This is a genomic window from Actinomyces radicidentis, from assembly GCF_001553565.1.
Classification (GTDB): domain Bacteria; phylum Actinomycetota; class Actinomycetes; order Actinomycetales; family Actinomycetaceae; genus Actinomyces; species Actinomyces radicidentis.
Genome location: NZ_CP014228.1, coordinates 287,296 through 344,966 on the forward strand (window position 1 = coordinate 287,296; position 57,671 = coordinate 344,966).

The 57,671-nt window shown below is 71.9% G+C and carries 47 protein-coding genes (2 of these 47 only partly in view); 37 read left to right on the plus strand and 10 right to left on the minus strand.

Annotation, left to right across the window (positions count from 1 at the left end; translation table 11 throughout):
• The 8 genes from AXF14_RS01215 to AXF14_RS01250 form a co-directional block, all read left to right on the plus strand.
• Positions 1 to 78, plus strand: partial view of a DoxX family protein gene (locus AXF14_RS01215; RefSeq protein WP_067939353.1) — the 3' portion only. Its footprint begins 414 nt before the window's first position; 78 of the gene's 492 nt are visible here — the last part of the coding sequence; its start codon lies off the left edge, out of view; its stop codon occupies positions 76 to 78.
• A gap of 421 nt (positions 79 to 499) precedes the next feature.
• Entirely contained in the window at positions 500 to 1,414 is a 915-nt protein-coding gene (locus AXF14_RS01220) for a hypothetical protein (protein WP_067939357.1), read from the plus strand.
• Positions 1,401 to 2,756, plus strand: a complete 1,356-nt coding sequence (locus AXF14_RS01225; RefSeq protein ID WP_067939360.1) for a peptidoglycan-binding domain-containing protein — start codon at positions 1,401 to 1,403, stop codon at positions 2,754 to 2,756. Before AXF14_RS01220 ends, AXF14_RS01225 begins: the two co-directional genes overlap by 14 nt.
• The gene (locus AXF14_RS14065; RefSeq protein WP_084355255.1) at positions 2,753 to 4,795 is read left to right on the plus strand and encodes an ABC transporter ATP-binding protein/permease; all 2,043 of its coding nucleotides are present in this window, start codon (positions 2,753 to 2,755) and stop codon (positions 4,793 to 4,795) included. Before AXF14_RS01225 ends, AXF14_RS14065 begins: the two co-directional genes overlap by 4 nt.
• 146 nt (positions 4,796 to 4,941) lie before the next feature.
• The gene (locus AXF14_RS01235; RefSeq protein ID WP_084355256.1) at positions 4,942 to 7,179 is read left to right on the plus strand and encodes an NADP-dependent isocitrate dehydrogenase; all 2,238 of its coding nucleotides are present in this window, start codon (positions 4,942 to 4,944) and stop codon (positions 7,177 to 7,179) included.
• Positions 7,180 to 7,364: 185 nt separating this feature from the next.
• On the plus strand, positions 7,365 to 8,864 hold the full coding sequence (gene aroA / locus AXF14_RS01240) for a 3-phosphoshikimate 1-carboxyvinyltransferase (RefSeq protein ID WP_067943877.1): 1,500 nt from the start codon (positions 7,365 to 7,367) through the stop codon (positions 8,862 to 8,864).
• The gene (gene rsgA, locus AXF14_RS01245; protein WP_067939364.1) at positions 8,864 to 9,976 is read left to right on the plus strand and encodes a ribosome small subunit-dependent GTPase A; all 1,113 of its coding nucleotides are present in this window, start codon (positions 8,864 to 8,866) and stop codon (positions 9,974 to 9,976) included. Before aroA ends, rsgA begins: the two co-directional genes overlap by 1 nt.
• A gap of 154 nt (positions 9,977 to 10,130) precedes the next feature.
• Entirely contained in the window at positions 10,131 to 10,859 is a 729-nt protein-coding gene (locus tag AXF14_RS01250; protein ID WP_067939367.1) for a helix-turn-helix transcriptional regulator, read from the plus strand.
• 118 nt (positions 10,860 to 10,977) lie between these two features.
• Here the strand turns inward: AXF14_RS01250 and AXF14_RS01255 are convergent, their stop codons facing one another.
• From AXF14_RS01255 to AXF14_RS01265, 3 genes are read right to left on the minus strand one after another with little or no spacing between them, the layout of a single operon-like run.
• Positions 10,978 to 12,537, minus strand: a complete 1,560-nt coding sequence (locus AXF14_RS01255; RefSeq protein WP_067939372.1) for a multicopper oxidase domain-containing protein — start codon at positions 12,535 to 12,537, stop codon at positions 10,978 to 10,980.
• Positions 12,530 to 14,257 (minus strand): hypothetical protein, encoded by a 1,728-nt coding sequence (locus tag AXF14_RS01260; protein WP_236755805.1) that lies wholly within the window; start codon positions 14,255 to 14,257, stop codon positions 12,530 to 12,532. Before AXF14_RS01260 ends, AXF14_RS01255 begins: the two co-directional genes overlap by 8 nt.
• A gap of 3 nt (positions 14,258 to 14,260) precedes the next feature.
• On the minus strand, positions 14,261 to 15,385 hold the full coding sequence (locus AXF14_RS01265; RefSeq protein WP_236755808.1) for a hypothetical protein: 1,125 nt from the start codon (positions 15,383 to 15,385) through the stop codon (positions 14,261 to 14,263).
• A gap of 161 nt (positions 15,386 to 15,546) precedes the next feature.
• On the opposite strand from AXF14_RS01265, the gene AXF14_RS01270 reads away from it, so the two are divergent.
• The 3 genes from AXF14_RS01270 (at position 15,547) to AXF14_RS01280 (ending at position 17,483) form a co-directional block, all read left to right on the plus strand.
• Positions 15,547 to 15,846, plus strand: coding sequence for a DUF2249 domain-containing protein (locus tag AXF14_RS01270; RefSeq protein ID WP_067939379.1), 300 nt, complete (start codon positions 15,547 to 15,549; stop codon positions 15,844 to 15,846).
• 71 nt (positions 15,847 to 15,917) lie between these two features.
• Positions 15,918 to 17,108: a GTP 3',8-cyclase MoaA gene (moaA, locus tag AXF14_RS01275; RefSeq protein WP_084355257.1), complete on the plus strand. Its 1,191-nt coding sequence runs from the start codon at positions 15,918 to 15,920 to the stop codon at positions 17,106 to 17,108.
• Between the two features lie 96 nt (positions 17,109 to 17,204).
• The gene (locus tag AXF14_RS01280) at positions 17,205 to 17,483 is read left to right on the plus strand and encodes a MoaD/ThiS family protein (RefSeq protein WP_067939388.1); all 279 of its coding nucleotides are present in this window, start codon (positions 17,205 to 17,207) and stop codon (positions 17,481 to 17,483) included.
• A gap of 102 nt (positions 17,484 to 17,585) precedes the next feature.
• Here the strand turns inward: AXF14_RS01280 and AXF14_RS01285 are convergent, their stop codons facing one another.
• Positions 17,586 to 18,035, minus strand: coding sequence for a molybdenum cofactor biosynthesis protein MoaE (locus AXF14_RS01285; RefSeq protein WP_067939391.1), 450 nt, complete (start codon positions 18,033 to 18,035; stop codon positions 17,586 to 17,588).
• 297 nt (positions 18,036 to 18,332) lie between these two features.
• Here AXF14_RS01285 and AXF14_RS01290 point away from each other — a divergent pair, with 297 nt between their 5' ends.
• The 3 genes from AXF14_RS01290 to mobA all read left to right on the plus strand — a co-directional run bounded on the left by AXF14_RS01290 (position 18,333) and on the right by mobA (position 21,048).
• Positions 18,333 to 19,802, plus strand: coding sequence for a molybdopterin molybdotransferase MoeA (locus AXF14_RS01290; RefSeq protein ID WP_084355258.1), 1,470 nt, complete (start codon positions 18,333 to 18,335; stop codon positions 19,800 to 19,802).
• Positions 19,803 to 19,895: 93 nt separating this feature from the next.
• On the plus strand, positions 19,896 to 20,336 hold the full coding sequence (gene moaC, locus AXF14_RS01295; RefSeq protein ID WP_236756104.1) for a cyclic pyranopterin monophosphate synthase MoaC: 441 nt from the start codon (positions 19,896 to 19,898) through the stop codon (positions 20,334 to 20,336).
• Complete coding sequence (gene mobA / locus AXF14_RS01300; RefSeq protein ID WP_067939400.1) at positions 20,323 to 21,048, plus strand: molybdenum cofactor guanylyltransferase; 726 nt, start codon at positions 20,323 to 20,325, stop codon at positions 21,046 to 21,048. The genes moaC and mobA overlap by 14 nt, the downstream gene beginning before the upstream one ends.
• Positions 21,049 to 21,214: 166 nt before the next feature.
• On the opposite strand, the gene AXF14_RS01305 is transcribed toward mobA, so the two are convergent.
• Complete coding sequence (locus AXF14_RS01305; RefSeq protein WP_084355259.1) at positions 21,215 to 21,823, minus strand: MogA/MoaB family molybdenum cofactor biosynthesis protein; 609 nt, start codon at positions 21,821 to 21,823, stop codon at positions 21,215 to 21,217.
• 286 nt (positions 21,824 to 22,109) lie between these two features.
• Between AXF14_RS01305 and AXF14_RS01310 the strand changes: the two genes are divergently transcribed.
• The 20 genes from AXF14_RS01310 to AXF14_RS01390 all read left to right on the plus strand — a co-directional run bounded on the left by AXF14_RS01310 (position 22,110) and on the right by AXF14_RS01390 (position 49,245).
• A complete protein-coding gene (locus tag AXF14_RS01310) occupies positions 22,110 to 23,450 on the plus strand; it encodes a nitrate/nitrite transporter (protein ID WP_084355260.1) in 1,341 nt (446 codons plus the stop codon).
• Between the two features lie 166 nt (positions 23,451 to 23,616).
• Positions 23,617 to 27,306: a nitrate reductase subunit alpha gene (locus AXF14_RS01315; protein WP_067939403.1), complete on the plus strand. Its 3,690-nt coding sequence runs from the start codon at positions 23,617 to 23,619 to the stop codon at positions 27,304 to 27,306.
• Positions 27,306 to 28,922, plus strand: a complete 1,617-nt coding sequence (gene narH, locus AXF14_RS01320; protein WP_067939406.1) for a nitrate reductase subunit beta — start codon at positions 27,306 to 27,308, stop codon at positions 28,920 to 28,922. The genes AXF14_RS01315 and narH overlap by 1 nt, the downstream gene beginning before the upstream one ends.
• The gene (narJ, locus tag AXF14_RS01325) at positions 28,919 to 29,656 is read left to right on the plus strand and encodes a nitrate reductase molybdenum cofactor assembly chaperone (RefSeq protein ID WP_067939410.1); all 738 of its coding nucleotides are present in this window, start codon (positions 28,919 to 28,921) and stop codon (positions 29,654 to 29,656) included. The genes narH and narJ overlap by 4 nt, the downstream gene beginning before the upstream one ends.
• Positions 29,653 to 30,447 (plus strand): respiratory nitrate reductase subunit gamma, encoded by a 795-nt coding sequence (gene narI, locus AXF14_RS01330; protein WP_067939413.1) that lies wholly within the window; start codon positions 29,653 to 29,655, stop codon positions 30,445 to 30,447. The genes narJ and narI overlap by 4 nt, the downstream gene beginning before the upstream one ends.
• Before the next feature lie 305 nt (positions 30,448 to 30,752).
• A complete protein-coding gene (modA, locus tag AXF14_RS01335) occupies positions 30,753 to 31,634 on the plus strand; it encodes a molybdate ABC transporter substrate-binding protein (RefSeq protein WP_067939416.1) in 882 nt (293 codons plus the stop codon).
• 8 nt (positions 31,635 to 31,642) lie between these two features.
• On the plus strand, positions 31,643 to 33,691 hold the full coding sequence (locus AXF14_RS01340) for an ABC transporter permease (RefSeq protein ID WP_236755820.1): 2,049 nt from the start codon (positions 31,643 to 31,645) through the stop codon (positions 33,689 to 33,691).
• A 127-nt stretch (positions 33,692 to 33,818) separates the two neighbouring features.
• The gene (locus AXF14_RS01345) at positions 33,819 to 34,871 is read left to right on the plus strand and encodes a zinc-binding dehydrogenase (RefSeq protein WP_067939425.1); all 1,053 of its coding nucleotides are present in this window, start codon (positions 33,819 to 33,821) and stop codon (positions 34,869 to 34,871) included.
• A gap of 36 nt (positions 34,872 to 34,907) precedes the next feature.
• Positions 34,908 to 35,066: a DUF2255 family protein gene (locus AXF14_RS12985; RefSeq protein WP_236756108.1), complete on the plus strand. Its 159-nt coding sequence runs from the start codon at positions 34,908 to 34,910 to the stop codon at positions 35,064 to 35,066.
• A 105-nt stretch (positions 35,067 to 35,171) separates the two neighbouring features.
• Positions 35,172 to 36,146, plus strand: coding sequence for an IS481 family transposase (locus AXF14_RS01350; RefSeq protein ID WP_067943867.1), 975 nt, complete (start codon positions 35,172 to 35,174; stop codon positions 36,144 to 36,146).
• A gap of 12 nt (positions 36,147 to 36,158) precedes the next feature.
• Entirely contained in the window at positions 36,159 to 36,329 is a 171-nt protein-coding gene (locus AXF14_RS12990) for a DUF2255 family protein (RefSeq protein WP_084355593.1), read from the plus strand.
• 129 nt (positions 36,330 to 36,458) lie between these two features.
• Entirely contained in the window at positions 36,459 to 37,229 is a 771-nt protein-coding gene (locus AXF14_RS01355; protein WP_067939428.1) for an SDR family NAD(P)-dependent oxidoreductase, read from the plus strand.
• A gap of 175 nt (positions 37,230 to 37,404) precedes the next feature.
• A complete protein-coding gene (locus tag AXF14_RS12995; protein ID WP_084355261.1) occupies positions 37,405 to 39,051 on the plus strand; it encodes an HsdM family class I SAM-dependent methyltransferase in 1,647 nt (548 codons plus the stop codon).
• Positions 39,048 to 39,974 (plus strand): hypothetical protein, encoded by a 927-nt coding sequence (locus tag AXF14_RS13000; RefSeq protein WP_211260112.1) that lies wholly within the window; start codon positions 39,048 to 39,050, stop codon positions 39,972 to 39,974. The genes AXF14_RS12995 and AXF14_RS13000 overlap by 4 nt, the downstream gene beginning before the upstream one ends.
• On the plus strand, positions 39,971 to 40,834 hold the full coding sequence (gene hisN, locus AXF14_RS01375; protein ID WP_067939440.1) for a histidinol-phosphatase: 864 nt from the start codon (positions 39,971 to 39,973) through the stop codon (positions 40,832 to 40,834). The genes AXF14_RS13000 and hisN overlap by 4 nt, the downstream gene beginning before the upstream one ends.
• Positions 40,831 to 41,994 carry a DUF262 domain-containing protein gene (locus AXF14_RS13005; RefSeq protein WP_084355262.1) on the plus strand — a complete coding sequence of 388 codons (1,164 nt, stop codon included), beginning with the start codon at positions 40,831 to 40,833 and terminating at the stop codon, positions 41,992 to 41,994. Before hisN ends, AXF14_RS13005 begins: the two co-directional genes overlap by 4 nt.
• Positions 41,991 to 43,457: an OLD family protein gene (locus AXF14_RS13450; RefSeq protein ID WP_150118378.1), complete on the plus strand. Its 1,467-nt coding sequence runs from the start codon at positions 41,991 to 41,993 to the stop codon at positions 43,455 to 43,457. Before AXF14_RS13005 ends, AXF14_RS13450 begins: the two co-directional genes overlap by 4 nt.
• Positions 43,458 to 43,730: 273 nt before the next feature.
• Positions 43,731 to 44,567: an undecaprenyl-diphosphate phosphatase gene (locus AXF14_RS01380; RefSeq protein ID WP_067939443.1), complete on the plus strand. Its 837-nt coding sequence runs from the start codon at positions 43,731 to 43,733 to the stop codon at positions 44,565 to 44,567.
• 113 nt (positions 44,568 to 44,680) lie between these two features.
• Positions 44,681 to 45,952, plus strand: coding sequence for an exonuclease SbcCD subunit D (locus AXF14_RS01385; RefSeq protein WP_067939447.1), 1,272 nt, complete (start codon positions 44,681 to 44,683; stop codon positions 45,950 to 45,952).
• The gene (locus AXF14_RS01390; RefSeq protein ID WP_067939451.1) at positions 45,949 to 49,245 is read left to right on the plus strand and encodes an AAA family ATPase; all 3,297 of its coding nucleotides are present in this window, start codon (positions 45,949 to 45,951) and stop codon (positions 49,243 to 49,245) included. Before AXF14_RS01385 ends, AXF14_RS01390 begins: the two co-directional genes overlap by 4 nt.
• Before the next feature lie 121 nt (positions 49,246 to 49,366).
• On the opposite strand, the gene AXF14_RS01395 is transcribed toward AXF14_RS01390, so the two are convergent.
• Genes AXF14_RS01395 through AXF14_RS01405 form a run of 3 tightly spaced genes read right to left on the minus strand, consistent with a single transcriptional unit; the run spans position 49,367 to position 52,112 of the window.
• The gene (locus tag AXF14_RS01395; protein ID WP_067939456.1) at positions 49,367 to 49,834 is read right to left on the minus strand and encodes a DUF6912 family protein; all 468 of its coding nucleotides are present in this window, start codon (positions 49,832 to 49,834) and stop codon (positions 49,367 to 49,369) included.
• Between the two features lie 50 nt (positions 49,835 to 49,884).
• The gene (locus AXF14_RS13830) at positions 49,885 to 51,444 is read right to left on the minus strand and encodes a CpaE/TadZ family protein (RefSeq protein WP_067939458.1); all 1,560 of its coding nucleotides are present in this window, start codon (positions 51,442 to 51,444) and stop codon (positions 49,885 to 49,887) included.
• Positions 51,444 to 52,112 (minus strand): hypothetical protein, encoded by a 669-nt coding sequence (locus tag AXF14_RS01405; protein WP_067939461.1) that lies wholly within the window; start codon positions 52,110 to 52,112, stop codon positions 51,444 to 51,446. The genes AXF14_RS13830 and AXF14_RS01405 overlap by 1 nt, the downstream gene beginning before the upstream one ends.
• Before the next feature lie 114 nt (positions 52,113 to 52,226).
• Here AXF14_RS01405 and AXF14_RS01410 point away from each other — a divergent pair, with 114 nt between their 5' ends.
• On the plus strand, positions 52,227 to 52,448 hold the full coding sequence (locus AXF14_RS01410; protein WP_067939464.1) for a helix-turn-helix domain-containing protein: 222 nt from the start codon (positions 52,227 to 52,229) through the stop codon (positions 52,446 to 52,448).
• Positions 52,449 to 52,462: 14 nt separating this feature from the next.
• On the opposite strand, the gene AXF14_RS01415 is transcribed toward AXF14_RS01410, so the two are convergent.
• Complete coding sequence (locus tag AXF14_RS01415; protein WP_067939466.1) at positions 52,463 to 53,008, minus strand: LSm family protein; 546 nt, start codon at positions 53,006 to 53,008, stop codon at positions 52,463 to 52,465.
• A gap of 140 nt (positions 53,009 to 53,148) precedes the next feature.
• On the opposite strand from AXF14_RS01415, the gene AXF14_RS14255 reads away from it, so the two are divergent.
• On the plus strand, positions 53,149 to 54,003 hold the full coding sequence (locus AXF14_RS14255; RefSeq protein ID WP_150118379.1) for a LysM peptidoglycan-binding domain-containing protein: 855 nt from the start codon (positions 53,149 to 53,151) through the stop codon (positions 54,001 to 54,003).
• Between the two features lie 55 nt (positions 54,004 to 54,058).
• Positions 54,059 to 54,814, plus strand: coding sequence for an Rv3235 family protein (locus AXF14_RS14640; protein ID WP_257721771.1), 756 nt, complete (start codon positions 54,059 to 54,061; stop codon positions 54,812 to 54,814).
• A gap of 144 nt (positions 54,815 to 54,958) precedes the next feature.
• Here AXF14_RS14640 and secA read toward each other — a convergent pair whose 3' ends face one another.
• Positions 54,959 to 57,671, minus strand: the 3' portion of a protein-coding gene (gene secA, locus AXF14_RS01430) for a preprotein translocase subunit SecA (RefSeq protein WP_067939479.1). Its footprint extends 134 nt past the window's final position; 2,713 of the gene's 2,847 nt are visible here — the last part of the coding sequence; its start codon lies beyond the right edge, outside the window — the gene reads right to left on this strand; the stop codon is at positions 54,959 to 54,961.

Here is a 57,671-nt window from a genome sequence, read left to right on the forward strand (position 1 = left end):
GCCTGGCAGCTGCGCAACTCCCGCCAGCAGCGCGAGGCCATGGAGTCCGCCTTCGACGACGCCAAGGGGCTCTTCTGATCCGTCGCGGCTGAGCGAGTCTGAGCGGTGATGCCACACCAGCAGCCTCCGCCGACCATCGCTCTGGTCACTGCGAACGATGTGAGGCGGCGTCCCAAGGCTCTCGGAGCCTTGGGACGCCGCCTCACATCTGCTGGACGCTCAACAGAGGACTCAAGACCGCCCCTCAGGTGAGACATATCTCATATATACTGGCAGCACGCACTTTCGCGTCCTTCCGCAGATCTCCTCCGGGGGGCGCTCTTGAAAGGTACGTCCATGAGCACCCGTTTCAGAATGCGTATGGAGGTGGTGCAAGCCGCCACATGTCGCGAGGTGCCAGTTGGTACAGCCTCGCCGACCATCAGTTCAACGACACCATTTCGTCCGCCTAATTCGACGGCTTCGTCTCGTGCTGAGTAAGAGGATGGCGAGGACGGCGGTGGCTTCGGCGACCGCCATCCTCCTCGCCACGACCGCGAGCTGCTCTCAGAGCGAGGGGACGTCCGCGGACGAACAGGGCGTTGACGTCTCCTCCGTGCCCACGAGTCAGATCCCAGCAGACGGCACCACATCAACCGATGGCCTGGTCGTCAAGGACCACGCCACGGGCACGCTCCCGAGCGACCCCTATCGAGCCGTCGACTACCGCCTCCACGACATGGCACTGGACACCTGGCTTGCCGTGTGCATGTCCGGCCACCAGCTCGAGTACCCCGTCGTCTCCTTCGACTGGAACGACCCGAACAACAGCACCTCGACGGGATGGTCTCCCGCGCGCACGGAGGAGCAGGCCGCCGAGTACGGCTACCACCTGATGCCCACTTCGAACGGGGAGGAGAAGCACGCGGCTCAGGGCTTCATCTCGAGCCAGCCCGACTCCTACCAGAAACAGCTCTCCTCCTGCTCCCACCAGGCCGCTGAGGACCCCATGTTCGCCAACGCGGTCCAGGACGACATCCCCTTCGTGACCGGCGCCGATGCGAACCCGGCCGCGAAGGAGGCGATGGCGGCATGGACCGAGTGTATGAAGGACCTCGGCATCCCGGACCTGCCCACGGACGCTCCCGGCCCCAGCCCGTCAACGCTCCAACGCCTGGGCCTAGCAGGAGCGGACAACACCAACCTGACGGACCTGTCCACCATCACTTCCGACGAGATCATCATCGCCACCCAGGACGCTCGGTGCAACGCGCAGAGCCACTACGACGAGATCGTCTACGGCTTGACATGGGTGGGGCATCAGCGACAGGTGACGGACAACGAGAGCGAGTTCGCTGCCCGGCTGGACAAGATCACCGCTGATCGTCAGGCCTACATCGACTACATCGAGCAGCACCGCGATGTCATCGGCTAGCACCACGCGGCGCAGGAACCATGGCCGCGTCCTTGCAGCGCTCGTCATCACCGTCCTCCTCGTCCTCGTCATCGGCGGGACCTGGGTCCTCGCCCAACGTGCTCAGTCCCCCGCCCAGCGCGACGCCGCCGCCGCCCCTCCCAGCCCCGCCGCGGTCACCGTCGCGGTGCGCACGGGTGACCTTCGTGACGAGGTCACGGCCACCGGCAGCATCACGGCCTCGGGTCAGCAGACGCTCGCGGTCCCCAGCCGGTCCGACGCCGACGTCAGCGTCGTCACCGCCAGCCAGACGGAGGTCGGGCAGCAGGTCGTCGCAGGTCAGGCCCTCCTGCGCGTCAACTCGCGCCCCGTCATTGTTCTGCGCGGCGCCTTCGCCCCTTGCCGGGACCTCTACGAGGGTGACACCGGCGACGACGTCCGCGAGCTACAGACCGCTCTCGGCGAGCTCGGGTACTCCCTCACGGCGGACGGAGACCTCGGCCCAGCCACGGTACGCGCTGTCAAGGACCTGTACGCCTCGCTCAAGGTGAGTGCGCCCTCGGCCACGAGCACAGGGCAGGGCAACGCGCAGGCGGAGACCAGCGCCACGACACAACAGGCACAGGCACAGGCACAGGCACAGGCACAGGCACAGGACGACACTGCCACCCCGGCCGGAAGCACCTCAGCAACGGGTGCAGCATCGACGACTGCGCCCCGTTCCCTGGTCCTACCGCGCGCCGAGGTGCTCATGGTGCCCACGCTGACCGACTCGACGAGTCTCATCCAGGCGCCGGCCGTCGGGACCGTTCTCAGTGACGAGACCGCCAAGGTCGTCATCAGCTCCGGCCGGTGCCAGGTCACCGCCGAGCTACCGGCAACCGTTGCCGAGGCTCTCAACCCCGGCACGACGACCGCGAGCGCGAGGATCGGTTCCTCAGACCTGGACCTCACGCTGACCAGCCTGACCGCCCAGGCCGCCCAAGCCGGCCAGGACGGGACCTCGCAGGGTACGAACAACAAGGGCGTCGGCGCACAAGGGGCTGGCGACTCCGCCATCACAGGTGCCACCTACAACGCCGTCTTCGACACGGAGGGCACCGCTCTGGACTCCGTGAAGCCCGCCGCCTCCGACTCGATCCTACTCACGATCGAGAGGAGCCCCACCGTCACGGACGCCCTCCTCGTACCTGAGCGCGCCGTCACCCGTACCGCCGACGACACCACGACCGTGCTCAGGCGCAGCACCGGGAACGACTTCGAGACGGTGCCCGTTGAGGTGTCAAGGTGCGTGGGCGGGACCTGCGCCATCACCTCCTCACGGCTGAGGGCCGGGGACGCGGTCCGGGTCGACGGCCAATGACCCGCCTCGTCCTGACCGACGTCACAAGGGTCTACCCCGGCCCCGTCGACGTTCACGCCCTGCGCGAGGTCGACCTCACGATCGAGCAGGGCGACTTCGTCGCCATCGAGGGCCCGTCCGGAGCGGGAAAGTCCACCCTGCTCAACGTGCTTGCCCTCCTCGACTCTCCGACGACGGGGAGCTACACCGTCGACGGGATCGAGACGACGAACCTGTCCGACGCGGAGGCCGCCCGGCTGCGCTGCGAGACCTTCGGATTCGTCTTCCAGTCCTTCCACCTCCTGCCGGCGCGCGCCGTCATCGACAACGTCATGCTCGGCATGGCCTACCACCAGGCCCACCCGGCGCAGGCGCGCCAACGAGCGCTGGAAGCCATCGAGTTCGTCGGCCTGGGTCCTCGGGCGGACTTCGCGGTCAAGGACCTCTCGGGCGGCGAGCGCCAGCGCGTGGCGCTGGCCCGCGCGGTCTGCTCCCAGGCACCCGTCCTGCTCGCCGACGAGCCCACCGGCAACCTCGACTCCGCCTCGACGGCTCTCGTCCTGGACCTGCTGGAGAGGCTCAACGCTGACGGCGTGACCGTCGTCGTGGTCACCCACGACGCAGAGGTCGCCGCGCGGGCCCACGAGCGGATCCGGGTCATCGACGGCGTCGTTACGCGCCTGTGGCCGGGAGAGGACTCGGACCGCGCCGTGATCACCGAGGCGTCCCAGCCCCACCCGCGCAGTCAGCCGGAGGACGCCCTGCCAGCCGCGCCCGCGGCGACCGAGATCCCGGCGCCCCGCCTTGCCGAGGTACCCGATGGGGAGACGGCCGTTCACGGACGCCCGGGCTCACTCACGACCGCCTCCAGGCTGCGACCCTCCTTCCTCTGGCGCGACGTCATCCAAGCGGTGACGACCGATCCCGGTCGCACCCTGCGACTCGTGTCCATCGTCGCCCTGGCCGTCATGCTCGGACTGACCACTCTCGGCCTAGCACAGTCAGCCAGGTACCAGGTCGCAGACACCTTCGACGCCCAACGCAACCGACGCGTCGCCGTCGGTACCGACGACTCCGCTGTAGCGGCCGAGCTCGCTTCCGCGCCCGACTCGGAAGGGCTCTCACGCGTGAGCGAGATTCCGGGCGTGGACGGCGTCCTCGCGATCTTCGAGTACCCCGTGGCGGAGACCAGCACCTCCAGCCAAGGGCAGAAGGAGGAGACCCGCTTCTTCGCCGTAGAGGGAGCCGGCGACCTCGACGCACTGCTGACCACCTCGACGCAGAGCGCCGCGGATTCCGCCACGGCCCCACCTTCCATCGCTCCGGACTCCCTCGGCGAGGATGAGGTCCTGATCGGCTCCCAGGCTGCCTCGCAGCTCCGCCTCGGTCCCACTGTCGGCTCACCGACGATCTGGGTGAACGGCGTCCCCTACGCAGCCGCCGGAATCGTCACCTCGGCAGGACTGCGCTCAGAGCTCCTGACCGGAGTCATCATGACGCCCGCGGGCGCGAACCGGCTCGCCGCCGCGCAAGCGGCCGGCCTGGAGCTGCGAACTCAGCCCGGAGCCGCCGCGCAGATCTCCAAGGTCGCCGCCATCGCCTGGACTCCGGAGCACGCGGACGCCACGCGCACCGAGGCACCACCCGACCCTCGAACCCTCCGCGCCAAGATCGAGACCAGCGTCCGAGCCACCATGCTCACGTTGACGGGAGTCGCGGTCGTCGCGGGCCTCGCCGCGCTCGCGAACGCCATGTCCACAACGGTGCGGCAACGCACCGGCGAGCTCGCACTGCGCCGCGCCATCGGGGCACGACGGGTGCACCTCCGACTCCTCATCGGCTCCGAGGCAATCATCCTCGGGGCGATCGGCGGGTTTCTCGGCGCCCTCGGCTCGGTCCTCGCCGTTTTGGCGGTCACCATCGCCCAACACTGGCAGCCCATCATTGACCCGCTCGCACTGCCTCTCGGGCTTCTCGGCGGGATCACGGCAGGGGCGCTCAGCGCGATGGCGGCATCACGACAGGCCGGGCGGATCCGCCCCTCCCAGGCGCTGCGGTAGTCGCCCGCCCTGCGGCCCGCGTCACATTCACGTCGGCGCTTCGCGGTAGCCTCAGCACCGCAACGGCTCCCGCCCGACGGCGGGAGGGACCACGCGCGGCCCGCCCGGCACGGGCGCCGCGCCCGAGGAACCGGGAGACCAACGACGTGACCCAGACCAGCACGAGCAACGAGCAGCCCGACGTCATCTGGACGTGGACCGACGAGGCGCCGATGCTCGCCACCCACTCCTTCCTCCCCGTCGTCGAGGCCTTCACCCGCCCGGCGGGCGTGAGCGTCGGCACCGCGGACATCTCCCTGGCGGGGCGCATCCTCGCCGCCTTCGACCTCGCCGAGGACGACCTCGGCCGCCTCGGCTCCCTCACCCAGTCGCCGTCGGCGACCATCGTCAAGCTGCCGAACATCTCCGCCTCGGTCCCCCAGCTCAAGGCCGCCGTCAAGGAGCTCCAGGCCGCCGGCTACGCCGTGCCGGACTACCCCGACAGCCCGTCCACGGACGCCGAGCGCGACGCCCGCGCCCGCTACGACGCCGTCAAGGGCAGCGCCGTCAACCCCGTCCTGCGCGAGGGCAACTCCGACCGCCGCGCGCCCGGCGCCGTCAAGGCCTACGCCCGCAGCCACCCGCACTCGATGGGCGCCTGGAGCGCGGACTCCCGCACGCGCGTCGCCACCATGAGCGAGGGCGACTTCCGGCACAACGAGACCAGCGTCGTCGTGCCCGAGGCCGGGACCCTCCGCATCCAGGAGCACCCCGCCGACGGCGGCGAGCCGATCGTCCTGCGCGAGTCGCTCCCGGTGACCGCCGGGGAGGTCGTCGACGCCACCCACATGTCCGCCACCGCGCTGGACGCCTTCCTCGCCGAGCAGGTCCGCGCCGCCAAGGCCGACGACGTCCTGCTCTCCGTCCACCTCAAGGCCACGATGATGAAGGTCTCCGACCCGCTCATCTTCGGCCACGCCGTGCGCGCCGCCCTGCCCGGCACCTTCGCCACCTACGGCGAGGAGCTGGCCGAGGCCGGACTGCGCCCCGAGGACGGCCTGGGCGCCATCCTCGCCGGGCTCGACGGGCTCGCCTCCGGCCAGCGGATCCGCGACTCCATCGAGAACGACCTCGCCCAGGGGCCGCGCCTCAACATGGTGGACTCCGATCGAGGCGTCACGAACCTCCACGTCCCCAGCGACGTCATCATCGACGCCTCCATGCCCGCCATGATCCGGGGCGGCGGCAAGCTCTGGGACGCCGACGGGGACAAGGCCGACACCCTCGCCGTCATCCCCGACTCCTCCTACGCCGGCGTCTACGAGGCCGTCATCGAGGACTGCAAGGCCAACGGCGCCCTCGACCCGACCACCATGGGCACGGTCCCGAACGTCGGACTCATGGCCCGCAAGGCCGAGGAGTACGGCAGCCACGACAAGACCTTCCTCATCGAGGTCCCCGGGACCGTCGAGGTCGTCGTCGTCGACGGCGCCGGCTCGCCCGCCGGCACCGTGCTCCTCTCCGACGAGGTCGAGGCCGGTGACATCTGGCGCGCCTGCCAGACCCAGGACGCCCCCATCCGCGACTGGGTCCACCTCGCCGTCACCCGCGCCCGCGCCACCGGCGCCCCCGCCGTCTTCTGGCTCGACCCCGAGCGCGGCCACGACGCCGTCATCACCGGGCTCGTGAGGAAGTACCTGCAGGACGAGGACACCGAGGGCCTCGACATCCGGGTCCTCGACCCGGTGGCCGCCACCCGTCTCTCGCTCGAGCGGATCCGCCGCGGCGAGGACACGATATCCGTGACCGGCAACGTCCTGCGCGACTACAACACGGACCTCTTCCCGATCCTCGAGGTCGGCACGAGCGCCAAGATGCTCTCCGTCGTCCCGCTCATGAACGGCGGCGGCCTCTACGAGACGGGCGCCGGCGGCTCCGCCCCGAAGCACGTGCGTCAGCTCCTCGAGGAGGACTACCTGCGCTGGGACTCCCTCGGTGAGTTCCTCGCCCTGGCCGAGGCGCTGCGCCACGTCGCCGAGGTCTCCGGGAACGCCCGGGCGACCGTCCTCGCCGACGCGCTCGACGCCGCGACGACGACGCTCCTTGAGGAGAACCGCTCACCCGAGCGCCGCGTCGGCGGGATCGACAACCGCGGCTCGCACGCCTGGCTCGCCCTCTACTGGGCGACCGAGCTCGCCACCCAGGCCTCCGACACCGAGCTCGCCGCCGTCTTCGCCCCTGTGGCGGAGCGGATCAAGGCGGACAACGAGCAGATCCAGGCCGAGCTCGTCGCCGTCCAGGGCCACCCGGCCGACATCGGCGGGTACTACCTGCCCACGGACGAGCTCGCCGACGCCGTCATGCGCCCCAGCGCGACCTTCAACGCCGTCATCGACGCGCTCTGAGCGTACCCGCCGGCCAGGGCTCACGGAGTCCGGCCGGTCACGAGCACGACCTCCTCGGACGAGCACGACGCCGAACGCTTCCCCGCCCGTCCGAGGAGGTCGTGCTCGTCGTGAGCCGCGGACACGCGCGGAACGGCGGGCCCGCGCCTGACACAATGGCGGGCGTGACGAGCCAGGAGGAGCGCATGACCGCAGAAACCAACGGCCCCTCCGCCCCCGTGGCGGACCCGTGGCCGGCGCCCACCGCCAACGGGCCGCTCGACGCAGTCATCGCCCTTCCGGGTTCGAAGTCACTCACCGCTCGAGCCCTCGTCCTCGCCGCCGTCGCCGCCGCCCCCACCGAGCTGAGCGGTGTCCTGCGCTCGCGCGACACCGACCTCATGGTCGCCGCCCTCACGACGCTGGGCGCCCGCTTCGAGCGGCTCGACGACGCCGGCACGCGCCAGCGCGTCACGCCCGCACCCCTCCCCCTCCCCGTCACCGCAGGCCCCGACGGCGAGGTCCGCGTGGACTGCGGCCTGGCCGGCACGGTCATGCGCTTCGTCCCGCCGCTCGCGGCCCTCGCCACGGCCCCGGTCACCTTCGACGGCGACGACGGCGCCCGGCTGCGCCCACTCGGTCCCGTCCTCGACGCCCTCGCCGCCCTCGGCGCAGAGGTCACGTGGCTCGGCGAGCCCGGGCACCTGCCCGTGCACGTCGGCCCGGGCCAGGGCCGCCTCCTCGCCCCGGCGAGCGAGCCGCAGCGCGTCACGGTCGACGCCTCCGGCTCCTCCCAGTTCCTCTCCGCCCTGCTGCTCGCCGCGCCGCTCGTCCCGGGCGGGCTCGCCCTCACGCCCACCGGGCACGTCCCCTCCCTCCCCCACGTCGCCATGACGGCGGCGAGCCTGCGCGAGCGCGGCGTCGTCGTCGACGAGCCCGCGCCGGAGGCCCCCGAGGGAGGACGCACCTGGACCGTGCACCCGGGGCGCCCCGCGGGTGGCGCCGTCGCCATCGAGCCCGACCTGTCCAACGCCGGCCCCTTCCTCGCGGCGGCCCTCGTCGCCGGCGGGTCCGTCACCGTGCCCGACTGGCCCGCCTCCACCACGCAGGCCGGTGACGCCTGGCGCGATCTCCTCCCCCGGCTCGGCGGCCGGGTGACCGTCGCTCAGGCCGACGACGGCGGCCTCGCCCTCACCGCCTCCGGCGACGGCGCCGCCTGCCTCACCGGGATCGACGCGGACCTCTCCGCCGTCGGCGAGCTCGCGCCGACTGTCGCAGCCCTCGCCGCCCTCGCCTCCGCGAACGGGCGCGCCAGCCGGCTCACCGGCATCGCCCACCTGCGCGGGCACGAGACGAACCGCCTCGCCGCCCTCGTCACCGAGATCCAGCGCGTCGGCGGCGCCGCCCGCGAGACCGCCGACGGCATCGAGGTCGACGCCCTGCCCGCCGGCGCCGCGCTCCGCCCAGCGGTCCTGGAGACCTACGCCGACCACCGCATGGCGACCTTCGCCTCCCTCCTCGGCCTGGGGATCCCGGGCTGCGAGGTCGTCGACGTCGCCTGCACCTCCAAGACCCTCCCGGACTTCCCCGTCATGTGGTCCACCCTCCTCACCCCGAGATCGGGACATCCTGACCGCGAGATCGGGACATCCTCACCTCGAGATCGGGACGTCCCGAGCCGAGTGCAGAACGAGGAGGCACGCTGATGGCCCGCCGCGACACCGGCACCGACGACCCCCGCGTCCGCGTCCGCCCCAACCGCCGCGGCTCACGCCCGCGCACGAAGCAGCGCCCCGCCCACGAGGACGCCGTCATCGGCATGGTGACCCGCATCGACCGCGGCCACTACCGCATCCGCCTCGAGGACCCCACGCTCACCGAGGACGGCTCCGGCGACATCACGGCGATGAAGGCCCGCGAGCTCGGACGCGGCAAGGTCGTCGTCGGGGACCGCGTCGGCGCCGTCGGCGACGTCTCGGGCCGCAAGGACACCCTCGCCCGCATGGTCCGCGTCGAGGAGCGCCGCACCCTCCTGCGCCGCAGCGCCGAGGACGGCGACGCCGCCGGCACCGAGCGACCCGTCGTCGCCAACGCCGAGCTCCTCGTCATCGTCACCGCCGTCGCCGACCCCGAGCCGCGCCCGCGCATGATCGACCGCTACCTCGTGGCCGCCTACGACGCCGGGATGGAGCCCTTCCTCGTCCTCACCAAGTCCGACCTCGCCGACGCCGGCCCCCTCCTCGCCCTCTACGAGCCCCTCGGGGTCGTGTCCGTCGCGACGCACCTCGAGCGGGCGGTCCGCGAGGCCGGGCCCGACGGCGCGGCCGCGGGCACCGGGGTCGATGCTGTCCGCGAGCGCATCGCCGGCCGGACGAGCGTCTTCGTCGGTCACTCCGGCGTCGGCAAGTCGACCCTCATCAACGCCCTCGTCCCCGAGGCGCACCGCGTCACCGGGCACGTCAACGAGGTGACGGGCCGCGGCCGGCACACCTCGACGAACCTCCAGGCGGTGGCCCTGCCGGGCGGCGGCTGGGTCATCGATACCCCCGGCGTGCGCTCCTTCGGCGTCGCCCACGTCTCCAGCGCCGACGTCCTGCGCGGCTTCCCAGACCTGGCCGAGGTGGCCGAGGACTGCCCGCGCGGCTGCACCCACGAGGAGGGCGTCATCGACTGCGCCCTGGACGAGTGGGCCGCCGCCACCGACGTCGAGGCCGCGGTGCGCGAGCAGCGCGCCAGCCGCGTCGCCTCCTTCCGCCGCCTCCTCGCGCCCTCGCTCGAGGCGGAGGACCCGACCATCCCGACCGGCCACCACCGCTGAGCACCGGGAGCACCGCGCACGTGGGGCTCCGGGCGCCGGGACGATGCCGGTTCCGTGACAATTCCGACGCTCGAAGTCGCGCGATGACGGTGCTCACCGCGCGTTCTGGGACCTTTTTCCAGTCCGACGACGTGACAAAGGTTAGTCTGGTGGCATGCCAGACGCCCCCACGCGACTCCCGCGCCCGTCCTGGGCGGACCTCTCGGCCCGCTCGGACCTGTCGGTGGCGCGCCGCAGGGTCCTCGAGACCATCGAGTCGGCCGACGAGCCGATGACGGCCGCCGACGTCGCCGAGAGCCTCGACCTGCACCACAACACGGTGCGCGAGCACCTCGACGCCCTCGTCGAGGCCGGCTTCGTCGAGGTCTCCACCAAGCCGACCGGCCGCCGCGGTCGCCCCGCCCTGCGCTACGCCTCGACCGCCCCGGACCCCACCCAGGTCCTCGACTCCTACCTCACCCTCCTCGACGCCATCGTCGACACGATCGGCACGGGACCGCAGGCCCAGGCCCTCGCCCGCGACATCGGCCGCCGCTGGGCGCAGCTGACGCCCCTCGCGGAGGGCGACGCGGCGACGGTCGCCTCCCCGGACGCGCTCACGCGCGCGACCGCGCTCCTGCCGGACCTGTCGACAATGGGCTTCGCCCCGGACGTGACCGGCCAGGAGATCATCCTCAAGGCATGCCCGCTGGTCACGAAGGACCGCGTCCCGCACCCGCTCGTCTGCCTCATGCACGAGGGATTCCTCAACGAGGTGCTGGCGGAGCAGGGCCGTGCGCTCAACCCGGCCAACGACGCCGGCCCCCGGACCCGCCTGTCCGTCGTGCCGCTCGTGGCCGACGGCTGTCACGTCCTCGTCGCCGACGAGCCGGCGAGGGCCTGAGGCCACCGGATCACGCGCGAGGGGCGCGGACCATCACGGTCCGCGCCCCTCGTGCGTTCTCAGGCCCTCCGGGCTCACGGGCTCCCGGACGCCCCCCTGAGACGGCGGCCCGCCGGGCTCAGTCGCTCGCCTTGAGGATCCCCTTGGCGCCCTTCTCCATGTCGGCGAAGGCGTGGGTGACGATCGAGTAGCTGCCGGCCGCGGGCACCTCGGCCTCGACGAAGCCACCCTGCGCGGGCTGCAGCGCGAGAGCCTGCGAGCCTCCGTGCCAGGCGCGTCCGAGGTCGTCGGGGCCGCCGAGCAGGTAGGCGCCCTCGGAGAAGACGGTGTCGAACTGGAGCCCGACGACGTGGAAGGAGCTCGGCAGGGAGGGGCCGGCGTCGAGCACCCAGAAGCGCACCCGCTCCCCTGCCTTGGCGGGCAGGGGCTCGAGGGCGTACTGGAAGGCGACGCCGTTGAAGCTCATGAGGTCCGGCGTCTTGGCGGCGATCTTCGCGGTGTCCGGTGCGCCGCCCTCGGGGCCGAGGTAGGTCTCGGACTGGATGAGGAGGTACTCGCGGTCGACGTCGGCCAGGCCGTCGGGGTCGATGATGACGGCGCCGTACATGCCGGCGGCCAGGTGCTCGCTCATGGGCGCGGTCGAGCAGTGGTAGAGCCAGATCCCCGAGTGCTGCGCGGTGAAGCGGTACACGAGGCTCGCGCCCGGGTCGATCGACCGCATGGCCTCGTCCGGGGACACGATGCCGGCGTGGAAGTCGATCGAGTGGCTCATCTCGCCCTCGTTGACGAGGGTGATCTCGAAGGTGTCGCCGACGTGCCCGCGCAGGACCGGGCCGGGGGCCGTGCCGTTGTAGGTCCAGCGGGTCTGCGTGACGCCGGCGCCGACGTAGGCGCCCTGGACCTCGGTGACGGTGAAGGTCTCGGAGTGGGTCGTGCCCGCGGGGGCCGGGGCGAGGGCGGCGTCCCACGGTGTGAAGCCGTCGGGGAGCGCCGCGGAGAGGTCGGGGACGGCGTCGGATCCTGTGGCCGACGCGGAGGCCGAGTCCGTGGCCGAGGCGGCGGCGCTCGCGCCGGAGGCGGTGACGTGGAGGACCATGCCCTGGGCACGGTGCCCGGCGATGGAGCACCAGCCCTCGACGGGCCCGGGGATGACGCCGGCGTCGACGCTCGCGCTGGCCCCGGCGGCGACGCGGCCGGTGGTGACGGTGGTGCCGTCGACGTCGAGGACGAGGTCGTGGACCTGGTCGGCGGTGTTGTCGAGGGTGAGGACCAGACGGTCGCCGACCTCGACGGAGACGGTCGCCGGGACGAAGCGCATGCCGTCGACGGTGATCGTCTGGCGGACGGTCCGCCCGGTGGCGGTGACGCCGCTCGAGCCGCTCGCGCTGGAGCCAGTGGTCGAGGTGCCGCCGTTCTCGTGGGCGGCGTAGGCGGAGCCGACGACGACGGCCGCCCCGGCGGTGACGAGGCCCATGAGGGCGCCGCGGCGGTCGGTGGCGCGGGCGGCCTTGCGGGCGGCCTCGGTGTCCTGCGCGGAGGCGGCGGCCCGCCCGCGGCCGACCGCGGGGGCGGTGCCGGAGGTGACGGCGCCGTGGCGGGCCGCGCGCGGGGTGGGCGTGCCCGCCTGCTGTACCTGCGACTGGTCCTGGGGCTCGGTGGGCTTGTTCGTGTCACTCATCAGTGGGCTCCTCGGTGGAGGTGGTCGCGTCCTGCGGGGCGGCGTCGTCGCCGTCGGCGGGGCGGGTGGAGAGGGCTGCGGGGTGGTCGGCCCCATCGGACGTCGAGGTGGGTGCCGCGGGTGCTTCAGGTGCGGACGGTCCCGCACCGGCCTGCGCGAGGCGGGCGAGGTCCGCCAGCGGCATGCTCGCGGCGGCGCCGCCGGGGCGAGCGGTGGGGATGATGCGCTGGCCCACGACCGGCCGGGCGCCCGGCGCGCCGACGGCGGGCCCGCCCACGGGCGCCCCGGCTCGCGGCGAGAGCCCGCCGACGGGCAGCATCGTGCCGCCCGTGGCGCCCTGCGGCGGGCCGACGGGGATGGTGACGGCGACGACGTCGTCGTCCTTCCTCCGGGAGCGGCGGACGAGCTCGCGGCCCGACAGCCCCATGCCGACGAGGACGTAGCAGGCGACGGCACCGGCGACGAGGGCTGCCGTGGCGCGCACGGGCCACTTGAGGAAGGGCAGCACGGCGAGCAGGAGGCAGGCGTTCGTCGCCGTGACGCGGTAGGCGGCGGCTCGGTCCATGATCGCGTTCGTCGCGCGCGTGGTGGCCGGGCCGCCTCCGAGCATGACGGGCGTGAGGTAGGACAGGGCCGCGGCGAGGACCTGGAGGGCGAAGCCGGCCCCGAGGGCGACGCGCACGCCGTGGATGACGTCGCGGGCCCCGGAGGCCTCGCCGGCGAGTGCGATCCCGACGCCGATCCTCACGACGCAGGCGAGGAACCAGGCGACGGCGGCGGCCGCGGAGGCGGAGGCGAAGGAGGTCGGCGGGACGCGCCGGGCGGTCCTGAGCGCGGGGACGACGACGCCGCAGGCGCCGGCGAGGTAGACGAGGGCGCCGATCGCGGCGAGCGGCGCCCACAGTCCCGAGCAGGCGAGCAGGACGGTGCCGACGACGATGACGGGCAGTCCGCGGGTGGTCCAGCGGGTCGCCTCGGGCTCCATCTTGGTGCGCAGCATCGTCGGCCAGAGCACGGTGAGGGTGCCGAGCACGGTGGTGCCGACGAAGCCGAGGAGCATCGTCATCGTGTGGGAGACGTAGAGGACGTCGGCGAGCCGGACGGCGCCCTTGGTCTCCGCCCAGCTCGTGAGGTAGCCGAGCGTCGCGCCCACGGCGAGGAGGAGCAGGGCGACGGCGTAGTGGATCGCGAGCGCGGCCAGGCGCGGGGCGACGGCGCGCCGGTACTGGACGCCGATCGCGAGGACGCCGGCGAGCGCGGCGAGCATGACGACGGTGACGCCGACCATCGCGAGGACCTGCCGGCCGGCGGTGATGCCGATGAGGACGAGGAGGCTGCCGGCGCTGTGCGCGTAGAGGCGGGCGTCGAGGAGGGCCGCGCCGCCGAGGGCCGGACGGTGCAGGAGCGTGTCGGCGAAGTGCGCCGACCAGATGGTGATGGCCGCGCCGATGCCGCCGAGCAGGAGGGTGTGCAGCGGGAGCCACTGGCCCAGGCTCGCGAGCGGCCCGGCGAGGACGAGGAGCGCGAGGACGGCGGCTGCGACGACCCAGGCGAGGACGACGGCGTTGCGCCGGACCTGGGTGTTGCGGCGGGTGTGACGCTGGGCGGGCAGGCGCTGGGTGCCGGGGGTGGCGAAGCCCGCTCCGGGCCCGGTCTTGGCCGAGGCGGGCTGCTCGCCCGGGCGGCCGGGTCGTCCGGGGACGGCGACGGTGATGGACACGGGTCAGGACCTCCTGATGGAGCCGGCAGCCAGGGCGCTGACGACGACGATGGCGAGGAAGACGAGGATCGCGGCGACGCCGAGGGCCCCGCCCGTCTGCCACGGTCCGACGGCGCCGACGGTGAGGCCGATGACGCGGGCGGCGAGGCTGAGGTGGAGCAGGGCGTAGGGCAACCACATGAGCGGGTGGTAGGGCAGGCGCCGGTGGACGATGGCCGGGACGATCGTCGGGGCGTGCGCCAGGATCATGGAGAAGGCGTAGCCCAGGGCGAGGCAGTGGATGACGATCTCGTAGGCGGTCCCGGTGCCGCCGTCGATGCCCTCGAGGGTCCACACGACGCCGGCGAGGGCGAGCCAGACGTAGCCGGCCAGCATCGACGCCGCCATGAAGCGCGGGCCGCCGGTGGAGCGGACTGTGCGCCGGGCGACGTCGTAGTAGGCCATGACGACGGCGAGCGCGAGGAGCGCGGGCCCGAGGAGGAGGTGCGCGGCGGCGGTGACGGGCAGGAGGCAGGCGGCCAGGAGCGCGAGCACGGACAGGCCCCGGACGGTGCCCTCGACGCCGTCGCCGAGGAAGGCGACGCGGGCGAGCTCGAGCCGCTCCCCCACGATGGTGAGGACGGGGAAGAGGAGCCAGAGCGGCACGGCGGCGGGCACCGCCTGCGCGGCGTCAGCGCCCGTGGTGCCGGCGGCGAGCCACTGCAGGTCGCCGAGGGCCAGGGCGATGGCGCCGAGGGACTCGACGTCCCCGGCGACGGAGGGGGCGCGCCGGTGGACGGCGACGTAGATCCCGCACAGGGCGAGGGCACCGGCGAGGACGACGACGCGGCCGAGGAGCGCGGGGGCGCCGGCCAGGAGCAGGAGGCAGCCGAGGGCGGAGCCCAGCGGCGCGAGGAAGGCCCAGGGGGCGCGGGCGGCGACGGCGCGCTCGAGGGCGATGACGGTGCCGAGGAAGCCGACGAGCATGAGGGGGCCATGGAGGTCGGAGAGCTCGGCGCCGCTCACGGGCGAGGGCATGTCGACTCGCAGGAGGGCGGCGTCGAGGCCGGCGAGGAGGCAGGCGGCGCCGAGGAGGAGGCAGATGAGCCGGGGCCAGACGCGGGTCGTAGGGACCTCTGCGCTCTTCAACACACGCACCCCTCTGTTTTTCACAAGATCAACCGTAATAAAGTACTCATGTACCGGGCAATGCTCTCACGACGCGCTCCGCCTCACGTCGGACGTCGAGGAGGCCCGCCCACCACCGGCCGCGTTCCAAGCGCGGGCCCCCGCAGACGAGAGGAACCTCAATGAGCGAGAACCCGAACCTCATCCCGATCCAGGAGAAGAACTCCGGCGGCTGCACCTGCGGCGAGCACGACTCCGGTCGCCTCACCCTCGACGCCCGCGAGATCCCGCACCGCCTGCGTCACGCCGCCGTCATCGGCGCCGCCTCCTCCCTCAACGTGGGCGAGGGCTTCGACCTCGTCGCCCCGCACGTCCCCACCCCGCTCCTCGCGCAGATCGACCAGCTGCCCTTCACCTTCCAGCACACCCTGCTGGAGCAGGAGGACGGCTTCGCCCGCGTCGAGATCCTCCGCGTGGCCTGAGCCCCACGAGTGTCCACCGGACGCCCGTCCCCGCCCGTGGCGCGGGACGGGCGTCCGGTTATCCTCGCCCCATGACCTCCACCGACGTCCGCACCAGGACCCCGCGCACCGCCCCCGTGGCGCTGCCGGCGCCGCTGCGCCGCGACGCCGTCGCCGCCCCCTGGTCCCCAGACCAGGTCCCTGAGGTCCCGACGACGGCGGACGGCGCCGTCCCCGACCGCCTCACCGACCGCCTCGGGCGGACGGTGCGCGACCTGCGTCTGTCCGTCACGGACCGCTGCAACCTGCGCTGCACGTACTGCATGCCCGCCGAGGGCCTCGAGTGGCTCCCGAGCGAGTCCCTCCTCACGGTCGAGGAGCTGGGCCGTCTCGCCCGCATCGCCGTCGAGCGCCTCGGCGTCGAGAGGATCCGCCTCACCGGCGGCGAGCCCCTCATGCGCCGCGACCTCGAGGACATCGTCGCCGCCGTCGCCTCGCTGCGCACCCGCCGCACCGGCGAGGCCCCCGACGTCGGCGTGACGACGAACGGTCTGGGCCTCGACAAGCGCGCGGCGGGTCTGCGCGCCGCGGGCCTCGCCCGCGTCAACGTCTCCATCGACACCCTCGACCCCGTCGAGTACGCCCGCGCCACGAGGCGTGACCGCTTCGACGACGTCCTGCGCGGCGTCGCCGGCGCCCAGGCGGCGGGCCTGGACCCGATCAAGGTCAACGCCGTCGCCATGCCGGGGACGGTGGAGCGGCGCGCCCCCGAGCTGCTCGGCGAGTGCCTGCGCCGCGGCTGGCACCTGCGCTTCATCGAGCACATGCCGCTCGGTCCGCGCGAGTCGTGGCGCCCCGAGGACGTCGTCGGCGTCGCGGACGTGCTGGAGTCGCTGGCCGCGGCGGGCTACGAGCTGACGGAGATGGGCCGCCCCGACCGCCGTCCCGCGGCCCTGTGGGACGTCGCCGCGGGCACCGACCGCTGGGGGAACGAGCACCCGGCCGGCCGCGTCGGCGTCATCGCCTCGGTGACGGCCCCCTTCTGCGAGGACTGCGACCGCACCCGCGTCACCGCGGACGGGCGGCTGATGACGTGCCTGTTCTCCTCGACGGAGACGGACCTGCGCGGGCCGATGCGGGCCGGCGCCACGGATGACGAGCTCATCCGGATCTGGGCGGGCGCCACCTGGCACAAGCCGCTCGGGCACGGCACGGACGAGCCGTGGGAGGCGCCGGACGGCTTCGTCCGCCCGTCCCGCACGATGTCCGCGATCGGCGGCTGAGCCCGCCGATCGCCGTGCGGCACCGGTTGCCGGACCGCGCGGGGCGCCGTCCGCGTCACCACTCCCCCATCCACCTGCTTCGAGCTAGGAGCCCCGTTGAGCACTGAGTCCTCCGCCGGGACGATCTCGGTCGAGATCCACTACTTCGCCGCCGCGGCCGAGGCCGCCGGCCGAACCGAGGAGCGCCTCGACGTCGCCGAGGGCACGACGCTGGCGGCGCTGCGCGAGCAGCTGGCCGGGCGCGGTCTGGCGATGGCGAAGGTCATCGGGGTCTCGAGCTACCTCGTGGGCGCCCTGTCGACGCCGCCGGACTCGCTGACGCCGCTCGCCGACGGCGTGCGGGTCGACGTCCTCCCGCCTTTTGCGGGCGGCTGAGCCCGCACCTCCCGCTGCTCGACCGTCAATGCGTCGCTCGACCGTCTGATTTCCAGAAATCAGGCGGTCGAGCGATGCATTGCCGGTCGACGGCGCAGGGGGTCAGGCGATGTTCGACCACTCCTTGGAGCCGTCCTCGAAGAGCTGGTGCTTCCAGATCGGCAGGCGCTTCTTGACCTCCTCGACGGTCTCGCGCAGCGCGTCGAAGGCGGGGGCCCGGTGGTCGGCGCTCACGGCGACGCCGAGCGCGGTCTCCCCGATGCGCAGGTCGCCCACCCGGTGGACGACGGCGACGGCCCGCAGACCCGGCCTGGCGGCGACCTCCTGCGCGATGGTCCGGACGATCTCGTCGGCGCTGGGGTGCGAGGAGTAGGTGAGGCCGATGACGCCGCGCCCGCCGTCGTGGTCGCGGACGACGCCGTCGAAGCTGAGGACGGCGCCGGCGGCCCGGTCCTCGACGGCGGCGGCGAGCTCGGCGACGCTCACGGGCTCGCTCGTCACCTCGGCGCGCACGACGCGCGCGCTCTCGCCTCCGGCTGACTGGTCGCTCACGGGCTGTCCTCCTGGTCGCGGTGCGGGTGCCCCGCGACGCTACACGTACAGGCAGCGCCGTGACAGCCACGCGCCCGAGACGTCCGCGACGACGTCACCGGCGCGCCGCCCGGCCCGCCGCCACCCGGACCTCCACCGGACCCACCGGCCCCTCCCGGCAGGGCGGACGTCGCGCACGCCCGGACGGCGGGCATGATGGGCCCCTGAGTGCGGCGCCCCGCCGCCCGCGCCCCACGGCGGCCGAGGACCGCCGCCGCTCGTCGGAGCGCGATGACCACTGACCGAGGAAGGGACCCGATGCCCGAGCTGCTGCCGCTGGAGGACTACGTCGCCGAGGTGCTGGCCTCCCTCACCCCGCTCGAGCCCGTCGAGGTGCCGCTCGCGCGCGCCCACGGCCTCGTCCTCGCCGAGGACGTCACCGCCGCGCTCCCGGTCCCGCCGTGGACGAACTCCTCGATGGACGGCTACGCCGTGCGCGCCGCCGAGACCGCCGGAGCCTCCCCGGAGCACCCGGTCCTCCTGCCCGTCGCCGGCGACGTCCCCGCGGGCGTCGCCCCGGAGCCCCTGGCCCCCGGCACGGCGCAGCGCATCATGACCGGCGCGATGCTGCCCGAGGGCGCCGACGCCGTCGTCAAGGTCGAGGACACCGACCAGGAGCCCGGCCACCACCCGCTGCCCGAGCGCGTCGGGATCATGGCCGAGGTCGCCGTCGGGATCGCGACCCGTCACGCGGGCGAGGACGTCGCCGTCGGGGACCCCGTCATGGCCGCCGGGACCGTCCTGTCCGCCACCGCGGTCTCCTCGCTGGCGAGCGTCGGCCGCGGCACCGTGCGCGTCCTTCCCCGGGTGCGCGTCGCCGTCGTCTCGACGGGAGCCGAGCTCGTCGACCCGGGCGAGGCCCTGCCGACCGGCGCGATCCCAGACTCCAACAGCCTCCTCATCGCCGGCCTCGTCGAGGAGAACGGCGAGACCGTCGCGAACGTCTCCCGCTCCGGCGACACCGCCGAGGCCCTCTCCGCGGTCCTGGCGCAGGCGGCCGACGGCGCGGACCTCATCGTCACCTCGGGCGGCGTCTCCGCCGGCGCCTTCGACCCCCTCAAGATGCTCGCCGACGCCTCCCGCGAGGGCTCCGAGGCGGGCGCCGGCGTCGCCCTCGCCTTCTCCAAGGTCGCCATGCAGCCGGGCAAGCCCCAGGGCCACGGCACCGTGCGCGCCTCGGACGGCCGCGAGGTGCCGATCATCATGCTGCCGGGCAACCCGGTGAGCGTCCTCGTCTCCTTCACGACGATCGTCGCCCCGGCCCTGGCTCGCCTCGACGGGCACGACGGTGTCGCTCTCACCGCCGCGGGCCCCACCGACGGCGCCGGCACCGCCCTCAGCCCGGCCCGCGCGGGCGCCGCCCTGCCGGTGCGCACCCGAGCCGGCATCTCCTGGAGGACGGCGGGCAACCGCCGCCAGCACATCCCGGTGCGCCTCATCGAGCGGCCCGCGGACCTGCCCGAGGGCACGGACGCCTCCCCCGAGGACGTCTGGGTGACCCGCTGGGTGGCGCCGACGCACCGCCTCGGCTCGGGCTCGCACCTCGTCGCCTCGCTGCCGGCGGCCCAGGCCCTCGCCGTCGTCCCCGCGAACACGCCGAGCGTCGAGCCGGGCGACGAGGTCGGCCTCATCGCGCTCGCCTCGCCCGCCGCACCCGGCGGCGCGCACCTGCCGGTCCGCGCCAGCGCCCCCGTGCCGCCGCGCGCGCCCGAGCAGCCGACCGTCTGACCCGCCCGACCCGTCCGACACGCCCAGGAGACCGTCGTGACCGACCCGTCCCAGACCCGCCTCACCCACCTCGACGACGCCGGCGCCGCCTGCATGGTCGACGTGACCGCGAAGCAGCCGACCGTGCGCACCGCGAGCGCCACAGCCTTCGTCGCCTGCGCCCCGGGCATCGTGGCCGCGCTGCGCGACGGGACCGTCCCCAAGGGCGACGTCCTCGCGGTGGCCCGGATCGCGGGCATCGCCGCGGCGAAGAAGGTGCCGGACCTGCTGCCGCTCGCCCACGTCATCGGCGTCCACGGCTGCTCGGTCGACCTCGCGGTCGAGGACGAGGGCGTGCGGATCGAGACGACGGTGCGCACCGCGGACCGAACCGGCGTGGAGATGGAGGCCCTCACGGCCGCGACCGTCGCCGGCCTCGCGATCGTCGACATGGTCAAGGGCGTCGACCGCTCGGTGGCGCTGCGCGAGGCGAAGGTGACCGCGAAGTCCGGCGGCCGCTCGGGCGACTGGGTCCGTCCCGATGGCGCCGTCTGAGGCCTCGGCTCCGACGCGGCCCTCCTCCCCCGACGACGCGTCCCGGGCCGTCGACGTCGTCGTGCTCGCGGGCGGGACGGGGCGGCGCCTCGGCGGCGCCTCCAAGCCCGACGTCGTCGCGCGCGGTGAGCGCCTGCTCGACCACGTCCTCAACGGCCTCTCCCGCCTCGACGGCTCGGACGGCGGGCTCCCGCTCGGCCGCGTCGTCGTCGTGGCGCCCGAGGAGGTCGAGCTGCCCGCGGGCGTCCTGCGCGCCCTCGAGGACCCGCCGCTCGGCGGTCCCGTCGCCGGGCTCGCGGCCGGCCTCCTCGCGCTCGTCGGCGACGCCGACGGCACTGACGGGCCAGCGCCGCTCACCGCCGTCCTCACCTGCGACGCCCCGGACTCGTACCGGGCGCTGCCCCCGCTCCGCACCGCGGCCCTCGACGCCCGGGAGCGCGACGGCGCCGTCGCCGTCTCCTGCCAGGGCGAGGACCGGCACACGCAGTACCTCCTCGGCGTCTACCGCACGGAGCGCCTGGCCGCCGTCGTCGCCCCGGGCGGGCAGCCCCTCCGGGACGTCGCCGTGCACCGGACGCTGCGGGCCCTCGACGTCGTCGAGCTCGCCGAGGACGCCGTCCGCACCGCCTCACTGGACCTCGACACCTGGGAGGACGTGCACGCCTGGGAGCGTGCCGGCGGAGATCCTTCCGACGGCGCGTCCGCCCGCTGAGCACACGAGGACCGTTCATACCGCTGGCACGCGGGTGCGTCCCGACGACGCCCCGTGCGCACGGGTCCGGACCCGGGCGCACGGGGCGCGCGCAAGACCCGCAGGGACGACGGAGCCGCCCGGCGCCGGAGGGCGCGGGGCGGCTCCTGATCGGTGTCGCGACGACTCAGTGGTCACCGCCGCCGAGCTGCTCGAGGACGTGCGGGACGAGCGGACCGATGACGGCCACGGTGTCCTTGACCCCGCCGCGCGAACCGGGCGCGTTGACGACGAGCGCACCCGCCGAGTCGCGGGAGGTGACGCCCACGAGCCCGCGGGAGAGCCCCGCGAGCGGCGTCTTGGCCAGGCCGTAGGAGCGCACCTGCTCCTCGAGGCCCTCCAGACGGGTCTCGAGCAGCGGCGCGGTGCCCTCGGGCGTGAGGTCGCGCGGCGTGACGCCGGTGCCGCCGGTCGTGAGGACGACGCGCGCCCCCGCCGCGACGGCCTCTCGGATCGCCTGGGAGACGGACTCGACGCCGTCGGGCACCACCTGGAAGTCCTCGACGAGGACGCCGTGCTCGGCGAGCAGGCGCATGGCGAGCGGGCCGGAGAGGTCCTCGCGCGCACCGGAGGCGCAGCGGTCGGAGACGGTGATGACGGCGCCGCGCACCTCGTGGTCGAGGGGCTGCAGGCTCTTCTGGACGACCTCGTCGGCGCTCGGCTGGGAGCCGGGTCGGGCGCCGTCGCCCGCACCGCGCTCCGAGCCGCCGTGGGCGTGCTCGTGGGAGTGACTCATGGGCGTCACGCTACCCGGGCGGCGACGCGGCCGAATAGCGAAGTGCTCTCTTGTTTAAAACTCAGGTAGCCGTGAGAAATGCGAGGGTCCGCAACCCGCGTCCTGCCAGGGGAAACACGCCGTGGTCATCGAGATCATCGACCCCGTGCATCATGTGCCCAGCACTCGCCGTCGGCCGCCTCGCCGACGGCGCCGCCAACGGGATCCGGGACCGCGCCACGCACCGACGCGCGACCGTCCGGAGCCCACCGCATCGTCAGCACCCCAACACTCACCAGGAGACCACATGAGCAGTGAGATCCCGCTCGACACCTCGGGGAAGGTCCTCAAGGGCTGGAACCCCGAGGACCCGGAGCACTGGGACTCCACGATCGCCTGGCGCACCCTGGCCATCTCGACCTTCTCCATGGTCATCGCCTTCTGCGTCTTCTTCCTCGTCTCGGCCATCGCCCCGAAGCTCAAGCTCATCGGCTTCGACCTCACCAAGGGCCAGCTCTACTGGCTCACCGCCATGCCGGGCCTGTCCGGCGGCCTCATCCGCCTCATCTACATGTTCCTCCCGGCCCCCATGGGCACGCGCAAGCTCATCGGGATCTCCTCCCTGCTCTACCTCATCCCCATGGTCGGCTGGTTCTTCGCCGTCCAGGACACGAGCACCCCCTACGCCGTCCTCCTCCTGCTGTCCTTCCTGTGCGGCATCGGCGGCGGCACCTTCTCCGGCTACATGCCCTCGACCGGCTTCTTCTTCCCGAAGCGCCTGTCGGGCACGGCCCTCAACCTCCAGGCCGGCATCGGCAACCTGGGCATGTCGATCATCCAGATCGTCGGTCCCTGGCTCATGGGCTTCGGGCTCCTCGGCATCACCTTCATCGCCCCCCAGCGCCAGGCCGGCAACGAGGCGATCTTCGTCCACAACGCCGCGATCTTCTTCGTGCCGTGGACGATCCTCGCCGCGATCCTCGCCTTCGCCTACCTCAAGGACGTCCCGGTCAAGGCGAACTTCCGCCAGCAGATCGACATCTTCTCCAACCCGAACACGTGGTACATGACCATGCTCTACGTGCTCACCTTCGGTCTCTTCTCCGGCTTCTCCGCCCAGTTCGGCCTCCTCATCAACAACACCTTCGGCGCCTCCTCCTCGCTCGCGACCGCCGGCTTCAAGGACCTGCCGCTCGGCGCCACCTACGCCTTCCTCGGCCCCCTCATCGGCTCCATCGTCCGCGTCGCCTGGGGCCCGCTGTGCGACAAGCTCTCCGGGGGCCTGTGGACCTTCGTCTCCGCCGTCGGCATGGCCGTCACCCTCGGCTGGGCGGCCCTCTACCTCCACCCGACCGACCCGAGCCAGTTCACGCCCTTCCTGTGGGCCATGCTCCTCATGTTCTTCTTCGCGGGCATCGGCAACGCCGGCACCTTCAAGCAGATGCCGATGATCATGCCCAAGACCCAGGCCGGCGGCGCCATCGGCTTCACCGCCGCCATCGCCTGCTTCGGCCCGTTCTTCGTCGGCGTCGCCCTGTCCTCCATGGACGCCGCCACCTGGTTCTGGATCTCCGCCGCCTACTCCGCGCTGTGCGCCGTCGTCTGCTGGATCCGCTTCGCCCGTCCGAACGCCCCCTTCCGCGGCTGAGCCCACCGGCCGGCGCGTCCCCGCGCGGGGCGCGCCGGCCGTCACCCGTCCCGCCGCCACCGACCACACCACCGCACGTACGAGAGAAGGACCTCGATGAGCACCACCGTCCACGAGCCCCTCGTCCCCTCCGACGACACCCCGGTCGAGAACGCCACCGGCCTGTTTGTTCTCCCTGGGCTCCTACCTCCGCAAGGGCAAGGCCTCCAAGGACGGCCGCCGCCTCTTCCTCGAGGGCGGCCGCGAGGCCGACACCTTCTACCGGCACCGCTGGAGCCACGACAAGATGGTCCACTCCACCCACGGGGTGAACTGCACGGGCTCCTGCGCCTGGGAGGTGTACGTCACCGACGGCGTCATTACCTGGGAGAAGCAGATCACCGACTACCCGACCACCGGGCCGGACATGCCGGAGTACGAGCCCCGCGGCTGCCCCCGCGGCGCCGCCTTCTCCTGGTACACGTACTCCCCCACGCGCATCCGGTACCCCTACGTGCGCTCCGTCCTCCTGGACGCCTTCCGCGACGCCCGCGCCCGTCACGACGGCGACGCCGTCGCCGCCTGGGCCGAGGTCACCGGGAACCCCGAGACCGCCCGCGCCTACAAGTCCGCCCGAGGCAAGGGCGGCATGGTGCGCGTCGGCTGGGACGAGGCCATGGACATCATCGCCGCCGCCTACGTCCACACCATCCGCACCTGGGGCCCGGACCGCTGCGCCGGCTTCTCCGTCATCCCCGCCATGTCGATGCTCTCCTACGGCGCCGGCGCGCGCTTCCACGAGCTCATCGGCGGCACGATGCTCTCCTTCTACGACTGGTACGCGGACCTGCCGCCGGCCTCCCCGCAGGTCTTCGGCGACCAGACCGACGTCCCTGAGGCCGGCGACTGGTACAACTCGCAGTTCCTCATCATGTGGGGCTCGAACCTCCCGGTCACCCGCACCCCCGACGCCCACTTCATGACCGAGGCCCGCTACCACGGCCAGAAGGTCGTCGCCGTCTCCCCGGACTACGCGGACAACACCAAGTTCGCCGACCAGTGGCTGCGCGTCGCCCCCGGCACCGACGGGGCGCTGGCCATGGCGATGGGCCACGTCATCCTCAAGGAGTTCCACGTCGGCCGGCGCGAGCCCTACTTCCTGGACTACATGCGCCGTCACACCGACGCGCCCTTCCTCATCGAGCTCGACGAGCGCCCCGAGGGCGGCTACGTCCCCGGCCGCTTCATCACCGCCGACGGCGTCGACGGCGTCGCGACCGACGCGCCCAAGAACGCCTTCCGCCCCCTCGTCTGGGACCGCGAGCGCGGCCCCGCCGACCCCGGCGGCACCCTCGCCGACCGCTTCACGCCCGAGGGCGAGGGCAGGTGGAACCTCCTCATGGAGGGCGTCGACCCGATCATGAGCATCGACGACCTCTCCGGCGAGCGCGAGGTGCTGCCCACCGAGGTGCTCCTCCCCCGCTTCGACCTGCCCGCCTCCGAGACCCCCACGGGCTCCGTCGGCGGAGGAGTCGTCCACCGCGGCGTCCCGGCCACGCGCCTGGCGGACGGCCGCCTCGTCACCACCGTCTACGACGTCCTGCTCGCCAACTACGCGGTCGAGCGTCCGGGCCTGCCCGGGCAGTGGCCGACCGGTTACCAGGACGCCACGGTCCCGGGCACCCCCGCCTGGGCCAGCGAGATCACCGGCGTCGCCGGGCCCGCCGCCATCCGCGTCGCCCGGGACTTCGCGCAGAACGCCGTCGAGTCCAAGGGCCGCTCCCAGGTCGTCATGGGCGCCGGGATCAACCACTACTACCACGCCGACGAGATCTACCGGACGATCCTCGCGCTCACCTCCATGTGCGGCACGCAGGGCGTCAACGGCGGCGGCTGGGCCCACTACGTCGGCCAGGAGAAGGTCCGGCCGATCGCCGGGTGGTCCATGTTCGCCTTCGCCCTGGACTGGGCCCGCCCGGCCCGCCAGATGATCTCGACCGCCTTCTGGTACCTCACCACGGGCCAGTGGCGCTACGACGACACCCCCGCCGACCGCCTCGCCTCACCCCTGGGCGCCGGGGACCTCACGGGCAAGTCCACCGCGGACACCATGGTCGAGTCCATGAAGCGCGGCTGGATGCCCTCCTACCCGACCTTCAACCGCAACCCGTTGCTCCTCGGCCAGCAGGCCGCCGAGGCCGGGATGAAGCCCGCCGAGTACGTCGTCGACCAGCTGAGCAAGGGCGAGATGCGCTTCGCCTGCGAGGACCCCGACGCCGAGGAGAACTTCCCGCGCATCCTCGCCTCCTGGCGCACGAACCTCCTGGGCTCCTCCGCCAAGGGCACCGAGTTCTTCCTGCGCCACATGGTGGGTGCGGACAACGACGTCAACGCCGTCGAGACCCCCGAGGACCGCCGCCCCACGTCGATGACCTGGCGCGAGGCCCCCCAGGGCAAGCTCGACCTCATGTGGACCGCGGACTTCCGTAACACCTCCACGACGCTGCACTCCGACGTCGTCCTGCCCGCCGCGACCTGGTACGAGAAGTACGACCTGTCGACGACGGACATGCACCCCTTCATCCACTCCTTCAACATGGCGATCAACCCGCCGTGGGAGGCGCGCAGCGACTTCGACATCTACCAGCAGCTGGCGCGCATGGTCTCGGAGTGGGTGCCGACGTACCTCGGCACCCAGACCGACGTCGTCGCCGCCCCGCTGTCGCACGACACCCCGGACGCCATGACCATGGCGCACGGCGACGTGCGCGGCCTGCCCGAGGGCTGGGTCCCGGGCGTCACGATGCCCAAGCTCGTCCCCATCGAGCGCGACTACACGCAGGTCCTCAACAAGTTCAACACCGTCGGCCCGCTCGTGGAGACCCCCGGGATCCCCGCCAAGGGCATCATGCTGGTGGCCGACAAGGAGATGGAGAAGCTGCGCCGCGCCCACGGGACCGGCACCGGCGCGGGCGAGGACCGCCCGCTCATCGACACCCCCATCAAGGCCGGCGACGCCGTCATGCACATGTCCGGCGCCACCAACGGCCGACTCGCCACCCAGGGCTGGGGCACGCTGTCCAAGCGCACCGGCACCGAGCTCGTCGAGCTGAGCGAGGAGGAGGCCGGCAAGCAGGTCACCTTCGCGGACACGCAGGTCAAGCCGCAGTCGGTCATCACCACCCCGGAGTGGTCCGGCTCGGAGCACGGCGGGCGCCGCTACAGCGCCTTCGTCGTCAACGTCGAGCACCACAAGCCGTGGCACACGCTCACCGGCCGTATGCACTACTACCTCGACCACGACTGGATGCGGGACATGGGCGAGTCCCTCCCGCAGTTCCGCCCGCCGCTGGACCTGGCGAGCCTCTACGGCGAGCAGGCCCCCGGCACGGTCTCCCAGTCCGGGGCCGGCACCGCGCAGGTCGCCGTCCGGTACATCACCGCGCACAACAAGTGGGCCATCCACTCCCAGTACTACGACAACCTCCACATGCTCACGCTGGGCCGAGGCGGTCAGACCATCTGGATGAGCCCGCAGGACGCCGAGAAGATCGGCGTGCGCGACAACGAGTGGGTCGAGGCCTACAACCGCAACGGCAACGTCGCGGCCCGCGCCATCGTCTCCCACCGCATCCCCGAGGGCATGGTCTTCATGCACCACGCCCAGGAGCGCACGATGAACACCCCGCTCACCGAGGAGTCCGGCCGCCGCGGCGGCACGCACAACTCGCTCACGCGCATCGTGCTCAAGCCCAGCCACTTCGCGGGCGGCTACGCCCAGCTGTCCTACGCGTTCAACTACATCGGCCCGACCGGAAACAACCGTGACGAGGTCACGCTCATCCGCCGCCGCGTCAACCAGGAGGTGACCTTCTGATGAAGGTGATGGCCCAGATCGGCATGATCATGAACCTCGACAAGTGCATCGGCTGCCACACGTGCTCCGTCACGTGCAAGCAGGCGTGGACGAACCGCGAGGGCACCGAGTACATGTGGTTCAACAACGTCGAGACCCGTCCCGGCGTCGGCTACCCCAAGGGGTGGGAGGACCAGGACAAGTGGAAGGGCGGGTGGAGGCGCACCAGGAACGGGCGCCTCGTCCCCCGCGGCGGCGGCCGCCTGCGCAAGCTCGCCACCATCTTCGCCAACCCGGACCTGCCCGGCGTCGAGGACTACTACGAGCCCTGGACCTACGAGTACGACAAGCTGCTCTCGGCCCCCAAGGACTCCCCCGCGCTGCCCGTGGCCCGCGCCAAGAGCCAGCTCACCGGCGACTACATGTCGAAGATCGAGTGGGGCCCCAACTGGGACGACGACCTCGGCGGCTCCATGGAGACCCTCGCCGAGGACCCGGTCCTCGCCGGCATGAACGAGAAGGTCCGCACCCAGATCGACCAGACCTTCATGTTCTACCTGCCGCGCATCTGCGAGCACTGCCTCAACCCCACCTGCGTCTCGGCCTGCCCGAGCGGCGCCATGTACAAGCGCGCCGAGGACGGCATCGTCCTCGTGGACCAGGACCGCTGCCGTGGCTGGCGCATGTGCGTCTCCGCCTGCCCCTACAAGAAGGTCTACTTCAACCACACGACCGGCAAGGCCGAGAAGTGCACCCTGTGCTACCCGCGCCTCGAGGTCGGCCAGCCGACCGTCTGCTCCGAGACCTGCGTCGGTCGCCTGCGCTACCTCGGCGTCCTCCTCTACGACGCCGACCGCGTCTCCCAGGCCGCCGCCGTCGAGGACCCCCAGGACCTCTACATGGCCCAGCGCGAGATCCTGCTCGACCCGCGCGACCCGGAGGTCATCGCCTCCGCCCGCGCCGAGGGCGTCCCGGAGACCTGGATCACCGCCGCGCAGGAGTCCCCCCTGTGGGACCTCATCCAGACCTACGAGGTCGCCCTGCCGCTGCACCCCGAGTACCGCACCATGCCGATGGTCTGGTACATCCCGCCGCTGTCCCCCGTCGTCGACGAGGTCGCCGCGGCCGGCATGGACGCCGAGGACCACCGCGTCCTCCTCTCCGCCGTCTCCGACATGCGCATCCCGCTGGAGTACCTCGCCGGCCTGTTCACCGCCGGGGACACCAACCCCGTCGAGAAGTCGCTGCGCCGCCTGGCCGCCATGCGCTCCCACATGCGCGACGTCAACCTCGGCAACGAGCCCGACCCGGCGATCGCCGCGTCCGTCGGCACCACCGGCGAGAGGCTCGAGGCCATGTACCGCCTCCTCGCCATCGCCAAGTACGACGACCGCTACGTCATCCCGACCAACAAGCCCGAGGTGCCCCGCGGCATGGAGGCCATGGGCGAGGACGTGCGCACCCTGCTCGGCGACGGCGCCCCCGAGGCCTGCCACACCGCCGACGTCGCCTCCTTCCACGGCCAGTCCGGCACGGGACGCGTCGCCCTGCCGATGCCCTCCGTGCGCCACGACCCGGTGCCGGCCGCCGGCCCGGGCCTGGCGGGGGTCGGCTCCAGCGGCGGGGGCCTGGCATGACCACCTTCGTGCGCGCCCCGCGCGTGCTCGCCGCCCCCGAGCCCGTGGCCGTCACCTCGGCCCAGCGGGCGACGACCCACATGATCGCCTCCCTCCTCCTGGACTACCCCGAGGAGGGGACGGTCACGGACCGGCTCGACGCCTCCGAGGCCGCCCTCGCGGGCCCGGACGCGCCCCCGGAGCCCGTGGCCGCCGTGCTGCGCCGCTTCATCGCAGCAGCCCGCGACCTGGGGCCCCGCGGGCTGGCCGAGCACTACGTCGAGACCTTCGACCGGCGTCGGCGCTGCTGCCTGTACCTCACCTACTACGCGGTGGGCGACACCCGGCAGCGCGGCTCCGCGATCCTCGCCTTCAAGGAGGCCCTCGCGGCCGCCGGCTGGGAGATGACGAACGACGAGCTGCCGGACTACCTGCCCGTCGTCCTCGAGCTCTCGGCCCGCTCCGGCGACGAGATCGCCGACGTCCTCCTGTCCTCGCACCGTGAGGGCATCGAGGTGCTGCGCGCCGCCCTCACGGACGCGCACAGCCCCTACACGGACCTCGTCGAGGCCGTCTCGATGACGCTGCCGGAGATCGACGGGGCCACCGCGGACCGCATCCGCGCCCTCGTCGCGGCCGGACCGCCCACGGAGACCGTCGGCGTCACCGACACCCTGCCCTTCCCGACCCTCCCCGTCCGGAGCGCCCTCACCGGGCTCGCTCCGGCGGCCGCCACCCAGGAGACCCGCTCATGAGCACCTTCGAGTCCGCCGTCCTGTGGACGGCGCTGCCCTACGCGTCCCTCGCCCTGCTCGTCGTCGGGCTGGTCTGGCGCTACCGCACGGACCAGTTCGGCTGGACGAGCCGCTCCTCGCAGTGGAACGAGTCGGCGATCCTGCGCTGGGCGAGCCCGCTGTTCCACTTCGGCATCATCTTCGTGGCCCTCGGTCACGTCATGGGCCTGCTCATCCCGAAGACCTGGACCGAGGCCGTCGGGATCCCGGAGCACGTCTACCACCTCATGGCCATGATCCCGGGCTCGATCGCCGGCCTCATGACCCTCGTGGGCCTCGCGGGCCTGCTGTACCGCCGCTTCGTCGTGAAGTCGGTGCGCTTCGCCACGAACCGCAACGACAAGGTCATGTACTGCTTCCTCCTCGTCCCGATCCTCCTGGGCTCGTGGGCGACGATCACGACGCAGCTCATGGGCGGCCTCCACGGCGGCTACGACTACCGCGAGACGATCAGCCCCTGGCTGCGCTCGGTCCTGTCCTTCCACCCGGACACGGCGCTCATGGCGGATGTGCCGCTCGCCTTCAAGCTGCACGTCGTGGCGGCCTTCCTGCTCTTCGCGGTCTGGCCCTTCACGCGCCTCGTCCACGTCGTCTCGGCTCCGGTCGGCTACGTGACGCGCCCCTACGTCGTCTACCGCACCCGCGAGGCCTCGGTCTCCGCCGCCCCGGTCAGGCGCGGCTGGGAGCCGGTGCGCACGCAGGGCACCGGCAACCAGGGCTCCGACGACGTCGCCCCCTCCCGCGGCGCCTGAGCGCGGAGCCGCCGGACGGCCGGGCACCCACCTCACGGCGGGGCGCCCTCCTCACGGAGGGCGCCCCGCCGTCGTCGTGCACGGACGGCGGGAGCCGCCCGGGGTCCACGGGCCGGTGTCCGAGGGCACGCAGGAACCGGATTCTCACTTGTGCCTCCCGTAGGATTCGCTCGGCTCTGCGTCCTCACGCACCCCAGCGTGCAGGAGAGCAGGACCCGGGGGGCCGGACACCCCGGTGCGACGCCGCACAGCGCACCCGCCGACCGAGCCGGCCTCGCAATCGCCCACTCCCAGAAAGGAACGCCATGCGCCTCTCGCGCCGCGTCGCACTCACCACCCTGTCCATCGTCTCCGCCGCCTCGCTCGCCGCCTGCGGCGGTGGCTCCTCCGACTCCTCCACCGCCGCCGCGAGCGACGCCGGCGCCTCCAGCGCCGCGACCTCCGAGGCCTCGGACGCCTCGGGCGCCGTCTCCGGCGAGATCACGGTCTTCGCCGCCGCCAGCCTCCAGGACTCCTTCGAGGAGATCGCCAAGGACTTCCAGGCGGAGAACCCCGACGCCTCCGTCACCTTCGACTTCCAGGGCTCCCAGGACCTCGTCTCCGCCCTCGCGGAGGGCTCGACAGCCGACGTCCTCGCCACCGCGAACAACTCGACCATGAAGGACGCCGCCGACAAGGGCCTCGTCGGCGAGCAGACCGAGTTCGCCACGAACGCTCTCACCCTCATCGTTCCCAAGGGCAACCCGGCCGGCGTCACCGGCCTGGACTCCTCGCTCGACAAGACCGACCTCGTCATCTGCGCCCCCGAGGTCCCCTGCGGCGCCGCCGCGCAGAAGCTCGAGAAGGAGCTCGGCGTCACCCTCAACCCGGTCTCCGAGGAGCAGAAGGTGACCGACGTGCGCGGCAAGGTCGAGTCCGGCGAGGCCGACGCCGGCATCGTCTACGAGACCGACGCCACGGACGCCGGCGACAAGGTCGAGACCATCGCCCTGCCGAAGAACAACGTCATCAACCACTACCCGATCGCCGTCACCAAGGACGCGAAGAACGCCGCCACCGCGCAGGCCTTCGTCGACTACGTCCTGTCCGAGAAGGGCGCGAAGGTCCTCCAGGACACCTACGGCTTCGGCGCCCCGGGCGCCGGCTCCGGCGCGAGCGCCTCGGCCTCCGCGACGTCCACGAAGTGACCAGCAGCGTGACTGCGAGCGCGCGCCCGACCCGTTCCCGGGCCGGGCGCGCGCCGTTGCCGGTCCTCGTCGTCATCCTCGGCGCGCTGGGCGGCTGCGCCATCGTCCTGCCCCTGCTGGGTCTGGGCACGCGCGTCGGATGGGCCGACCTCCCCACGGTCCTGGCCTCCGAGAGCGCCCGCCTCGCGCTCGGCCTCTCACTGCGCACCTGCGTCGTCGCCACCGTCATGTCCGTGGTCCTCGGCGTCCCCCTCGCGCTGCTGCTGGCCCGCCAGTGGCCCGGCGTGCGCGTCGCCCGCGTCCTCGCCGTCCTGCCCATGACGATGCCGCCCGTCGTCGCCGGCATCGCCCTGCTCGCGACGCTCGGCAAGCGCGGCGTCCTCGGCCCCGCCCTCGAGTCCACGGGCCTGCAGATCTCCTTCACGACGACGGCCGTCGTCGTCGCCCAGGTCTTCGTCTCCATGCCCTACCTCGTCGTCACTCTCGAGGCGGCGCTGCGCAGCCGGGACTCGCGCGCGGAGACGATCGCCCGGACGCTGGGCGCCCGGCCGTGGACGGTCCTGGCGCGCGTCACCCTCCCGCTCGTCGGTCCCGCGCTGGCCCGCGGCACCGCCCTGGCGCTCGGCCGCAGCCTCGGCGAGTTCGGCGCGACGATCGCCTTCGCGGGTTCGAAGGAGGGAGTGACCCGCACGATGCCGCTCGCGATCTACCTCGAGCGCGAGTCGGACACGCAGACCTCCCTGGCGCTCGCCGTCGTCCTCATCGCCCTGTCCTTCGTCATCGTCGGCGCGACCAACGTGCGCTGGTCCGCGCTCTGGCGCCGCCGCAGCGCCGACGGCGCGGCGGAGCCCGGCACGTCCCCCTCGACGGCCGAGTCCGTCGGCATCATGTCCCGATCTCGAGGTCAGGATGTCCCGATCTCGGCGACGGGGGCGGCGCGCGGGCGCGAGGTGGCGGTCGCCTTCACCTCACCCGAGCGCGACGTCGCTCTCGACCTCGACGTCGCCGCCGGGCGCACGCTCGCCCTCATCGGCCCCAACGGCTCGGGCAAGTCCACGACCTGCCTCGTCGTCGCCGGCCTCCTCGACGCCACGGGCGGCGCCGTCCGAGTCGGCGAGCGCACCGTCGACGACGGCGGCACCGGCGCCTTCGTCCCCGCCGGCCGCCGCGACGTCGCCCTCCTGTCCCAGGCGCCCGGCGTCTTCACCCACATGAGCGTCCTCGAGAACGTCGCCTTCGGCCCCCGCTGCCACGGGGTGGGCCGCACCGCTGCCCGCGAGCGCGCCCGCGCCGAGCTGGCCGCCGTCGGAGCCGAGCACCTCGCCGCACGCGCGGGCTCGGAGCTCTCCGGAGGGCAGGCGGCCCGCGTGGCCCTCGCCCGGGCGCTCGCCACCGACCCGGCCGTCCTCGTCCTCGACGAGCCGATGGCCGCGCTCGACGTCACCGCCCGCGCCGAGATGCGTCGCCTCGTCGCCCGCCGCACCGCCGAGGAGGGGCTCACGGTCCTCCTCGTCACCCACGACGTCCTCGACATCACGGCCCTGGCCGACGACGTCGTCGTCCTCGAGCGCGGACGCGTCGTCGAGCGCGGCGCCGCTGCGGAGGTGCTCGCCGCCCCCACCACGGAGTTCACCGCCCGTCTCACGGGCACGAGCGTCCTCACGGGCTCCCTCGCTGGGGACGAGTCCTCCCCCGCCCTGGTGCTCTCCGACGGCACCCGGGTGGCCGGGCGCCCGGACGCCGCCTGGGACGGGGCCTGTGCCGGGTCCCGCGGCGTCGCGCTCGTGCCGCCGGACGCCGTCGGCCTCTACCCGGTCGACGACGGCGGGGCGGCGGCGGGCTCCCAGGGCTCGCCCCGCAACGCCCTGCTGGTTGCGGTCACGGCGCTCGACCGCGCCGGCGCCCTCATCACGGTCGCCCTGGAGGCCGCGGACGGGCAGCGGCTCGCCGCGGTCGTCACCGCGGGCGCCGTCGCCGAGCTCGGGCTGGAGCCAGGAACGCAGCTTCGCGCCGTCATCAAGGCGGTCCAGGTGCGCGTCCTCCCGGCCCGCGGCTGAGACACGCCGTCGGCCCGGCTCAAGCGCGTTCGCCCTGCGCGGGTGGCCCTGCCACGACCTCCCCCGGAGGAGAGCGCGCCCGTAGGCTGGCGCCATCACCACCCACCTGCACCAGGGAGGCCGCTCCATGAGCACCAGCACCACCGACATCCCGGCCACCATGAAGGCCGTCATCATGAACGCCCCCGGCGAGGTCGTCGTCGAGGAGGTCGAGACCCCGCGCGTCACCGGTCACGGCGACGTCGTCCTCCAGCTCGCCGCGGCCTGCGTGTGCGGCTCCGACCTGTGGCCCTACCGCGGCGCCCAGCCCGTCGACCACCAGCGCATGGGCCACGAGTACGTCGGCACCGTCGTCGAGAAGGCCGACGACGTCACCACCCTCGAGCTCGGCGACTTCGTCATCGGCTCCTTCATGCTCTCCGACAACACCTGCGAGATCTGCGAGGCCGGCTACCAGTCGCGCTGCGCCAACGCCGGCGAGTACACCGGCTCCCAGGCGCAGTACATGCGCGTCGAGCTCGCCGACGGCTCGCTCGTCAAGGTCCCCGGCGGCAAGCCCGAGGACCCGGAGCGCCTCGCCGACTACCTCGCCGCCTCCGACGTGCTGGGCACCGGCTGGTACGCGGCCGTCGCCGCGCAGGCCGGACCGGGCAAGACCATCGCCGTCGTCGGCGACGGCGCCGTCGGCCTGTCGGCCGTCCTCGCCGCCAAGGCCCTCGGCTCCGAGAAGGTCATCGCCTTCTCCCGCCACGAGGACCGCGCGGCCCTGGCCCGCGAGTTCGGCGCCGACGTCGTCATCCCCGAGCGCGGCGAGGAGGGCGCCGCCAAGGTCAAGGAGCTCACCGGAGGCTACGGCGCCCACGGCGTCTGCGAGGCCGTCGGCACCCAGGGCTCGATGGACCAGGCCCTCGCCTCCTGCCGCCCCGGCGGCTACATCGGCTTCGTCGGCGTCAGCCACGACCAGACGATCGAGGGCCAGAACCTCTTCCTCCACGAGGTCCACCTCGAGGGCGGCCCCGCCCCCGTGCGCCGCTTCCTGCCCGACCTCATCGAGCGCATCGACCGCGGCGAGATCCACCCCGGCAGGGTCTTCACCACGCGGGTCCCGCTGGACGACGCGGCCGAGGCCTACAAGGCCATGGACGAGCGCCGCGAGATCAAGGTCCTCCTCGAGGTCTGAGCCAAGAGCCTCTTCCCGAGCAGTGACATCGAGGCCATCGCCGCGAGCGACGACCTCCACGTCTCCCCCTTCCGCGAGGACGGCACCACCTACGGCACGCCGACCTGGATCTGGTCGGTCGTCGTGGACGGGCGCCTGTTCATCCGCGCCTGGAACGGCCCGAGCGGCCGCTGGTACCAAGCCGCGGTCTCCTAGGTGTTCTGTCCACGGAGGTTAGGTGCTGGGGCTGGACAAGGGGGAAGGCCTCCGGGTGAGGTGTGAAGCGACCAAGCATCCACTCCCCAACCAATGAAGGCCTTCATGACCCACGCTAACGCTTCTTTGACCCCAACGGGTCGGCTGCGCCTGGCCCGACTCATCGTCGAGAAGGGATGGCCCCCGGCCAGGGCCGCCGAACGCATGGGCTGCTCACCCACCACCGCCCGACGCTGGGCCACCCGCTACCGCACCGGCGGCACCACCGCCATGACCGACCGCTCCAGCCGCCCCCACCACAGCCCGACCCAGACCCCCAGGAGGACCGAGCGACGCGTCATCGCCCTGAGAGTCACCCGCCGGTGGGGGCCAGCACGCATCGCCTACCACCTGGGCATGCACCCCTCAACGGTCCACAAGATCCTGTCCCGCTACCACTGCGTGCCCCTGTCCTACACCGACCCCACCACCGGGGCGCCCCTGAGAGCCCACCGCAGCCGGCCCAGACGCTACGAGCACCCCTTGCCCGGGGACCTGGTCCACGTCGACGTCAAGAAGCTCGGACGCATCCCACCCGGCGGAGGACACCGCTTCACCGGCCGCGCCCAGGGCGTGCGCAACAGGAAGGGCCTCAAGCACGGCTACTGGTTCATCCACAACGCCGTCGACGACCACACCCGCCTGGCCTACTGCGAGCTGCTCGAGGACGAGCGCAAGGAGACCGCGGCCGCGTTCTGGGCGCGCGCCAACGACTACTTCCAGTCGGCCGGGATCACCGTCAAGCGGGTGCTGACCGACAACGGCAACTGCTACCGCTCAGCGGTCTTCAACGACGCGCTGGGAGACATCAAGCACTCACGCACACGCCCCTACCGGCCCCAGACCAACGGCAAGGTCGAGCGCTTCAACCGCACCCTGGTCCAGGAGTGGGCCTACGCGCGCCCCTACGCCAGCGAGGACGAACGAGCCGCCGCCTTCCCCCAGTGGCTCCACACCTACAATCACCACCGCCCACACACCGCCCTCAAAGGACACTCACCCGCCGACCTCGCACCTAACCTCCGTGGACAGAACACCTAGGGCGCCGGACGGATCACCGCCGCGGGCAAGACCTACGAGGTCGTCTTCGCCCCCGCGCGGGAGGAGCTCGCGGACCGGATCGACGCCGCCTACAACGCGAAGTACGCCGGATCGCCCTACCTGCCGCCGATGGTGGCCGAGGGACCGCGCAGCGCCTGCTGCGCGGTCACTGTCCGCGACTGAGCGCGACGCGCCGCACGAGTCGCTCGGAGGGCCGACGGCGCAGCACCCGCTGCGTCGTCGGCCCTCGCCGCGTCCCCGGGCCGATCCGTTCAGCGCGTGCCCGCACCGTGCCGTCGATACGCTGGCGTCATGGCACTCGCACTCGTCACCGGCGCCTCCGCCGGCATCGGCTTCCAGCTCGCCTTCCAGCTCGCCGACCGCGGTTACGACGTCGTCGGTGTCGGCGCCTCGGCGCGCATCCACCAGCTCGGCGAGCGGATCACGGGCGTTGAGGTCCTGCCCGTCCAGGCTGACCTCACGACGGCCGAGGGCGTCGAGGCCGTCTGGGAGGCCGTCGAGTCGCTCGGCCGACCGCTGGACGTCGCCTGCCTCAACGCGGGCCGGAGCCTCGGCGGAGCCTTCCTCGACACCGACCTCGACGACGAGCTCTCCATGCTCGCCCTCAACGTGACCGGCCAGGTGCGCCTCGCCAAGCACGTCGTGCGGCACATGGCGAGCAAACGCGCCGGCCGCGTCCTCATCACGACGTCCTGCTCGGCCCTCACGCCGACGCCCTACGAGTCCATCTACGGGCCGACCCGCGCCTTCATGCTCAGCTTCGCCGAGGGGCTGCGCGAGGAGATGAAGGAGCACGGCGTCTCCGTCACCGCTCTGCTGCCCGGGGCCACGGCCACCGAGTTCCACCACACCGCCGGCATGGACAACACCAGGTTCGGCTCCAACGACTGGAAGAACGACCCGGCGGTCGTGGCCGAGCAGGGCCTCGAGGCCCTCTTCGCGGGTGATGACCACGTCGTCGGCGGCGACCAGGCCACCAAGGACGACGCCGCCCTCAACAGGACGCTCAGCGATCCCGTCAAGGCGGCGAAGTTCGCCGAGGCCAGCCGGCCCAGGAAGTGAGCTCCCCTGGCCCCGCCTGCTCCCCTGCCTCGGTGGACCGACCCCGAACCGCCTCGTCCTCGCTCACGCGTCGACAGTACGGGCCGTACGCCCAGCGCACGCCTGCCTCGCATAGGATGTCCTAACTGGGGCCACCCGACCGTTAGTTGCCGAGCCGAAAGAAGTTGATCGTCTGATGCCAGATCTCGACGACCGTCCTCTTCGGAAGAGCCGCGGGGCCTTCTTCACGCCGCCCGAGATGGCGCGATACATCGCAGCCTGGGCGATCCGGGAAGCGACCGATTCTGTGCTCGAACCTTCCTGCGGGGAGGCTATCTTTCTTGAGCAAGCACACAGCGAACTCGTCGCCCATGGCGCACATGCCTCCAAGCACGGTCAACTGGTCGGCGTTGATCTGCATCAGCCATCCGTTGACCGTGCGCGCACCGTGCTGGCTTCCAACAACATAGATGCCGACCTGCGAGCCGGAGACTTCTTCGAGTTGGACATCGCCGCCGACTTTGACGCGGTCATAGGTAACCCGCCCTATATCCGGTACCAGGACTTCCAAGGGCAGACTCGAGCGAAAGCATTGGAGGCCGCCCTTCAGCAGGGTGTCCGGCTGAGCGGCCTAACCTCTTCGTGGGCACCGTTCACCGTCCACGCGTGCTCGTTCTTGAAGCCTGGGGGACGTCTCGGTCTTATCCTACCTGCCGAGCTCTTGTCCGTGACCTACGCGGGACCGGTCCGCAAGTACCTCCTCGAGCACTTCACCGACCTCCGTCTCATCGCTTTCGAGGAGCGCGTCTTCCCCAACGTACAGGAGGAGGTCGTCCTGCTCCTCGCAGACGGTTTCGCTCCAGAAGGTCCCGGTGTCGACCACTTCGAACTGGTCCAGCGAACCAACCTCAATGATCTCGAAGCACAGCCCGTCATCACCACCTGGGCACCGGCTGAACCAACCGACAAATGGCTCGGCGCGCTTGGAACGTCCAAGGCCCTCGAATCGATGGCAACGGGACCCGCGCCAACGTTCGTTCCACTGGACTCATGGGGCCATCTGACGCTCGGCACCGTAACAGGCGCCAACAAGTACTTCGCGATGTCTCCAGGGCGAGCGGACGAACTAGGTATCAGTGCTCGCGATCTCCTTCCACTGAGCCCGCCTGGATCGGCCCATCTTCGTAGCCTTGAACTCACATCGTCCGATCTGGCCGCTCTCGGCTCTTCCGAGAAGAAGACCTACCTCTTCTACCCAACAGAGCCTCTCACGCCGAATAGCACAAGGTACATCGAGCTCGGTGAAGCACTCGAGATCGACCACGCCTACAAGTGTCGAGTTCGCACACCATGGTGGAAGGTTCCCCTTGCCAAGAAGGCGGACATCTTCGTCACCTACATGAATGACGAGAGTGCCTCGTTATGCGCTAACGTCGTCGGAGCCATCCACCTCAACTCCGTACACGGGCTACTCCTCTCTGAAACTGCTAGGAAGGTCGACCCGCGCCTCCTGTGCCTAGCTTCTCAGAATTCTGCAACAGCACTCAGCGCCGAACAGAATGGCCGTTCTTACGGCGGTGGCCTGCTCAAGCTCGAACCAAGGGAAGCACGCTCACTCCTCGTGCCGACCATTGACCTCATTACCGAGCATTTGGTCGAGCTCTCGGAATATTTCGATGAAGCCAAGAAGCTCCTCAACGCAGGCGAATTCGCCGTCGTCCGAGCCGACGTCGACAAGATCCTCGGACTCGAAGCCAACGTCCGGGCAATCGACGAGATCCGCCAGACGCACCAGGCGCTGAGATCCCGCAGGCTCAGTCGATCGGGAAGGAGTCAACCGTGAGCGAAACCGATCTCACCGACCACGAAAAGAAGAGACTGGCGAAGGCGGCGCGGGAGCGAGTCCTGGCGGGTTATGACGCGCTTCTGGAGGAGCCAAACGTCACGTCACCGTGGGAAATAAGCGAAGATCACGCACTCTATGGTCCGGACCTCGAGCTCCTAAGTCGCATCATCACACTCCCAGTCCAGGAGCATGCAACAACACAGACTGGACTCCTCGGGCTGGGCCTGGACGCCTGGTTTGCTCAGGAGTTCCGACGTGCAGGATTCAATGCCGACTGGATTTGGCCGAGACCCTGCAACCCCCGCGTCATTCCTACCGAAATCACAAACCTACTCGAATCTCTCAACAAGAAGCGGGACGCCCACCTACGAACCGCACTCGAGCAGCACCTCAGAAGCGCCAGCAGTGTCGCTCCACGCGACGCCAACATCCTCGGCCGCGCATACGTCAAGCAGGTCGACGTTGCAATGTCGTCTTGGCAGACTGGACCAGAACTGCTCCTTTCTACCAAGTCAATGAGCTCATCATTCGGAAAGAATCTTGCTAATCGATTCGAAGAAGCCTATGGAGATGCGGGCAACCTGCGCGCTCGACACCCCCTGGCCGCGGTCGGATTCGCTTTTGCGACAAGTGCTGACATCTTGAATGAGCCGGCACAGGTTCGTAAGGCTGTCGACATGATGTACAAACTTCGCGACCGTGGCGATGGCACTGGCTACACCACTACCACCCTCATCTGCTTTGATGCCTCACCCGCGGGTGAAGCCATGATCATGCTCGACGCATTTCCTGAGGACCTCGGGCCCGGCCCTTTCATGGCCAAAATGATCGAAACCATTCTCGAAGCTGCGCCGGACTCGCGGCACGGAGAAGCGCGCCGCCTCAGGTACCCGGGTTCAGCCCTTACCCTCGACGCATGAGCACTCCCGCGAGCCCGACACGCCCCTCCCTCACCGACCGCCGCTGGCGCGACGACCTCCACTTGGCGCACACCATCGCCGACCAGGTCGACCCGCTCACCCGGGCCCGCTTCGACGCCCAGGACTTCGTCGTCGAGACCAAGCCTGACCTCACCCCCGTCACCGAGGCGGACCGCGAGGCCGAGCGCGCCATCCGCGACATGCTCGCCCGGGCCCGCACGCGGGACTCCGTCCTCGGCGAGGAGTTCCCGACGACGGGCTCCGCACCGCGTCAGTGGGTCATCGACCCGATCGACGGCACGAAGAACTTCGTGCGCGGTGTGCCCGTGTGGGCCACGCTCATCAGCCTCGTCGAGGACGACGAGGTCGTCGTCGGCGTGGTCTCCGCCCCCGCGCTCGGCCGGCGCTGGTGGGCCGTCAAGGGCGGCGGCGCGTGGACGGGCCGCTCGCTCGCCTCCGCCAAGCAGCTCCACGTCTCCAGCGTCGCGGACCTCGAGCACGCCTCCCTGTCCTACTCGTCCCTGTCCGGCTGGGCGGAGACCAGGCGCCTGCGCGGCATGCTCTCCCTCATGCAGTCCTGCTGGCGCACCCGAGCCTACGGCGACTTCTGGTCCTACATGCTGCTCGCCGAGGGCGCCGTCGACCTCGCCGCCGAGCCCGAGCTCGAGCTCTACGACATGGGCGCCCTCGTCCCGATCGTCACCGAGGCCGGCGGGGTCTTCACCTCGCTGTCGGGGCAGCCAGGACCATGGGGCGGCAACGCCGTCGCGAGCAACGGGCTCCTGCACGACGCCGCCCTCGAACTCCTCGCAACCCCCACGGATAACATGCCCAAACACGCCAACAGGACACAGCAATGAAGATCCAAGCCTCTGACCCCAATATCGAGACCATATTTAACCGAATTATTGCCAACAAACTTGACCTGCAACCAACCTTCCAACGAGGGGAAGTCTGGGATCTTCCGAGGAAACAACGCCTCATCGACACTATCCTAAGAAATTGGTACGTCCCGGCAGTTCACGTCGTCAAGACTCCCGATGGCGCACACGAGGTCTTAGACGGACAGCAACGCCTAGCCTCAATCCGAGATTTCATGCAGGACAAGTTTGCTGTCAATGGAACCATAGAGCCACGAGATGAGCGTATTGAATCCCTCGGCGGACTCCGCTATTCCGCACTGCCGAGCCGCATTCAGGACGAATTCACCGACTTTACAATTCGCCTGATTACCCTGACGGATTATGATCCGGACGAACCTAACGAGCTATTCTTCCGCTTAAACCAGTCATACAACCTCACCCCACCGGAAAAACGCAACGCCCTCCATGGGACGGCGCGCGACCAAATCCGAAACCTAGTTGGGGAACTTGCCGAGATCGGGCTTCTTACACCGGCGACCGTCGGACTCTCAAACACCAGGCTGGCTTACGACGACATTTTGGCCAGATGCTGCATCGCACTCGAACAAAATACTCTACGGAAACATATTACGAATCAGACGGTCGAGCAATTCTACAGAGATCAGGATTCTGGATTCAGCGACAAGACCCTGACTCGAATGCGAACCTCGGGTGAATGGTTGCTCAACGAGATCAACCTCCACGATGCGCGAATTCGTTTCAATAAGGGAACCCTTCAGACCTGGCTAATTTACGGAACTCGTCCATTAGGGCCGCGAGCCGATCTGCTGAGTCCATTCGAGCGATTCAGAACCGGCGCCAAATTCACGGGCACCAGAGAGATAAATAGCGGGCCACTATCCTCCAGTCTCTACCCAATAGCTCGCATTTACAATGACCGCAGCGCCTATCGCGTAACCGACGTGAGCTCCGTACTATTGAGGCACCTAGTCATCCGCCTCTTCGAATATTCCACTTCGCAGACCCAGGAGAAGCGCCCAGAATTCGACGTGATTCTACGCGGACTTTCCGCCTCGCCGAGCGACGCGGAAAGTATTCTTCACACGTTCCTTGACTCCTCCGCATGGGGAGCAGACCTCGAGAGCCGTGAACTATGACTCGTACCGCACGCCAACTTGATTCCTGGCGCCATCTCGGGCAGCGAACAAGGGGATCCGACCACCAGCAGATGCGTAGCGACCTATTCAGATTTTATTCTGATACGCCACTAGCAGCGGTTTCAGGACTGAATGGCTCGGGGAAAACTCGTCTGCTCTCCGATGTGGCCGCCAATTGGTGCGGGACGAGCGAGGTCATCTCGCTTCACGCCGAGTGCGAGCGGATGCTTCGAGTACTCGAGAGTCGCGACGATATCGCGAACCTGCGAGTAGACTCTGACGAGTTCCGACAGTTCCTTGGCGAGAATGATCGTCAGGATATCAGGGCGTACGAAGAGGCCATCTGCGAGGTAGTAGGCCGTAAATACGAACTCATTGAATGTTACCAACTCGACTATTCCGACACCGCCGACGGATCAGCTTCACCAGAGCAGACCATCCCCTTCTTCGTCGTACGTTCACACGACACGACCTACACCTCACTCCAGATGGGGCTCGGCGAACTATCTACATTTACACTATTCTGGCGCCTCGCTCGTTTGAGACAACAACTTGAGGCCAACGATGATCGGGCCGATGACACAGCCCTTGCAGATGATGCGTCCTTCAATCCCGAGCCACCCGAGGTGCTGATAGCGCTCGACGAACCGGATGCATATCTGCCCCCACAAGGCGGCCTCGCGCTCCTAAATCAGATGGCAGTGCTGTGCGACACATTCGATTGGTCGACAATCGTGTCCACCCATTCCCTACCTGCGATCACGCTCGCACATCATCATGGCTCCCTATGGGTATTGCCGCAACGCCGCTCAGACGAGTCACATGAGGTCGCAATTCATTCTGAGAAGAATCCTGACACGCTGATCTCTATCATCGGGAAGCCGAATGCCGAAGTTGTCATCTTCGTCGAAGACGAGTCAGCTTCAGCCCTGATCTCAGCAATACTCTTGAAGGAGAGCAGGACCTTGCGGTCCTCATGTGAGATCTTCTGGGTGAACGGGACAGGGCCACTCGACACGATCAGGAAGACCCTCCCAACAGAAGGGCGCGACGCGCGAATTCATTACTTGTTCTGCTACGACGGCGATGCGCGGGCAACCGGATTTGAACACGCCCCCGAGGATGAGCTCACTACAAGGAAAGAGCGCGAAAGAGATCCTCGCACCATCTTCTTGCCCACGACCTTTGACCCGGATTCATTGCTGATGTCGCTCGCCAATGTGAGGGCTCTGCCGGCGCATCTCGCGCAGCGAACAGCGCGAGACGAAAGCGTAGTTCGGATGATCCTCGATGGTGTTGAAGGGCGCGACCCCCACGACTGGGTGAACGGGTTGGGGGAAGAGTTGGGGCGCCAACTAATCCTTCGTTGCTTGCCGTCACTGTGGCTCGATCACGACAAATCGCCACAGGCACAGGGGCAGGTTGTTGACATTATCAAGCGGGTACGGAAGGCGATGGGATGACTTCGGCATTCCGAGATGTCAGCTGGTAGTGGAACTTGTTTGCTCCGAATCGCGTGGGCGACGGTTGTCGTCGCTAGCACGATCTGGTCTTCCTCCGAACGCCGGTCTTGTCGTCCAGACGGGGGAGGGCGGGCCCTATTTGCCCAAGGGGAGGCGGCCTATTCGCACCTGAGTCCGGTTTCACACGGACGGCGCGGGTCCGTGGTCCGGAGCGCCGGTAGCCTCGGCGCCGGGACGCGATGACGTCCCGGGCCGCTTTACCCAGGGAGCACCATGAACTGGCTGCACGCCATCCTCCTCGGCATCGTCGAGGGCATCACCGAGTTCCTCCCGGTGTCCTCGACCGGACACCTCAACATCGTCGAGAAGCTCCTCGGCTACAACATCGACTCCGTCGGCATGACGGCCTTCACCGCCGTCATCCAGGTCGGCGCGATCATCGCCGCCATCGTCTACTTCTGGTCGGACATCGTTCGCATCGTCACCGCGTGGGTCAAGGGCCTGGGCAACCAGCACGCCCGCAACGACCCGGACTACACCCTCGGCTGGGGCATCATCCTGGGCTCGATCCCGGTGGCCGTCATCGGCCTTGCCTTCAAGGACTTCATCGAGGTCACCTCCCGCTCCCTGTGGGTCATCGCGGGCGCCCTCATCGTCTGGTCGGCCGTCATGTGGTTCGCGGACCGGCGTCAGAACCTCACCAAGGGCATGAAGCAGGTCGGCATCGTCGACGCCCTCGCCATCGGCTGCTTCCAGGCCCTCGCCCCCGTCTTCCCGGGCATCTCGCGCTCCGGCGCGACCATCTCCGCCGGCCTGTTCCGCGGCTTCGACCGCGTGACCGCGACGCGCCTGTCCTTCTACATGGGCATCCCGGCGCTGCTCGCCGCGGGCGCCCTCGAGGCCGTCACGAGCGCGGGCGACATCGCCGACACGGTCGGATGGGGCCCGACGGCGCTCGCGACGGTGGTCTCCGGCGTCGTCGCCTTCGCGACGATCAAGTGGCTGCTCGACTTCGTCTCCTCGAACAAGTTCACGAGCTTCCTCATCTACCGCGTCGCCCTGGGCGTCGTCATCATCGGCCTCGTCGGCTTCGGGGCTGTAGCGGCGTAAGGGCCCGCACCTGCACGCGGGACGGCCGCCGTCGGCACCATCCGACGGCGGCCGTTCCGCGTCCGCGTCAACGGGCCCCGATTCGTGTCGTCGGCCCGTGAGACAGTGCGTCCATGAGGATCCTCCACACCTCCGACTGGCACCTGGGCCGCACCTTCCACGGGCGCGTCCTGGACGAGCCGCAGGCGGCCTTCGCGGACCACCTCGTCGAGCTCGTCGAGGCCGAGTCCGTGGACGCCGTCGTCGTCTCCGGGGACGTCTACGACCGGGCCATCCCGCCGACGGCCTCGGTGAGCCTGCTCGATGACACGCTGGCGCGCCTGTCGGACCGCACACGGGTGGTCCTCACCTCCGGCAACCACGACTCAGCCCAGCGCCTCGCCTTCGGCTCGGGTCTGCTGCGCGAGGGTCTGTCGATCCGGGCGCGGACGGCGCAGGTGGACCGGCCCGTCATCATCCCGGACGCCGACGGCGGCGCCGGCCTGTACGTCTACGCCCTGCCCTACCTGGATCCGGACGGCGCGCGCGAGAGCCTGCCCCCGCTCCTCGCGGCACGGCTCGGGGAGGGCGACGCCGAGGCGCCGGGGCCGCTGGCCCGCTCGCACGAGGCGGTCGTCTCGGGTGCGCTGAGGCTGGTCGCGCACGACCTCGCGGGGCGTCGCAGCGGTGGGGGCGTCCGGGTTCCGGCGCTCGTCATGGCGCACGCCTTCGTCGTGGGCGGGCGCGCGAGCGAGGACTCCGAGCGGGACATCCGCGTCGGCGGCGTCGACTCCGTGCCCGGCGAGGTCTTCTCGACGCTCGGCGGATCCGCGGAGGCGGGGGCCGCCGGCGCTCTGGACTACGCGGCCCTCGGACACCTGCACCGGCCCCAGGAGATCGCGCAGGGCACGACGGACGGGGCCGGCGCGTCCGGCCCGCGCCTCGTCTACTCCGGCAGCCCGCTGCCCTTCTCCTTCTCCGAGGCCGACTCCCCGAAGTCCTCCGTCCTCCTCGACCTCGGGCCCGAGGGCGTCACCTCGCTCGAGCGCGTCCCCACTCCGGCACCGAACCGGGCGGCGACGTTGCGGGGCACGCTCGACGAGCTCCTCGGCCCCCTCGGCGACGGCCACGAGCGGGACTGGGTGCGCGTCGAGCTCACCGGCCCCATGCCGCCGGAGACGATGGCGCGTCTCAAGGAGCGCTTCCCCGACATGCTCGCCTTCTCCTGGTCCCGGCCCGCCGTCGAGCGCGAGCGCGGCGCCGCCCGGGTCACGCGGGCCTCGGACCCCGTCGAGATCACGGAGCGCTTCCTCACGCGCATGCTCGGCCGGGACCCCGACGACGCCGAGCGCGCCGTCATCACCGACGCCTACGACGCCGTCCGCACCGACCAGGAGGCCTCATGAGGCTGCACCGGCTCACCATGACCGGGATCGGCCCCTACGCGGGGACGGAGACGGTCGACTTCGACCGCTTCGCCGAGTCCGGACGCTTCCTCCTCACCGGCCCGACGGGCGCCGGCAAGTCGACCATCATCGACGCCATCGTCTTCGCCCTCTTCGGCTCCGTCGCGGACACGGCCGGGTCCTCCAAGCAGCGCCTGCGCTCGACCCTCGCGGCGCCGAGCGACCCGAGCGAGGTCGAGCTCGTCTTCTCCACCTCCGCGAGCACGTACCGGATCCGCCGCACCCCCGAGTACATGCGGCCCAAGCGCCGCGGCACAGGCCTGACGAAGGAGAACGCCTCGGTGCGCCTCTGGCGCCTCTCGGCGCCGGACGGCGAGGCCCAGGGCGAGCCCCTCACGCGCGTCGACGAGGTCGGGCAGGAGATGAGGCGCGTCGTCGGGCTCAGCCGGGACCAGTTCACGCAGACCGTCGTGCTGCCCCAGGGCCGCTTCGCCCAGTTCCTCCGGGCGAGCTCGGCGGAGCGCCACGAGCTGCTCCGCGACGTCTTCGGCACCGCCGTCTTCGACGCGCTCCAGGAGGAGCTGCGCGAGCGAGGCCGCGTCCTCCGGCGCGGGACCGACGCCGCACGGGAGGCGCTGCGCAGCCGTGCGGAGGTGCTCGCCCCGCTGCTGCCTGAGGAGCCGACCGCCGAGGCTGGAGGTGCGGACGCGACCGGGGCGGGGAGCCTCGACGGCGACGACGCCGACGCGGGCACCACGGGCCCGGGCACCGCGACTCCGGTTGATCCGGGCGCGGATCCCTCCCAGCCGGATCTCTTCTCGTCGCTGGCCGCGGGGCGTCCCGACGCCCCGGAGGAGCACGAGGAGCGTCCCTCCCACGCCGACGGACTGCGGGCGCTCGTCGAGGCCGCCGTGCCGGACGCCGACGCCATCAGCACGGTCGGTCGGGAGGCCGTCGCCCAAGCGGACGCCGACCTCGCCCCCCTCGCGGAGGCGGTCGAGACCGCCCGGGTCGAGCGGGCCGACGCCGCCGGGGCTGTCGAGGCGGCCGTCACCCTCCAGGAACGACTCGACCGCCGTGCGCGCCTCGTCGCCGAGCGCGACGCGCTGGAGGCCTCCGCGAAGGCGGACGCCGCTGACGCCGAGCGCCTCGAGCGGGCGCACCGCGCCGCCTCGGTCACGAGCGCCCTCACCGCGCTGCGGCGAGCTGAGCAGGGCGCGCGCGCCGAGGAGGCGACCGCCCGGCAGTCCCTCGCCGAGGCCGCCGAAGGGGAGCATGACGACGACGCTCTCGCACCGGTCCTCGAGACCGCCCTCGAGGCTCTCGAGGTGACCGCCGGTGACCGCCCCGACGGCGCGACCGACGGGCTCGAGGCTGCCTCGGCCGCCCTGGCGCACGCTGCGGACGAGGCCCGCTCCTCCTCCGGGGCCCTGCGGCCCCTCGCCGAGCTCGAGGCCGGGCTCACCACCCGCGCCACCGAGCTGGAGCGGGGCCGCGCGGAGCTCGCGGGACGCGAGGAGGCGCTCAGCTCGAACCGTGAGGCGCTCGAGGCGCGTCCCGCGCGGCAGAACGCCCTCGAGTCCCGTCTCCAGGCCGCGCGCACGGCCGCAGCCGGGCTCGACGGCCTCCACCTCGCACGCACCGCCGCCGAGGAGCGCCTGGGCCAGGCGCGCACCGCCGCCGCCCTCGAGGCCGCCCTCGGCGAGGCCGTCACCGCCGTCGAGCGCGCCCGGGACGCCGCGAGCAGCGCCGCGTCCACCGTCGCCGAGCGCCGCGGCGCCTGGATCGCGGCCACCGCCGCGTCCATCGTCGGCGAGCTCGAGGAGGGGGTGCCCTGCCCGGTCTGCGGCTCCACCGAGCACCCCGCGCCCGCGAGTCCCGAGCCCGGCACCGTCACCCGCAAGCAGGTCGAGGCCGCCGAGAAGGCCCAGAGGACCGCCGACGACGCGCTCGCCTCCGCCGCCTCCGAGCACGCCCGGATCACCCGGGACCTGGAGACTGCCCGGGCCGCCGCCGGGGAGGCGAGCCTCGAGGAGCTCCAGGGCGCGCTGGCCGAGGCCGCCGACCGGCTCACCGCCTCGGCGACGACCGCCGCCGAGGAGCCCGCACTCGCCGAGGCGCTCGAGGGCTTCACCGCCCGGACCGCCGAGCTGCGCGCGGCGCTCGACGCCGAGTCCGCCGCCCTCGCGGCCGCCCGCAGCCGCGCCGAGGCCGCGGAGGAGCAGCTCCAGGCGGACCGATCGCGCTGCGGGGCCGCACGCGGGGACCATCCCGACGTCGCCGGTCGGATGCGCGCTCTCACTGCCCGCGCCGCGAAGGACGACGCCGGGGCCACTGCCCTCAGCCGGGTCCTCGCCGCCTGGGCGGCTGCGGGCACCGCCGCCGAGGACCTGCGCACCGCCCTCACCACCGCCGGTTTCGAGACGGCGGAGGCGGCCTCCGCCGCCGCACTCCCGCCCGCGGAACTGCGCCTCCTTGAGGAGGCTGTCGCCTCGGTGCGCGCCCGTCGGGAGCGCGTCGAGCACGGGCTCACCCGCGACGAGTCCCTCGCCTCCCTCACGGGCGAGGAGGTCGCCGACGTCGACGGCGCCCGTGCCCGCCTGGCGTCGGCCGACGCCAGGCAGACGGCCGCCGTCGAGGCCCTCGAGCGCGCCCGGGCGGCCCGGGCCCGTCTCGCGGACGCCGCGCACGCCGTCGAGTCCTCGGCCTGCGCGCTGGAGGAGGCGGTCGCCGGCGCGGCCGCCCTGGCGCAGGTCGTCGAGGCGGTCTCCGGCCAGAACCCGGAGTCGACGCCGCTCGCCACGTGGGTGCTCCTGGAGCGCTTCAACGACGTCCTCGTCTTCGCGAACAACCGGCTGGCGCAGATGTCCGCGGGACGCTACGAGCTCGTCCGCGTCGACGACGAGTCCGGGTCGGCCGGGCGGCGCGACAAGGGCCTCGGGCTCGGCGTCGTCGACCGCTTCGCCGGCGACGGGACGGGCGTGCGCGACCCCAGGACGCTGTCCGGCGGCGAGACCTTCTACGTCTCCCTCGCGCTCGCGCTGGCCCTCGCAGACGTCGTCTCCGCGGAGGCCGGCGGCGTGCAGATGGAGACCCTCTTCGTCGACGAGGGCTTCGGCTCCCTCGACCCGGAGACCCTGCAGATGGTCCTCAGCGAGCTCTCGCGTCTCCAGGAGGGCGGGCGCACCGTCGGGATCGTGAGTCACGTCGAGGAGCTGCGCCGTCAGGTCCTCGACCGCATCGAGGTCACGAGGACGGACAACGGCTCCACGCTGCGCGTCGTCGCGCCCTGAGCCGCGGCCGCGGTGGCCGGCGCTCAGGGCCGTCGGCGCGCCACGCCCGCGTGCGCGCCAGGAGCCGGGCACGGCGGTCGGGCGTCACGGGCCCCAGGGTCCGGGCCCGGCGAGCGGCCGCTCAGCGCAGCTCGGCGGCGAGGGCGGCGCGCTCGGTCACGTCGTACCAGAGGAGGTCCGCGTCCGCGGCCCGCTCGAAAGCCTCCTCATCACCCGTCCGGGCGGCGCGCACGTCGGCCTCGGCCCCGGCCTCGTCGACGAGGACGGCGGCGACGTCATCCCAGCCCACGGGCTCGGCGACCTCGACCGTGCCGGGGAGGACGTCCTCCCCCGCAGGCACCTCCCTCACGACGTCGGCGGGGACGTCCGCGGCGATGACGACACGGCGGTCGGGCTCGTCGGCGCTGCCCGACTCGGCGAGGAGCACGAGCGAGGAGTCGGCGGCGCACAGGCTCGCCGAGACCTCGAGGCCCTCCTCGTCCTCCTCGGGGAGGACGGCTGCGAGTGCCTTCGTGACGGCGTGCGCGCGGCGCGCGGACACGGCGTCGGCGGCGAGGTCGGAGGCGGCGGCGGGCAGGTAGATGCGCATGGGGCCAGTCTGCCGCACCCCGCCCGCGAATCGGGCGAGCGCTCCGCGACTCAGGCCGGAGCACCTGCGGCGGCTTCGGGGACGTCGGTCGTCTGAGCCCGCTCTCGCCGTCCCAGGTCGCGCAGTCTCTGCCGAAGTCCTCCCCTCGCCCTGGCGGCCGCGCGCACGGCGCCCGCAGCAGGATCCACACGGTCGACGAGTACCGCGAGGGCCCGTCCCAGGTCCGTGCCCGGTGCGCCCTCGAGGACGCTCGTCCCCTCGAGCAGGCAGCGGTCGGCGGCGGCCGGGTCGTCCGGCAGCACGATGACGTCATTGAGCCCGCCGAAGCGCTCGAGCGTGTCGCGCACGGCGTGCTCCGGCGAGGGGCCCGCCACGGAGGACCGCACCCGGTTGACGACGACCTCGACGCGCCCGGCGGGCCGGTGGTCCTCGTCCGTGTCGCCGAGGAGCTGGAGGAGGCGCCGCACCCCGACCGGGTCGCCGCTGCCGACGACCACGACGACGTCGGCCGCCCGCACGAGGTCCGCGACGACGGCGCCCCGCCCCGGCTCGAGCGTGAAGTCGTCGACCTCGTCGTCCACGGCGCCCCCGGCGACGTCCACGACCGTCCAGGCCGCCGCACCGCGCGCCCGCTCCCAGACCTCCCTCATCGCGACCGGCGGCAGCTCGCGCCAGCGGCCGGCGCGGCCGAGGCCGGAGAGGAGGTCGACGCCGTCGGAGACCGGGATGGCGAGACGGGCGAGGGCCTCGTCGTCGAGGCGGCCGTGCGTCGCCAGGCGCGCGGCGCTCGCGAGCCCGGAGGAGTCGTCGGGCAGACCGAGGACCTGGACGAGTCCGGGCGCCTCGAGGTCCGCGTCGACGAGCAGGCTCCCGCCCGCGCGCGCGAGGCCGTGAGCGAGGGAGGCGGCGACCGTCGTGCGGCCGGGGGCCCCGTGCGGGCCCCACACGGCCAGCAGCCGACCGTCCGCGGGCCCCGCCGCGTCCGGCGCGTCGGACCGGTCGTCGCAGGCGGGCGCAGCCGCCGTGCTCGAGCCGGGGCCGTCCGGGTCCTCGGGCGCCGTGGCCCCGTCCGCCGTGCCGGAGGCGGCGCCAGCGGCATCGAGGCGGGCCCACTCGTCGTCGATGGCGTCGCCGGTCCCGTCGGCCCCGCCTCCCCGCGGGGCGTCCGGCCGTTCCGGTCCTGGTCCGGCGGGACGCGACTCGGCGCCATCGGGGCCGGGAGCGTCGCCGCGGGGCTCGCGGGACTCGTCCTGCGTCCCCCGGACGAGCCCCTGGAGGCGCGCCCGGACGGCGTCGACGGGGGCGTCGTCGCCGAGGACCGGCCAGCCGGCGCTCGTCCAGCGCTCCCGCTCGCCGTCGGGCGCGAGCAGGACGCCGCGGAGCCCGGCCCGCTCGAGCCGCTCCAGCACGGTGCGGTCGACGTCGTCGAGCCGGGTGTCCAGGACGACGAGGTCCGCCAGCCCCGCCATGCCGGCGCTCAGGAGCTCAGGGAGGTCGCCGCAGCGGCGGACGACCTGGAGGCCGGTGCCGGCGGCATCGAGGCAACGGACGAGCGGGGCGTCGTCGCCGGTGAGGGCCAGGAGGACGCCGACGGGGCCGGCGGACTCCATCACGCGCCCTCCCCGGTCGGAACGAGGACGAGTGAGCCCTCGGAGGCGACGGCGGTGAGGACCTGGGAGACGCGGGACCTGGGGACGAGCACCTCGACAGAGGTCGTGCGGGCGCCGACGAGGTCGTTTCCGGCCTCGCCCACGCGGGCGACGACGAGCTGCTCGGCGACGAGGGAGGCGTCGGTCTCCCCCGTCTTCGCGGTGATGGAGGCCGAGGGCAGCGTCCACAGGTCGACGACGTCGCCGGTGCCGGTGCCCTCGGGCAGACCCGAGGCGATGTCGAGGACGACGGAGCGGGTGTCCGCGGTCGACTCGGTTGAGACGGCGGCCTGCGGAAGGAGCTCGCCGGCCTTCATGGAGCGGGTGGCGACGGCGCCGTCGGGGAGCTCGTCCGCGGTAACGTAGTCGCCGGTGCCCGGGTGCGAGGAGACGAGGGTGAGGACGCCGTCGGCGGTGAGCGAGTCGCCCGGGGCCACGTCGGCCGTGAGGGCGTAGAGGTCCTGCGTGTCGGCGGCGGCGTCGACGGCCCACGCACCGACGGCGACGGAGGCGCCGATGAGGACGAGGCCGCCGGCGAGGCGCGGGTCGCGCCAGCGGGAGCGGCGGGTGCGGCTGGGTGCGGGTCGGTCGGCGGCGGCGCGGCTTCGGAGTCGGGAGGTCGGGGGCATGGGATCTTCCTTGATCGGGTGGCCGTCCCGGGGTGAGGACGGCTTCGTCATGTTTCACACCCGGTGATGATGCTTGGGGTGGTACCGGGCGGGATGAGGTGAGATCATCGTGGCATGAGCGAGAAGTTCCTGACCATCGCGGAGGTCGCAGAGAACCTGCAACTGTCCGCACAAGCCGTGCGGGCCCTCATCCTGTCCGGCGACCTCCCCGCCATCCAGGTCGGGGCGCGGCACCTGTGGCGCGTCCCGGAGTCGGCCTTCGACGGCTACGTCGAGCGCCAGCTCGAGGCCACGCGCGCCATGGTGGCCGCGGGGCAGCGCTCCACGCAGGAGTGACCCCGGCCGTGCGGTCAGCGCGACCGCACGGCCTCCACCACCCCCAGAGCGACGCTCACCGCCCCCTGAACCGCCCCCGCTGCGGACCGCACCCCCTCGGGCGCACCGTCGACGACGACGTCGACGTGGTCGCGCCCCACCCGCACGATCCGTCCGGTGAGCTCGGAGCCGACGAGCAGCACGCGCACGCGGGCACCTGAGCGCGCGAGCCCGCGCAGGGCGTCAGCGAGACCGGCCCGCTGGCGCGTCCGCCCGACCGGCGCCGGCCCGGGCAGCGGACCTGCGGCGGCCACGGCGCCGAGGGGAACGAGCGCCTGGAGGCCGTCCCCCTCCTCGAGCAGGAGGACGTCCTCGCTGACCCGCAGGAGCCGCCCGGCCAGCGTGCGACCGCCACGGGTCCCGATCCTCACTGTCCGTCCGACGGCGCCGCGGAGGCGGTCCACGAGCAGCACCTGACCGCGCTCCGCCTCGGCGAGGTCGGCGCTCTGGGCGGCGATGTCGGCGCGACGGTCGGCGTCGAAGCGGCTCTCGAGGTCGGCGAGGAGCTCGTTCCAGTCCATGCGACCAGCCCATCACACGGACGGGTGACCGGACCCGCAGGGAGCCGCGACGCGGTTCCGCAAGGCCGCACAGCGAACCCATACCCTCTTGACGGCATCGACACATGTCTCCGATTATCAAATCACCTCAAACATCATCGATGATGGTCGGAGACTCCATGCGCACCTCGGTCACGCTTCTCGGCGTCGGCACCGCCTCCCCCCTCCTCGCCCTCGCCCTCGGCGCCGTCGCGAGGGACGCCGCCCTCCGCCTGGCCGCCCTGCCCACGGCCGCGTGGGGCCCGGACCAGCTCGGCACCTGCGTCCTCGCCGTCGCCGCGGGAGCCGGTGCGCTCGGCGCCCTGTGGCACGTCGGTTCCGTCCTCCTCGCCCTCGTGGCGCTCGCTCCCGGCGAGCGGTGGGCCCCGCGGAGGACGACCGGCGGGCGCCGCCTCGCGCTCGCCCTCCTCGAGAGGTGGGGAGCACCGGTGGTCCGCCGCGCCGTCATCGGCTCGGTCCTCGCAGGACTCCTCCTGCCCGCCGGCGCGACGGCCGCGAGCGCGGCGACCACGCCGGCGCCCGATGACCTCGGCTGGGCGCCCTCGACGAGCGCTCCGGCCTCACCGTCCCCGACCGACGCGACGACGGAGCCGACGTCCGCGCCGCAGTCCCCCACAGCGCCGAGCACCGCCTCGAGGAACGGCAGCACCGACGACGCCTCCGACGGCGAGGGCCGGCCCGCACCGACCGCGGAGCCGGAGGAGTCCAGCGCGGGGGCGCCGGAGTCCATCCCCGGCTCCGACGGACGGACCGTCCGAGCAGGCGAGTCCCTGTGGTCCATCACCGCCGACCTCCTGGGGACGACAGCGACCGACGGCGACGTGGCCGGGGCCTGGCCCGAGCTCTACCGGGCGAACGCGGAGCGCATCGGCGACGACCCCGGCCTCATCCGACCCGGCACCGAGCTCGTCCTCCCCTCCGTCCTCACCACCGCGAGTCCTGCGCAGCCGAGCTGACGCGGCATCACCCACTCACCCGTCCATCCGCCCCTCCGCACCCCAGGGAGTCACCATGAGCGCCCTCCTCCTTCCCCCGGAGCCCGACGACCGCCCTCCCCTCACCGCCGTTCCGGCCACCGGAACCACCACGGACCGCCGTCGCACGCGCAGCGCCTCCGGCCCCACGCCCTCCGGACGCAGCACCCCCTCCGTGCACCGCACGACCCCTGCCGGACGCCCCCGTCCACGGACCGCCCTCGCGGGGCCGGAACGTCGGGGCTGGGACCCGCTGCGCTTCCAGCCCGCTCTGGCGAGTGACGCCGTCCCCGAGGAGGGGCCTGCGGCCAGGCGGCGGAGGGGCGGCCTGAGCCCGGCGGTCGGCCGCGGCGGGGCCGATGCGCAGGTCACCCGGGCTCGCACCTCCCCCGGTGCCCCGAGGGGGCGGGTCACGCCCGCGTCCGCGGCGGCACGAGCCGGCGCGCGGACGCCCGGGACGGCGCCCCCGACGGCGCCGCGCCGTGAGGCGGGCACGCTCGTGTGCGCGTCCGCCGAGGCGCTCCTCGGGCTGCGCCCCGCCGAGCAGCTGGCCCGGTGGACGACGCCCGAGCTCTTCGACGCCCTCGTGCGGCGCGCGGGCCTGGCGCGGCGCATCCTCGGCAACGGCCCTCGCGCGCACCCCGTCGTGCGCTCGGTCCACCTCGAGGCCACTGCCTCGGGCGCCTGCGAGGCCGCGGTCGTGCTCCACGACGGCGAACGGGCGCGCGCCGCGGCGGCACGGCTCATCGTGAGGCGGGGCCGCTGGGTCCTCGATCGTCTGGAGATCGCCTGACCCACCCCGGCGTCGTACCCCGGCTCGTGCTACCCCTCACGGCAACCGGCCTACCGTCGCCCCGCCCCACGACGACGCCGCCGCCCGCCCCCTGGAGGGGCCGGGCGGCGACGTCGTCGTGCTGAGCGGGTGCGGGCCGCTCGCTCAGCGGCGCTTCTTCGCCTTCTTCTTGGCGGCGCGGCGCTCGGCGCGGTTGGCGCCCTCGGCGGCCCCGCCGTCGTCGGAGGACGCGTCGGGCGAGCCGGCGCCAGAGGCGTCGCCCGCGGAGACGGTGCTCGAGCCGTCCTCGTCGGGGGCGGAGTAGGTGACGCGCTCGTTCATCGCCTCCTGGCCGGTGGAGCCGAGCACGGTCCCGCCCTGCTTAGCGCGCCCGAGGCCGAGGCGCCCGGAGGCGTCCGCGGCGGCGACCGTCGCAGCGGCCTGGGCGGTGCCGTCGGCCTCCGCGCGGGCGGCGGCCTCGTCGAAGCGCTGGGCGTTGGCGAAGACCTGCTCGACGGTCTCCTCGCGGATCCCCTCCATCATCGCCTTGAACATGTGGGCGCCCTCGTTGCCGTACTCGACGAGCGGGTCCCTCTGGGCCATGGCGCGCAGGCCGATGCCCTCCTTGAGGTAGTCCATCTCGTAGAGGTGCTCGCGCCAGCGCTTGTCGACGACGGCGAGGAGCACGCGGCGCTCGAGGGTGCGCATGGGCTCGGTGCCGAGCTGGGCGCGGGCGAGCGGGTTCGCGTCGATGCGGGTCTCGGCGTCCTCGTAGGCGACGGCGGCGTCGTCGGTGAGCTCGGAGGCGAGGCGGTCGGAGGTGAGGTTGTCGCGGCCACCGACGGCCTCGATGAGCTCGTCCTGCGTGAGGGAGACCGGGTAGACGTGGCCGAGGTCGTCCCACAGGGCGTCGAGGTCCCACTCGTCGGGGCGGCCCTCGGCGGTGCGCGCGGCGACGATCGTCTCGATGGTCTGGGCCCGGAAGGCGCCGACCTGCGGCTCGAGGTCCTCGCCGTCCAGGACGCGACGGCGCTCAGAGTAGACCTTCTCGCGCTGCTCGGTCATGACGTCGTCGTACTTGAGGACGTTCTTGCGGATCTCGTAGTTGCGGGACTCGACCTGGCGCTGCGCGGAGGCGATGGCGCGGGTGACCATCTTCGACTCGAGCGGGACGTCGTCGGGGTAGGCGCCCGAGGACATGATGCGCTGGGCGGCGCCGGAGGCGAACATGCGCATGAGGTCGTCCTCCATGGACAGGTAGAAGCGGGACTCGCCCGGGTCTCCCTGTCGGCCGGAGCGGCCGCGCAGCTGGTTGTCGATGCGGCGGGACTCGTGGCGCTCGGTGCCGAGCACGTAGAGGCCGCCGAGCTCGACGACCTCGTCGTGCTCCGCCTTGCAGGCCTCCTTGGCGGCCTTGAGGGCGGCCGGCCAGGCCTTCTCGTAGGCCTCCGAGTCCTCCTCGGGGTCGAGCCCCTTCTCCTTGAGAGCGGTGACGGCGATGTGCTCGGCGTTGCCGCCGAGCATGATGTCGGTGCCTCGTCCGGCCATGTTGGTGGCGACGGTGACGGCGCCCTTCCGACCGGCCATGGCGACGACGGCGGCCTCGCGCGCGTGCTGCTTGGCGTTGAGGACCTCGTGCGGGATCCTCCGCTCGGTGAGCATGCGGGAGAGCTGCTCGGACTTCTCGACGCTGGTGGTGCCGACGAGGACCGGCTGGCCGGCCTCGTGGCGCTCCTCGATGTCGTCGACGACGGCGGTCAGCTTGGCCGCGACGTTGGTGTAGACGAGGTCCGGCTGGTCCTTGCGGATCATCGGCTTGTTCGTGGGGATCGGGACGACGCCGATCTTGTAGGTGCCGGCGAACTCGGCGGCCTCGGTCTCCGCGGTACCGGTCATGCCGGAGCGGGAGCCCTCGGGGTAGAGGCGGAAGTAGTTCTGGAGGGTGATCGTGGCGAGCGTCTGGTTCTCCGCCTTGATCTCGACGCGCTCCTTGGCCTCGATGGCCTGGTGCATGCCCTCGTTGTAGCGGCGGCCGGGCAGGACGCGGCCGGTATGCTCGTCGACGATGAGGACCTCGCCCTCGCGGACAATGTAGTCCTTGTCGAGGTGGAAGAGCTCCTTGGCGCGGATGGCGTTGTTGAGGAAGCCGATGAGCGGGGTGTTCTCGGACTCGTAGAGGTTGTCGATGCCGAGGTAGTCCTCGACGCGCTCGATGCCGGAGGCGGTGATGCCGACGGTGCGCTTCTTCTCGTCGACCTCGTAGTCCTTCTCCGGGGTCAGGCGCGTCGCGATCTTGGCGAACTCCTGGTACCACTTGTTGACGTCGCCGCTGGCGGGGCCGGAGATGATGAGCGGCGTGCGGGCCTCGTCGATGAGGATGGAGTCGACCTCGTCGACGATGACGAAGGCGTGGCCGCGCTGGACGAGGTCCTCGGGGCGCTGCGCCATGTTGTCGCGCAGGTAGTCGAAGCCGAACTCGTTGTTCGTGCCGTAGGTGATGTCGCAGGCGTACTGGGCGCGTCGCTCGGCCGGGGTCTGGCCGGTGAGGATGCACCCGGTGGTGAGGCCGAGGAACCGGTGGACGCGGCCCATGAGGTCGGACTGGTACTCGGCGAGGTAGTCGTTGACGGTGACGACGTGGACGCCCTCGCCGGTCAGGGCCCGCAGGTAGGAGGGCATGGTGGCGACGAGGGTCTTGCCCTCACCGGTCTTCATCTCGGCGATGTTGCCGAGGTGGAGGGCGGCACCGCCCATGATCTGCACGTGGTAGGGCCGCATGCCCAGGACGCGGTCGGCGGCCTCGGAGACGGCGGCGAAGGCCTCGGGGAGGAGCTGGTCGAGGGTCTCACCCTCGGTGTAGCGCTCCTTGAGCTCGTCG

What these genes read in the sequence shown, in the direction of transcription:
- AXF14_RS01310 (WP_084355260.1), top strand. Translation starts at nt 22,110, where the DNA reads ATGAGCAGTGAGATCCCGCTCGACACCTCGGGGAAGGTCCTCAAGGGC.
- AXF14_RS01250 (WP_067939367.1), top strand. Translation starts at nt 10,131, where the DNA reads ATGCCAGACGCCCCCACGCGACTCCCGCGCCCGTCCTGGGCGGACCTC.
- AXF14_RS01415 (WP_067939466.1), bottom strand. Translation starts at nt 53,008, where the DNA reads ATGGACTGGAACGAGCTCCTCGCCGACCTCGAGAGCCGCTTCGACGCC.
- AXF14_RS12995 (WP_084355261.1), top strand. Translation starts at nt 37,405, where the DNA reads ATGCCAGATCTCGACGACCGTCCTCTTCGGAAGAGCCGCGGGGCCTTC.
- AXF14_RS01410 (WP_067939464.1), top strand. Translation starts at nt 52,227, where the DNA reads ATGAGCGAGAAGTTCCTGACCATCGCGGAGGTCGCAGAGAACCTGCAA.
- AXF14_RS01405 (WP_067939461.1), bottom strand. Translation starts at nt 52,112, where the DNA reads ATGCCCCCGACCTCCCGACTCCGAAGCCGCGCCGCCGCCGACCGACCC.
- AXF14_RS01305 (WP_084355259.1), bottom strand. Translation starts at nt 21,823, where the DNA reads ATGAGTCACTCCCACGAGCACGCCCACGGCGGCTCGGAGCGCGGTGCG.
- AXF14_RS01350 (WP_067943867.1), top strand. Translation starts at nt 35,172, where the DNA reads ATGACCCACGCTAACGCTTCTTTGACCCCAACGGGTCGGCTGCGCCTG.
- narH (WP_067939406.1), top strand. Translation starts at nt 27,306, where the DNA reads ATGAAGGTGATGGCCCAGATCGGCATGATCATGAACCTCGACAAGTGC.
- aroA (WP_067943877.1), top strand. Translation starts at nt 7,365, where the DNA reads ATGACCGCAGAAACCAACGGCCCCTCCGCCCCCGTGGCGGACCCGTGG.
- moaA (WP_084355257.1), top strand. Translation starts at nt 15,918, where the DNA reads ATGACCTCCACCGACGTCCGCACCAGGACCCCGCGCACCGCCCCCGTG.
- AXF14_RS01345 (WP_067939425.1), top strand. Translation starts at nt 33,819, where the DNA reads ATGAGCACCAGCACCACCGACATCCCGGCCACCATGAAGGCCGTCATC.
- rsgA (WP_067939364.1), top strand. Translation starts at nt 8,864, where the DNA reads ATGGCCCGCCGCGACACCGGCACCGACGACCCCCGCGTCCGCGTCCGC.
- AXF14_RS01380 (WP_067939443.1), top strand. Translation starts at nt 43,731, where the DNA reads ATGAACTGGCTGCACGCCATCCTCCTCGGCATCGTCGAGGGCATCACC.
- AXF14_RS01225 (WP_067939360.1), top strand. Translation starts at nt 1,401, where the DNA reads ATGTCATCGGCTAGCACCACGCGGCGCAGGAACCATGGCCGCGTCCTT.
- AXF14_RS01255 (WP_067939372.1), bottom strand. Translation starts at nt 12,537, where the DNA reads ATGAGTGACACGAACAAGCCCACCGAGCCCCAGGACCAGTCGCAGGTA.
- moaC (WP_236756104.1), top strand. Translation starts at nt 19,896, where the DNA reads ATGGTCGACGTGACCGCGAAGCAGCCGACCGTGCGCACCGCGAGCGCC.
- AXF14_RS01385 (WP_067939447.1), top strand. Translation starts at nt 44,681, where the DNA reads ATGAGGATCCTCCACACCTCCGACTGGCACCTGGGCCGCACCTTCCAC.
- narJ (WP_067939410.1), top strand. Translation starts at nt 28,919, where the DNA reads ATGACCACCTTCGTGCGCGCCCCGCGCGTGCTCGCCGCCCCCGAGCCC.
- narI (WP_067939413.1), top strand. Translation starts at nt 29,653, where the DNA reads ATGAGCACCTTCGAGTCCGCCGTCCTGTGGACGGCGCTGCCCTACGCG.
- AXF14_RS01270 (WP_067939379.1), top strand. Translation starts at nt 15,547, where the DNA reads ATGAGCGAGAACCCGAACCTCATCCCGATCCAGGAGAAGAACTCCGGC.
- AXF14_RS14255 (WP_150118379.1), top strand. Translation starts at nt 53,149, where the DNA reads ATGATGGTCGGAGACTCCATGCGCACCTCGGTCACGCTTCTCGGCGTC.
- AXF14_RS14640 (WP_257721771.1), top strand. Translation starts at nt 54,059, where the DNA reads ATGAGCGCCCTCCTCCTTCCCCCGGAGCCCGACGACCGCCCTCCCCTC.
- mobA (WP_067939400.1), top strand. Translation starts at nt 20,323, where the DNA reads ATGGCGCCGTCTGAGGCCTCGGCTCCGACGCGGCCCTCCTCCCCCGAC.
- AXF14_RS01355 (WP_067939428.1), top strand. Translation starts at nt 36,459, where the DNA reads ATGGCACTCGCACTCGTCACCGGCGCCTCCGCCGGCATCGGCTTCCAG.
- AXF14_RS01290 (WP_084355258.1), top strand. Translation starts at nt 18,333, where the DNA reads ATGCCCGAGCTGCTGCCGCTGGAGGACTACGTCGCCGAGGTGCTGGCC.
- AXF14_RS01395 (WP_067939456.1), bottom strand. Translation starts at nt 49,834, where the DNA reads ATGCGCATCTACCTGCCCGCCGCCGCCTCCGACCTCGCCGCCGACGCC.
- AXF14_RS14065 (WP_084355255.1), top strand. Translation starts at nt 2,753, where the DNA reads ATGACCCGCCTCGTCCTGACCGACGTCACAAGGGTCTACCCCGGCCCC.
- modA (WP_067939416.1), top strand. Translation starts at nt 30,753, where the DNA reads ATGCGCCTCTCGCGCCGCGTCGCACTCACCACCCTGTCCATCGTCTCC.
- AXF14_RS13450 (WP_150118378.1), top strand. Translation starts at nt 41,991, where the DNA reads ATGACTCGTACCGCACGCCAACTTGATTCCTGGCGCCATCTCGGGCAG.
- AXF14_RS13830 (WP_067939458.1), bottom strand. Translation starts at nt 51,444, where the DNA reads ATGGAGTCCGCCGGCCCCGTCGGCGTCCTCCTGGCCCTCACCGGCGAC.
- AXF14_RS01390 (WP_067939451.1), top strand. Translation starts at nt 45,949, where the DNA reads ATGAGGCTGCACCGGCTCACCATGACCGGGATCGGCCCCTACGCGGGG.
- hisN (WP_067939440.1), top strand. Translation starts at nt 39,971, where the DNA reads ATGAGCACTCCCGCGAGCCCGACACGCCCCTCCCTCACCGACCGCCGC.
- AXF14_RS13005 (WP_084355262.1), top strand. Translation starts at nt 40,831, where the DNA reads ATGAAGATCCAAGCCTCTGACCCCAATATCGAGACCATATTTAACCGA.